This window comes from Acidobacteriota bacterium (assembly GCA_026393675.1).
Classification (GTDB): Bacteria; Acidobacteriota; Vicinamibacteria; order Vicinamibacterales; family JAKQTR01; genus JBAXOX01.
Genome location: JAPKZQ010000045.1, coordinates 1 through 57,671, shown reverse-complemented (window position 1 = coordinate 57,671; position 57,671 = coordinate 1). Strand labels below are relative to the sequence as shown.

Here is a 57,671-nt window from a genome sequence, read left to right as displayed (position 1 = left end):
CGAGGGACATCCTGGTGACGCCGGGCGAAACCCACATCACCGGGCTTGGCGTGTCGATGGCTCTGGAGCGGATTGGCCAGCATGGACCGATCCGGCGGCCGTATGCCGCCCCTGAACGCGAGTCGGGGCTGGAATGGGGCGCCGCGGCCGACGTCTTTTCGCTCGCGGTCATCGCGTACGAAGTGCTGACCGGGCGTCGCGCACTGCCGGGCACCGAACAACCCCTCCCGGGACTCTCTGATCTCCAGGTGCAGGATGCCGCGGCACTTCGCGAGATTCTCGAGGCCGCGATCGATCCGGACCCCGAACGCCGGCCAGCGAAAGCGCGCGATTTCGTGAGCGCGCTGGCTGCGACGCTGGTTGACGCTGGAGCCGCTCACGCGCCTGGCGAGCGGGGAAGCGGCTCGCGCCGCAAGATGAAGTCCCGGGCGGCCAAGCTGCCGGGTCTTGACGATCCGTTGATTCCGGAAGAAGCGGCAGCGGCAGCCGCAGCGCCTTCGACTCCGGTCGGTGGGAGTGAACCCGCTCCGGCTGACGACGCATCGCCAGAGAGCGGCGCGAATCTGGTGGCGCCGGTCGCGCCATTCGAGACGCACGACGTGGAGCAGGAACCGCCTCCGGCTGCGCCGCTCGAGCCGGACCTGCTCGCGCCCGACCCTGCCGTTCCACTCGCCGCCGAGCCTTTCGAAGTGCCCGAGCTTCGGATGCGGCCAACTCCTCACCCGGAAGAGATGGTGTGGGCTGCCCTGTCGCCAGCTGGCGTTCCGCCTCGCGCAGAACCGCACGAATCAGAGGCTGCTGCGTTATCGTCGCTCTTTGCTCCGGAGCCGGCTGAACCTTTATCGGCGCCGCCCCGAACAACTGGCCCCGACTCATTTGTCGACGATGCGCGAGATGCTGAGCCGCTTAGGTTCGATCTTTCTGTGCCGCGAGCGATTGACCCGACGCGTGGCGCCGAGAGTTTCTCGCGGCCGTCAAGACGATTCGAGCCAGATCAGGCGTCCCGCAAAGATCGTTCTTACGCGCCGATCGCGATTGCTGCTGCGGCCGGCTTGTTGCTGGGTTTGCTCGGGGGCTACGAAATTGGTGCGCGGTGGGGGCAGAGCACTCCCGCGACCGCGACCCAGCCCGCGCCAGCCGGTGAACCGGCAGCCCGACCGGCAGCGGCCGCTCCCGTGACGCCGCCAGCGTCAGGACCTGCGCAAACGGCCGTGTCGTCTCCGGTTCGCGAGCAGGCCGCGGCCGCACCGCCCGCTGTCGTGGGCCCAGGCGCGGAAGCGCCGAAAACCTCCGGAGGCGAGGCGCCAGCGAAGGCCACGACGCCGCCGGTCGTCACGCAAGGGCGGGTCAATGTGCGCACGGTGCCGCCTGGCGCCGACGTATCACTGGATGGTGAACGCGCCGGAACCTCTCCGCGGATGCTCCGAAGACTCCCGCTCGGGATGCACGTCGTCCGCGTGGCACTTTCCGGTTACGTCGCGCAGGAACGCAAGGTCACCATCACGGCGGCGCGGCCGGCCGTTCGAGTCGATGTCACGTTGCGCAAGGCCGCCGGCAAGGAGCCGGCTTCAGCTCCAGCCATTTCCTTTTCCTCGCGTCCACCCGGGGCGCGCGTGATTCTCGACGGCAAGAACATGGGATTGACACCGTTCACGTTGAACAGGGTCGCGCCCGGGCGCCACACCATCGAACTGAGGCTCGCGGGCTTTCGCCCGTGGACCTCATCCATCACGGTCGACGCGGGCAAGCCGCAGCGCGTGACCGCATCACTCGAGAGGGCGATATCACGGTGAAGGCCGTTCTCGCCTTGGAAGATGGCTCCTGGTTCCAGGGCACGGCCGCCGGCGCGGAAGGCATCGCGTCCGGCGAAGTCGTGTTCAACACCGCTATGACCGGCTACCAGGAAATCCTGACCGACCCGTCGTACGCCGGACAGATGGTCACGATGACCTGTCCCGAAATCGGCAACTACGGCGTGACGGCCGACGATGTGGAATCGCGGGCGCCGCAGGTGTCGGGCTTCATCATGCGCAGCCCGTCGCCGGTCGCGAGTAACTGGCGGGCGACGATCACCCTGCATGAGTATCTGGCGGCGGCCAACATTGTGGCGATCGGCGACATCGACACGCGCGCGCTTACGCGCCGGCTTCGCTCGGCGGGCGTGATGCGCGGTGTGATTGCGACAGGGTCCGCCTGTGATCCTGACGATCTGGTGGCTCGGGCGCGAGCCGTGCCGTCTATGGTGGGCGCGGACCTGGTGCGGCAGGTCACCTGTGCAGAGGCGTTCGACTGGCCTCCAGCCGGGGCGATGGCCGGGTCGGGCGGATACGATCTGCCGGTCCCACGGCCGGCGAGCAGGCCGTTGCACGTCGCGGCCTACGACTTCGGGATGAAGTGGAACATTCTTCGTCGACTCTCGGCCTATGGCTGCGCCGTTCGAGTGTATCCCGCCACAACGCCTGCCAATGTGTTGGCGGCCGACCGACCCGATGGCGTCTTCCTGAGCAACGGCCCGGGCGATCCTGCCGCGCTGCCGTATGTCATCGCCAACGTGAAGGCACTTGTCGATGGCGACGTGCCGCTGTTTGGCGTCTGCCTGGGGCATCAGGTGCTGGGACTGGCGCTTGGCGCGCGGACCTTCAAACTGAAGTTTGGACACCGGGGATCGAATCATCCGGTCAAGCACCACGAGACGGGTCGCGTCGAGATCACGTCGCAGAACCACGGTTTCGCTGTTGATCCGGAGACACTGCCGCCGGACGTCATCGTGACGCACACCAACCTGTACGACGAGACGCTCGAAGGGTTCCGTCATCGCGACAAGCCGATCTTCAGCGTGCAATACCATCCCGAGGCCTCGCCCGGACCGCACGACGCGGACTACCTGTTCGGGCGGTTTGTCGACGCGATGGAGCGCCGATAGTGTCCCGTATCAGTGATTGGCGACCTAAGTCCCGGAGCGCGGCGCCCGGATCGCAAGGCGCGAATCGCGAGAATACCGGGAGTATTTGAGCGTTGAGCAATCCGCCTTCGCCAAGGCTACGGCGGGACCTAGCCAAAGCCCGATCGCACCAGCGGGCGACGGCTGGCGCAGCGAGGCCGGGGCCCCCGACGCGGCAACCGCGTTGGGGTGGCAGGCGGGATGCCCCGCCCGGGAATTATGATGCGAATCACTGATACGGGACACTAAATGCCGCGCCGAACTGACATCAAGCGCGTGCTGGTGCTGGGGGCCGGGCCCATCGTCATTGGCCAGGCGTGCGAGTTCGATTACTCGGGATCGCAGGCGTGTAAGGCGCTCCGCAGCGAAGGCATCGAGGTGGTGCTGGTCAACAGCAATCCCGCCACCATCATGACGGATCCGGAACTCGCCGACCGCACGTACGTCGAGCCGCTCACGCCCGACTTCGTTGAGGCGATCATCGCCCGCGAGCGACCGGATGCGCTTCTGCCGACGGTTGGCGGCCAGACGGCCCTGAATCTGGCTATCGCCCTGGCCAAGAGCGGCGTGCTGGACCGCTACGGCGTCAAGCTCATCGGCGCGTCGGTCGCCGCCATCGAGGTGGCCGAGGATCGCCTGAAGTTCCGCGACGCGATGCGCGAGATCGACATCGAGGTGCCGCAAAGCGGTTACGCGCGGTCGCAGGAAGACGCGCTGGAACTCGTCAAGACGCTGGGTTTCCCCTCGATCATCCGCCCGTCTTTCACGCTGGGGGGTGTCGGCGCGGGCATCGCCTACAACGTCGAAGAGTTCCACGACGTCGTCCGCCGCGGCCTCGCGATGAGCCCGGTGCACGAGATTCTGATCGAAGAATCCGTGATCGGGTGGAAGGAATTCGAGCTCGAGGTGATGCGCGACGCGGCGGATAACTTCGTCGTCATCTGCTCGATCGAGAACATCGATCCGATGGGCGTGCACACTGGCGACAGCATCACCGTCGCGCCGGCGCTCACGCTGACCGACAAGGAATACCAGCGGATGCGCGATGCCGCGCGGCGCATCATCGCCAGGATCGGCGTCGAGACCGGCGGGTCGAACATCCAGTTCGCCATCAATCCGCAGGACGGCCGCATGGTCGCCATCGAGATGAATCCGCGCGTGTCGCGGTCGTCGGCGCTGGCGTCGAAGGCGACAGGATTCCCGATTGCGAAAATCGCGGCCAAGCTTGCGCTCGGGTACCACCTCGACGAGATCCCCAACGACATCACACGGCTGACGCCGGCCTCCTTCGAACCCACCATCGACTACGTCGTCGTCAAGATCCCGCGCTGGAATTTCGAGAAGTTCCCAGAGGCGGATCGCACGCTGATGACGCAGATGAAGTCGGTTGGCGAGGTGATGGCGATCGGCCGCACCTTCAAGGAAGCGTTTATGAAGGGCGTGCGATCGCTCGAGATGGGGCGGGCGAGCCTGCTGTTCGATGATGTGGCGTCGCGCGAGGAGGATGACGACGGGCTGCGGCAACGGCTGTCCACGCCGAACGACCGCCGTGTCTGGGCGGTGTTCGAAGCGCTCGAGCGCGGCTGGCCGCTCTCCGAGCTGCATGGATTGACGATGATCGATCCGTGGTTTCTAACGCAGTTCGCCGAGTTGGTCGCATACCGGCGCGAGTTGCGGAAGACGCCATTCGCCGACCTGGGTGAGGATGAACTGCGTCGGGCCAAGCGGGCCGGGTTCAGCGATGCGCAGATTGCCAGTTGCCTGGGCACGAGCGAGGCAGCGGTGCGCGGACGGCGCGACACGCTTGGTGTGCGGGCAGTCTACAAGCGCATCGATACGTGCGCGGCGGAGTTTGAGTCCTTCACGCCCTACCTGTATGGGACCTTCGAGCGGGAGTGCGAATCCTCGCCCACGCCGGCCCGCAAGGTCATCATCCTCGGCAGTGGTCCCAACCGGATCGGGCAGGGTATCGAGTTCGACTATTGCTGCTGTCACGCTGTGTTCGGCCTTCGCGAGGAAGGGTTCGAGACCGTGATGGTGAACTGCAACCCGGAGACCGTGTCGACCGACTACGACACGTCCGACCGGTTGTACTTCGAGCCGATCACGCTCGAAGACGTGCTCGCCATCGTCGAGAAGGAGCGGGAGGCAGGTGGGGAGGTGGCGTGTCTCGTGCAGTTCGGCGGGCAGACGCCGCTGAAGCTGTCGCTGCCGCTGCAGGACGCGGGCGTGCGCATCCTCGGGACGTCGCCTGATTCGATCGACCTGGCGGAGGATCGCAAGCGGTTTTCGGCGCTCCTCAACGACCTCGGGATTCCACAGCCGAAGAGCGGGACCGCGACCTCGCGCGACGAGGCGCGTGATGTGGCGGCCTCGATCGGGTATCCGGTGGTGGTGCGTCCGTCGTACGTGCTTGGCGGCCGCGCGATGGCGATTGTCTACGACCCGGGCGCGCTCGATCGCTACATGACGACGGCCGTGGATGCGTCGCCGGACCATCCCGTGCTGATCGATCGGTTTCTTGAAGACGCCTTCGAGTTGGACGTCGATGCGGTGGCCGACGCGACCGGCGCCGTGATGATCGGCGGCGTGATGGAGCACATCGAGGAGGCGGGTATCCACTCGGGCGACAGCTCGTGCGTCGTGCCGCCGTACCTGGTGGCCGACCGCCATCTCGAGACGATTCGCGACTACACGCGACGCATTGCGAAAGCTCTTGGTGTGGTTGGCCTCATGAACGCGCAGTTCGCGATCAAGAGCGACACCGTCTATGTCCTCGAGGTCAACCCCCGCGCTTCACGTACGGTCCCATACCTGTCGAAGGCGACCGGCGTGCCACTCGCCAAGGTCGCGGCCAAGGTGATGGCGGGTCGATCGCTGGCTGAACTTGGGCTGACGCGCGACCTCACCGTGGACGGCGTGTTCGTCAAGACTCCGGTGTTTCCGTTCATCAGGTTCCCGGGTGTCGACACCATTCTCGGGCCCGAGATGAAATCGACCGGCGAAGTGATGGGCGGGGCATCGACGTTTGGCGAGGCGTTCGCCAAGGCGTACCTGTCGGTCGGCCAGGAGCTGCCCGCGTCCGGCACCGTGTTCATCAGCGTCAACAACGGTGACAAGCCCAACGTGCTCACGACCGCGCGCGACCTGGCGACGCTCGGATTCCAGATTGTCGCGACGCGTGGGACGGCCGCGTATCTCCGCGCGCACGGCGTGGAGGCCACCACGGTCTTCAAGGTCAACGAGGGTCGGCCGAACGTGGCCGACCAGGTGGTCAACGGCAAGGTGCAGCTCATTATCAACACGCCGCTCGGCCGTGCGTCGTTCTTCGACGACCGTGCGGTTCGCCGCGCTGCCATACTGCACGGTGTCCCCTGCATCACGACGCTCACAGGCGCTGCGGCGGCGGTGAGTGCCATCCGCGCGCTGGGCACGCACAAGCTCGACGTGCGCGCGCTCCAGGACTATCACGCAGGATCTGCCAACCGCTGAGTCGTTCCAGATCGCAGAATCTGCCATCGCCTGATACGGCCTGACGGCGTTGGCTGTGTTTCTGGCCCGCGCTGCTGGGCACCGTGTGGCACCCGCCTTGCCACCTAGTACCGGGTGCACCACCCGTGCGTGCCTCCCGTGCTTGCCTTACTGGCTGGTGTCGCCGTCGGCTGCGCCTGGCGCGTGCCCTCGCACATCGTCATCGACGTCGTGTGCCTTACGTGGGGACTGGCCCTGACGTGCCTGCTGGTTCGCTCGACCGTGTGGTTCGTGGGAAGCACGTTGGTGGCATTTGCCGTGTGCGGCGCCGCGCTAGGGATGAGTGCGATGTGGGATGTGGTGCACACTCCGGCGCGAGCGGCGCTCATGGCGGCGCACGGGGTCGCCGAGCTGCCCGATGAACCAAGTGGAATTGTCGAGGTGACGGGTCGGTTGACGGAGGATGCGGCACCTTCATCCTCGGGCGGCGCTCGCCTCGCGATGGAGTCGATCGGGTTCGACATTGGCGGTCGGCCGTTGGTGGCGGGCGGGGGCATCCTGTTGACCGTGGTCGGCACGGTCGCCCCGTCGATGGCGACGACCTGGCGACGAGGTCGTGTGGTGCGGGTGCCGGCGCAACTCCGGCGTCCGGCGCGCTATCTCGACCCCGGAGTGCCGGACTTCGAGTTGATGCTGGCGCGGCGCGGGGTCACTCTGGTGGGATCCGCCAAGAGCGGCCTGCTCGTGGAGGTGATCGCGCGAGGCAGCGTGTTCGACGAGGCCTGCGCCGAGCTGCGGGCCAGGGCGCGGGACGTGTTCGATCGGGTGATTGGGCGGTACGGTGCGCGGTCGGCGGCCGTGACTCGCGCGGTGATCCTTGGGGATCGGACCGGTCTCGACGAGGAGACGGAAGAGCGGCTCCAGCGCGCGGGAACGTATCACGTGATTGCGATCTCGGGCGGGAACATCGCGATTCTGGCGGGTCTCCTCTTCGTCGCGGTCCGTCTCGTGACGCGGATGCACGTCGTTCCGGAAGTCGTGGTGTCCGTGTGCCTCATCGGCTACGCGTTTCTGGTTGGCGGCGGTGCATCCGTCGCTCGCGCGACGGTGATGGCCGTCGTACTCCTGGCTGCTCATGCCTTCGACGGCCGGGGCCATCCGCTGAACGCGCTCGCCTGTGCCGCGGGCCTGAGTCTGGCGATCGAGCCGCTGATGATTTACGACGCCGGCGCGTGGCTGACTTACGGGGCGACGCTCGCCATCATTGTGGGTACGCCACTGGCGTTCGCCACTCTGCCGCCACTGCCCGGGTGGCTGCGTCCGATAGTCGCACTGTTTGTGGCGTCGCTCGCCGCCGAACTCGCGCTGTTCCCGATCTCCGCGATGGTGTTTTCGCGCGTGACCACGGCTGGGCTGGCGTTAAACTTCGCGGCCATTCCGCTGATGACCGTCGTGCAGGTCGGCGGCATGTGCGTGTTGGGGCTGGCAGCGGTGTCGGCGCTGGCCGCCAATCTCGCCGGCTACGTTACCCATGTGGCCGCGTGGGGCCTGGTCGAGAGCGCCCGGTTCGTGGATCTGGTGCCGTGGCTGACGACCAGGCTCCCTCCGCCAGAGGCGGTCGCAATGGCGACCTACTACCTGGCGTGGCTCGTCTTCTTCGCGTCACGCCCTGGGATCGCCACGCTCCAGCGTGGCCGGGCTGGAGCCCGGCGTTCCCAGGAAGAGGCGCTCTCGGGAGAAGGCACCGAGTACTACGTCGGCGCGGTTTGCGGCAGGGGGCTGACTACGACCCCGTTTCCGCTTCGTGCTCGGCAAGTGGCCATCATGGCGGTGGTCGCCACGGGCATCTGGATCGTCGTGGCGCCAAACGTCCGGTGGGGCGCGGCCGGCCGCCTACGCGTGACGTTCATCGACGTCGGGCAGGGTGACGCCACTCTCGTTGAGTTTCCTTCCGGCCACGCGTGGATGGTGGACGCCGGAGGGGCAACCGGACCGCGATTCGACATCGCGCGGCGGGTGATCGAGCCGGTGGTCTGGACGCTTGGTGTGAGGCAGTTGGCGCACCTGGTTCTGACGCACGGCGACGCGGACCACATCGGCGGGGCACCGTCAATCGTGCGCGACCTTGTGCCCGATGAGGTGTGGGAAGGGATACCCGTTCCGAAGCACGAGCCGCTGACCCAACTGCGCGATCTCACCGGCATCGGCGGCTCTGTGTGGCGCAGTGTCCAGCGGGGCGATCGCGTCCGGATTGGAGGCGTCGACGTCATCGTCTGGCATCCCCCGCCCGCCGACTGGGAGCGGCAGCGGGTCCGGAATGACGACTCGATCGTCATTGAGTTGCGCTACGGGAATGTCTCGATTGTGCTGCCGGGCGACGTCGAAGCCCCCAGCGAGAAGGCCCTTGCGCGTCTGCTCGCGCCAGCACCCATCACCATCGTGCAGGCGCCGCATCACGGAAGCCCCTCGTCTAGTTCGCTGCCGCTGCTGCAGGCGATGTCGCCGGCCGTGGTGGTGATGAGCGTAGGGAGGAACAACAGGTTCGGGCACCCTGGTCGCGCCGTCCTGGAGAGGTATCGTGCGATAGGGGCCGGCGTTTTCCGGACCGATCAGGATGGCGCTGTGACGATCGACACGGACGGCAAGACTGCGGACGTGACGAGCTTCACCGGTCGACGTCAGCACCTGACGCCGGCGGCGCCGCGTGCCGCTCCGCCAGCTTGACGCGGCCCCAGGCGGCCTCCATCTCGTCAAGCGTGTAGGCGGCCAGCGGTCTGCCGTGCTCCCGGAGACTCGCTTCCATCGCGGCGAATCGGCGTGTGAACTTGTCGTTGGCTTCGCGCAGCGCCGACTCCGGTTCGATGCCGAGTTTGCGCGAGAGGTTCGCGATGGCAAACAGCAAGTCGCCCATCTCTTCTTCGGCCCGTGCCCGGTCGGTGGCCAAACCTGAGGTAACCGACTCGCGCAGTTCTGCGACTTCCTCCTCGATTTTTGCCAAGACGTCCGCTGCGCGTTCCCAGTCGAAGCCAACCGCCGCGGCACGCGTCGCGATCTCGTGCGCCCGAAGCAAGGCCGGTAACGTCCGGGGCACGCCGCCCAGCGTCGTCTTGGGTTTGCCCGTGTCGCTGGTCTCGCGTGCCTTGACGTTCTCCCACAACCGGATGACCTCATCGGGCGTCATGGTGGTGCCGCCCGCTGGAGGACGCTCGGCTGTGCCGTCGTGTGGCCCGAAGACGTGAACGTGCCGACGCACGAGCTTGTTCGAGATGGACTCGAGCGAGTCGGCGATCGAGAAATCGCCAGCCTCGTCGCACAGTTGCGCGAGCAGCACGGCTTCGAAGATAAAGTCGCCGAGTTCCTCGCGAAGCGCGACGCGGTCATCCCGGTCCAGGGCCTCGAGCACTTCGTAGGTTTCCTCGAGCACAAAGGGCCGCAGCGTCTGCAGTGTCTGCGCTCGATCCCACGGACAACCGTCCGGGCCGCGCAGGTAACGGACAATCTCGACCAGGCGGTCAAACGCGTCGGCTGCGCGTGTCGTTGGAGCCATGGGCGGTATGCTACCATGCCGATCTGGTAGCCATTCTGGCCGGCGGACCGCGCGGCGTGGATGCAATGGTCATGGTGGACTATGGCACGTTGGCGTGGACGGGTTCGGCGGCTGCGAGCAGGGAGGCGGCGGCGTGGCTGAAGACCTGACGGTGACATTTACCGGCTTTATGATCTCGCTCATGACGACGGCGGCTGTGCACTTTGGCGACTATCCCGACCCCGTGACGGGCGAGAAGAAGCCGCTGAATCTCGAAGGCGCGTCGCAGATGATCGAGATTCTCGCGATGCTCGAGCAGAAGACCCGGGGCAACCTGACCGCCCAGGAGCGATCGATGATCGAGCAGGTGCTCTACGACTTGCGGATGCGATTCGTCGCAGCGCAGCAGACCCTGGGCGCAACCGACGTCAAACCGCCCGACCCGTCTTGAGCACCTCGGCTGGTCGCGTCACGTTCCTCGGCAGCGGCACGTCGCACGGCGTGCCCATGATCGGCTGCCGCTGCCCCGTCTGCCAGTCGACCGACGAGCGCGACCAGCGGACTCGGCCCTCCATCTACATTCAGTTCGACGACGGTACGAGCGTGCTGGTGGATACCACGCCGGATCTGCGAATGCAGGCGCTGCGCTTCGGCGTCGAGCGTGTCGACGCGATTCTCTTCACGCATTGCCACGCCGATCACGTCATGGGGCTCGATGACGTCAGGCGTTTCAACGCGCTCCAGGGCGGCCGGCCCATTCCCTGCTACGGCGATGACCACACGCTGGACAACCTGCGCCGGATCTTCTCCTACGCGTTCGAAGCGGCTGACCATGGTGGCGGATTGCCGCGGATCCAGTTTCAGCCGCTGGCCGGTCCGCTGTCGATCGGGGGACACCAGATCGTGCCGGTGCCGGTGTGGCACGGGCCACGGTTGATACTCGGATACCGGGTCGGCGGGTTCGCATATCTCACCGACTGCAACGGCATTCCCGACGATTCGTGGCCGCTGCTCGACCATCTCGATACGCTCGTGATCGATGCCGTCAGACACCGGCCGCACGGCACGCATTTCAATGTGGCCGGTGCGCTCGGCGTGATCGAACGGCTAAAACCCCGCCGTGCCTATCTCACCCACATCTGCCACGATCTTCCGCACGCGGCGACCAACGCGCAGCTTCCTGCGGGCGTCGAACTCGCATACGACGGCCTCGTGCTGGAGATCTAGCCTCGGGATTCGGGGTTCGGGATTCGGGATTCGGGAAACCCCGCAGGCGCGGGTGCTCGTGTCGGTGGGAGGGCGGCTTCCGAAGCGGCCCCTCGAACCAAGCCGACAGCGAAGTCCTGAGCGAAGTCGAAGGGCGTCAGTCTGCAAAACGTGCCGTGAGGGCCAAGACAGGCTGATGGATAGAGGCCCCAAAGCGTAAGGCCGGCGACACGTCCCGGTAAGGCTCGTTTTGCCGGCTTGCGTGAGCGGGGACGCGGAGGAACCGTCGTCCCGCAGGCACGAGGCTGGGCGCAAGGCGCGAGAAGAGGGGACTCGGGGGGCGGACGCTGGTCTCGCGCTTGAATCCCGGTATGATCAGATCGTGGAGATCATCCGCTATCCAGACGATCCGCGGCCCGCGTCCTGGCGGTCGCCTGTTCTGGCGCTGGGCAATTTCGACGGGCTGCACCGCGGCCACATGACGATCGTGAACCGTGTCGTCCAGGCCGCCCACGATCGCGACGCGACACCGGTGCTCCTGACGTTCGATCCGCACCCCAAGCGGATTACCAGGTCCGCGGAGGCACCGCGCCTGCTGATGACCACGGCAGGAAAGATCGAGGCCCTCGAGCACTCGGGCCTCACAGGCGTGGCCATCGTTCGCTTCACCTACGAACTGTCCCAGTGGACGCCGGAGACCTTTGTCGAAGCCGTGCTGGTCGGCTGGCTTGGCATCTCCGAGGTGTGGGTCGGCACCAACTTCCTGTTTGGACACGACCGGACCGGCGACGTGTCGACGCTGCAGGCCCTCGGCCGTCAATACGGGTTCGAAGCCGGCAAAATTGATTCGGTGCTCCACAACGGCACCATCGTTAGCAGCGGGCGGATCCGGGCCCTGGTTGCCGGGGGCCAGGTTGATGAGGCGGCGGAGTTGCTCGGGCATCGACACTACATTGATGGCATCGTCGTGCGCGGCGCAGGGCGCGGCCGCGAGATCGGGTTTCCGACGGCAAATCTCGACACCGACAACGAACTGCTGCCAAAGCGGGGTGTCTACGCCACGACCGCCCTCGTCCACGGCAGAGTGTGGCCGTCGGTCACCAATATCGGACGACACCCGACGTTCGGCGAAGCCGAGGCGCAGTTGGTCGAGGTCCATTTGCTTGACGGTGGGCGCGACCTGTACGGGGAACCTGTGCGGCTGTCATTCGTCCAACGACTGCGGGACGAACAGGCGTTTGCGTCGACAGAAGCGCTGCAGGCACAGATCTCCGCCGACTGCGAACGTGCCCGGGCGCTCGTCAACCTGATTTCGGTTTAGAATCAGATCTTCGATGGCTGAGACCGAGGCGCGTCAGACGTTGTGCTTTACGGCGAGCTTTCCGATGGAGGCGTACTTCGCGCCAACGGCAGGCGAACTGGCGAGTTGTCTGGCGGTGTCGGCGGGTCTTGCCGAGGATGACGCCAATGCGATCGGGCGTTCCGTGGAAACGGCGTTTACCAAAGCCCTGAATGGGCAGAGCGTCGAGGGCGCGCCTGCGATCGATGTGTCGCTGTGCGCGGGCGAGACGACGCTTGACCTGTCGGTGTGCTGCGGATCGACCAGTGTACTGACGCTCAGCCACCCCATGCCACAGTAGATTCGGTACTGATCACATTCATGCTGCGCCTCTACAACACCCTGACGCGAAGCGAGGAAGCGTTCACGCCTCTTCGCGACAACACGGTCCGTATGTATACGTGTGGCCTGACGGTGTACAACCGCGGGCACATCGGTAACTTCCGCACCTTCGTGTGTCTCGACGTGCTCAGGCGCGTGCTGAAGTATCACTGCGGCTACGCGATGCGCCAAGTGATGAACTTCACCGACGTGGACGACCGCACGATCGCGGGCGCCCAGAAGGCCGGGATGCCGCTGCGCGAGTACACGGATCAGTACATCGCGGCGTTTCGGGAGGATGCGCGGGCGCTCGGCCTCGAGCAAGTCGAGGAGAATCCTCGCGCGACCGACGAGGCCAACCTGCAGGCGATGTCCGACCTGATCGGCGCGCTCGATCGCAACGGGCATACCTATCGGAGCGACGGATCGATCTACTTCAAGATCTCGACGTTCCCCGCTTATGGCGAGTTGGCACGTCTCGACCACAGCGGCATTCAGCCTGGGGCGCGCGTGGATTCGGATTCCTACGCCAAGGAGGACGTCCGGGATTTCGTGCTCTGGAAGGCGACTCATCCGGGCGAGCCGACGTGGGACTTCGGACAGGGCCCCGGCCGACCCGGCTGGCATCTGGAGTGCTCGGCCATGGCCCTGCGGCTGCTGGACGGGGCGCCGATTGACCTGCACGCCGGTGGCATCGATCTCGTGTTTCCGCACCACGAGAATGAGATCGCCCAGAGCGAGGGCGCCACCAAGACGCCGTTTTCCCGGTTCTGGGTCCACGTCGAGCATCTCCTTATCGACGAAGAGAAGATGTCGAAGTCGCTTGGCAACCAGTTCAACGTCCCGGACATCGTCTCGCGGGGCTTCAGGCCGTCGGCGCTGCGGTATCTCTACATCTCGACCCACTACCGCAAGCAGTTGAAGTTCTCGTGGGTGAGCCTCCAGCAGGCCGAAGAGGCCGTGCAGCGGTTGATGGACTTTCTGGGGCGGATCGATCACATCCGTGGCGGTGAGGCGCACCCGAAGGCGGTGGCCAGGGTTGAGCAGGCACGCGCGCAGTTCGGTGAGATGCTCGACGCGGATCTCAACACGGCCGGGGCACTCGGCATCGTGTTCGATCTCGTGCGCGCGCTCAATTCGGCCATCGACGCCGGCGAGGTGGGGGAGCCCGATCTCGCGTCAATCCGCGCCGTGTTCGACTACATCGACAAGGTGCTGGGGTTCATCTCGCTCAGGCGCGAGGAGGATGCGCAGGCGGTTCCGGCGCCGGCCGAGGTCGAACGGCTCATCGCCGAACGCCAGGCGGCCAGGAGCCGCCGTGATTTCGCGGCGGCGGACGGCATCCGCAAGGAACTGGCGGCCCGCGGGATCGTGCTGGAGGACTCGGCCTCCGGGACACGCTGGAAGGTAGGAGCCAAACCTGTATGACGGGACCACTGATCAAGACAGAGCTTCCGGGCCCGAAGGCCCGGGCCATCATCGAACGCGATATCCGGCACGTTTCCCCTTCCTACACACGGTCGTACCCCTTCGTCATGGCGCGCGGCGCCGGCGCCATGGTGGAGGACGTCGACGGGAACAGGTTCCTCGACTGCGCCGCGGGAATCGCCGTGACGTCGACCGGCCACTCGCACCCCGACGTCGTCGCGGCCATCACGGAACAGGCGTCGCGGTTCCTGCACATGTCAGGCACGGACTTCTACTACGAACCGCAGGTGAAGCTGGCCGAGGAACTTGCCGCGCTTTCGACGATGAAGGAGCCGGTGCGCTGCTTCTTCGGCAACTCGGGGGCCGAGGCCAACGAGGCGGCCATCAAGCTGGCGCGCCACTATACGGAGCGCCAGTACTTCATTGCGTTCCTGGGCGCGTTCCACGGGCGGACGATGGGTGCCGTGACGCTGACCGCCAGCCGCGCGATTCAACGCCGCGGATTCGGCCCGGTGATGCCCGGCGTGTACCACGCGCCGTACGCCTACTGCTACCGGTGCCCCGTGAAGCTCAGGCCGGACACCTGCCAGGCCGAGTGCCTCGAATTCATCGAGAACTCCATCCTCGTGCACCTGGTGTCGCCGGAAGAGGTGGCGGGCGTCATCGTCGAGCCGATCCAGGGGGAGGGCGGGTACCTCGTTCCGCCGCAGCAGTTCCACGACCGCCTGCGCGCGCTGACCAGGCGGCATGGCATCCTGCTCATCGTGGACGAGGTGCAGTCGGGCATGGGCCGGACGGGGAAGATGCTGGCCAGCGAGCACTACGGCCTTGTGCCGGATGTGATGACGCTCGCCAAGGGGATTGCGTCGGGCCTTCCGCTCGGCGTGGCCCTGGCACACGCCGACGTCATGAACTGGCCGCCTGGTGCCCACGCGAGCACCTTCGGGGGCAACCCCGTGTCGTGCGCGGCGGCGCTGGCCACCATCAAGCTGCTGAAGGACACGCTGATCGAGAACGCGCGACTGGTGGGCGACTACTTGCTGGACTTGCTGAAGGCGCTGGCCGAACGCCATCGGCTCGTGGGCGACGTGCGCGGGAAAGGCCTGATGATCGGCGTCGAGCTCGTGCGGGACCGCGAGACGAAGGAGCGGGCGACCAGCGAGCGCGACGAGGTGGTCGGCGCTTGCTTCCGGAGAGGGCTACTGGTGCTCGGAGCCGGGGCGAACGCGTTGCGGTTCGCGCCGCCGCTCGTCCTCTCGAAGGCGCAGGCCGATGACGCGGTGCGGATCCTGGACGAGGCGCTGACCGAGGTGGAACCGATGCGCTGAGTCATCCGGCGCCAGGGGAGCCTGCAGGTGGAAGGGCCCGCGGCCAGGCCGCGGGCCTTTTGTCTCACCGGGGGCGGCAGCCCGGGAGGCGAGTTATACGATGGTCTCGATCGTCTCGAGCACGTTGACGTTGCGCTTCTCCAGCTCCTTCATGAAGTACGTGTAGTTCTCGCCGTAGATGCAATCCTCCGGCGGCACGCATCCCCGCTCCTTGATCATGCCGCGCCCGATCATCACCGCGGCGATCGCAGCGCTGAAGCCCGTGACGCGCCCCATCGAAGAGATGCCGCTGACCGTGTCAGCCTCGTCCCAGAGGTGGTAGGAGATCTTCGTCTTCATCCCGAATTTCGTGCCGACGACCGTGTTGTACATCACGCACACGTCGGTATCGCCGGGCTTCGCGCGCAGCTGGGGCTCGATGCGGGCCAGCAGGAAGTCGCGAGGCGCGGCCTTGCCGCCGCCGATCGTAATCGGCTCGAGATCGAGCATCCCGCACTCTTTCAGCGTCTGGACACCGTCCCAGTGTCCGGGCCAGCGGACGGTCTTCTCGGCGAACTCCTTCAACTGCGTCCGCGTGAAGATGAAACTCGGCATCCCCGGGGTGATCGCGCACTCGAGCGGCTCGTTCCTGCCGAACTTGTCGAACACGAACTTCTCGCGATCCGTCGCCGCGTTCACTTCGACCAGCTTGCCGTTCTTGAGCACGTTGACCTTAATCACGTACTCGCGCAGGACGTGCCAGAACGCCCACGTGATCATGTAGCGGAGCGGGTTGCGGGCGGCCACATCCTTGCGCGGGATGCCCCCGACGCGGGCGATGACCGACTCGGCGACGTCCAGCTTCCGGATTGCCTCGCCGCACGTGATATTGCTCAGGCCCGGCGCGAACCCGATGCCGTCCATGAAGCACACGTTGTTTTTCAGCGCGGTTTCGTGGATCCAGTCGCCGTACTCGTTCAGCGACATGCCGGCGGGCAGAACGAGGCCCTCGACCTCGTATGTGTCGGGTCGGCGGTGGTACTCCTCCAGCATGTCCACGATATGCGTACCCGCGCGGACGGCCGCGTCCACGCCGAGGTAGCTCGTGTGCCGATCGGGAAGCGTGTTGACGGCGACGTCGTATTGCTTCAGCAGCGCAACGACCTGGTCCTTCTGCTCGACATCGATCCGGTGCAGCACGATGCGCGGGTCCTTGAGCCAGGCGCGTCCGCGTTCCAGCGCGTCCATGCGGCGTCCTACGAGGCCGATGGCCGTCACGTCGGACTCGCGAAGGAGGTCGAAGGCGACTGCGAGGCCCATCTTGCCGGAGCCTCCGAATACGAGGATCTTCATGAATTCCCCCTGTTATGACGAGCGCCGGGATGACGCTCGCGGTCACGAACGGCTCCGGGTATGGCTGGGGACCGCCGGAGAGGGGGCGGGTGGATTATACCCGACAGGCGCACAGGGGAACGGCACCGCCGCCGCTGGCTCCAGCCCGGCCGGCAACCCCGGCGGCGTGGCGCCGCAGGTCGCGCTGGGTCAGGTACTGTCTCGAGCCTGGGATCGCCGGGCTCCAGCCCGGCCTGAGCGAAGGTTGCTTGACACTCTACGGCCCGTGGTTTGCAGCTGCCGTCGAGGTCTTGGGATCACTTGGAACGGTCCAACTCGGGTTATTGGGAGAGAATCTCGCGTGTGCGGCGCTCCAGCGGCGGGGGTACGCGATTCTTGCCAGGCGCTACCGCACCAGAGTTGGCGAAATTGACATTGTCGCTGCCGACGGCGACACGATTGTCTTCGTCGAGGTGAAGGCGCGTCGCGATACCCGCTGCGGCATTCCCGCCGAGTCGGTGACCTGGTGGAAGCAACGGCGCATCATCGCCATGGCGCGGTTCTATCTCGCCACGCACCGGTGCCAGCACCGGCCGGCCCGATTCGACGTCGTCAGCGTTCTCGCGCCCAAGGGCGCCGCACCGACCGTCGAGATCATCCGCGGTGCCTTCACGGCCGACCGATGGTAGGAGGCAGTAGACGGTAGTCGGTAGTCGGTAGTCGGTAGAAACCCGTAGGGGCACGGCATGCCGTGCCCGGCAGCCCCTCGAATTCTTGAAACGCTGCGTCGCCCTGTGGTACCGTAGTTTGTAGATTGGGCGGGAATAACTCAGTGGTAGAGTGCGACCTTGCCAAGGTCGAAGTCGCGGGTTCGAATCCCGTTTCCCGCTCCATTTTCCCTCCCTTGACTGTCGCTCTTGGCGGTCAATCCAGACAGGGCGCCGTAGCCAAGTGGTAAGGCAGAGGTCTGCAAAACCTCCATTCTCCGGTTCAAATCCGGACGGCGCCTCCAATTCCCCGACACAGCCTACTTAATCTCGAACGCCGTGCTCACCTGGAAGCGACGGTAGTTTGTGTAGGTCGCACGTCCTTCCATCTTATCCAGCCCAGTCACACGACGTTCGTCCATCAGGCTGGGCACCCACAGGCCGAGTTTCGGCTCCTCGCGGAAGACGACCTCAATGCTGTTGGTGTTGCCGTCCGGACGGGTTTCGATGCGCGTGCGAACGACCCGCCCGGTTTCGGGCTCGATCCAGAATCGCCCGCGCGCAGGCACGTTTTGGTCATTGCGTCCAACAATGAGCGTCGGCGTCGAGGTCTCCTCGTAGTCGACGATGATCGTGTCCAGGCCGTTCACTCGCTCGCGGCCGCGTTGCCTGAACACGAACCCTGCCCGGAGTTGCTTGGTGAGTATCTGCAACGCGAAGGTCGGCACGTTGATGTCCCGCAGTCCGCTGCCGATGTTGTAGCGGCTGCTCTCATCGCGAATGCGGAGCGCCTGGCTATACGCATAGGCGGGTGACTCGACGAAGAGCTTGAGGAGGCGGTCGTTACGGTCGCGGACGGGTACGCCGTCAACGGAGTACACGTCGCGAAACGGCAGCCACTCACTCAGCCCCGGAACCTGTACGAGCAGATAGTCGGACACGAGCGTGCGCGTCACCGTGTTGCTTGTGGTGAATCTCTCGAATCTGTCGCCTCGCGTATCCACGCGCTGGTCGAATCGTTCCTCACTGACGACCGACGACAGGCTCTTAACGTAGGCGGCGACGTAGGCGGTTGCGCGATCGAGAACCGTCGTCAGTTCAGCAGGAGGGGCCTGAACCGGTCTTGGAGACGTGGTGGTCGGCAGATACAGGAGACACACGAGCAGCGCAGCATTCCCAATCGACATCCCCGGTCTCCAAGTGGGCAGGCTGCAACAACACGGAACAGTCAGACGGCCACGGCAAGTGCGACCGTGAGCAAGCTCCTGACCGTCGTGCGTAGTATACCGTGAGGCATCCGGTCGTGCCATGCTCCGCCCGGGCAAAGAATCAACCGACGTCGGGTGAACCGTACCGGGAATCTCGAAGAGCGAATGGTGTGACTCAGGCCACCTTGGCCTGCTCACAGTAACGCGCTTCGTACTCGGCTGGCGCGGTTGGTATAATCGCGCCGCCATGAAATGCCGTGTCCCGGTTGCCGCTCGCTGCCTCGCTGTCGCCGCCGCCGCCATCCTCGCCGTCGCGTCGCTTGCGAGCGTGACAGCGGCCCCCAACAAGGCCGGCCCGTGGGTGTTCAGCTATTTCCTCGACAATGGCCAGGACGGCCTCCACCTCGCCTACAGCCGCGACGGCTTGGCGTGGACGCCCCTGCACGAGGGTCAGCCGTTCCTCGCGCCGGCGGTCGGGGGCAAGCTGATGCGTGACCCCTGCATCATGCTCGGTCCGGACAACGTGTTCCACGCGGTCTGGACGACCGGGTGGTGGGAGCAGGGCATCGGGATCGGCCACTCGAAAGACCTGCTGACGTGGACCGGCGTGGCGTTCCTGCCCGTCATGGTGCACGAGCGCAAGGCGGCGAACGCGTGGGCCCCGGAGATCATCTTCGACGAGCACACGCAGCAGTACGTGATCTTCTGGGCCACGGCGATTCCCGGCCGCTTCCCGGCCACGGACGACACCGCCGACATCCGCTCCGCGGACGGCTCGCGGCTGAACCACCGCATCTACCGCACGACCACCAAGGACTTCAAGGCGTACAGCCGGGCGGAGCTGTTCCTCGATCCGGGCTTCGATGTCATCGACGCGACCATCGTCCGCGACGGGGCGCGGTACGTGATGTTCCTCAAAGACGAGACGAAGTTCCCCGAGCCGCGCAAGGAGATCCGCGTCGCGTTCGCCGACCACGCGCTGGGGCCCTACGTGCTGGCTCCAGGGCCGGTCTCGGTGGAGAACTGGGTGGAAGGCCCCACGACGTTCCGGGCCGGCGCCGACATGATCGTGCTCTTCGACGCCTACACGCGGCACCGCTTCGAGGGCGTGCGATCGCACGACCTGAAGACCTGGACGCCCCTGGGCGGCGAACTGCAGATGCCGCCCGGGGCTAGGCACGGCACGGTCTTCGCCGTGGCGGAGAAGATCCTGCAGGGACTGCTCGCGAAATAGGCACGCACCCCCGGAGGACTGACACGACATGACGACGCCGAGTTCGGATCGTGCCGTAGCAACGACGACCCGCCGGGAACTCCTGGGGCTCTCCGCCGCCTGGATTGCGACGGCTGCGCTCCGGCCGTCTGGCCGTGCGGGCGCTCGACCGGCGAGCGCGCCGGCGACGCGAACTGCGGACGTGGAGACCTTGCCTCGCTTCGCCTACGTGGGCTCGTTCGCGACGAGTACGCGAGGCGCGCACGGTGAGGGTCTCTCGGTGTACGCCATCGACGCCGCCACGGGCCGCTGGTCGCGCGTTCAGCTCCTCTCGAGCGTCATCAACCCCGGATACCTGGGCCTCGACCCGCGTCGCCCCGTCCTCTACGCCGTCCAACCAGTGGCCAACGAGGTATCGGCCTTCGCCATCGACAATCGCAGCGGCGAGCTGACACTCATCAACCGTCAGCCCTCGGGCGGCGACGACCCGAGCCATCTCGCCATCGACCCGACCGGAAGATTCCTCGTCGCGGCCAACTACGTGGCGGGCACCGTTGAGGTCCTGCCCGTCAACGCTGACGGCTCGCTCGGCGCGCCCACAGACGTCGTGGCCACGAAGGGGGAGCTGGGCCCGCACCGCACGGAGCAGCCTGGCCCGCATCCGCACCAGTGCCCGTTCGATCCGAGCGGCCGGTTTGTCGTGGTTCCTGATAAGGGGCTCGATCGGCTCTTCATCTTCACGATCGACAGCGCAAAGGGCACGCTCGTGCCGGCGGATCGGCCCTTTACGAGGACCAGATCCGGGGCCGGCCCGCGTCACATCGCCTTCCTTTCCCGACTGCCGTACGCGTGGGTCATCAACGAACTGGACTCGACTGTGACCGCTTACCGGTTCGGTCACACCGGGGCGCTCGAGGCCATTCAGATCGTGCCGTCGCTGCCCTCGACCTTCACCGGCGACAACACCGGTGCCGCAATTGTCGTGTCGCCCTCGGACCGGTTCGTCTATGTGTCGAACCGGGGACACGACAGCGTCGCCATCTTCCGCGTCGACGAGTCGAATGGCATGCTGTCGCCTGTGGGGTGGGAGTCTACGAAGGGCTCGACGCCCCGCTTCATCGGCCTCACTCCGGCGGGAACGCGTCTGTTCGCCGCCAACCAGCGCAGCGACTCGATTGTGGAATTCCGTGTCGATCAGGCAACAGGAACGCTCAGCGCCACCGGGCAGGTCGTGAAAGTCAACACGCCCGTCTGCATCGTCTTTCGATAGTCGGGGCGCCTGCGGCCGGTCGGGCGCCGCCGGCCCAGCGGGACCAAGCGCGGCGGGCACGGAGTCGCCGACGCGGGACGCGCCGACACGAAGAAGATGAGAACCAGCTCACTTGGTCAAGCTGCGATCGAGAAAGTTCAGGACGGTTTCTTGGTACAGCACTGGCGCAGTGCTGTAGGTGGTGTCGTGGGAAGCGTTGGGGATGGTGACGAGACGGCTTCGATTGCCCGACAGGGCAGCGAGGATTCTGCGGGCGTTTTCCGTTGGGACGATCCAATCCCGCTCGCCCGAGATGAGCAGTACCGGGCACGCGATCTGCGATGCGGTCGAGAGAACGGACACAAAGTCTGATCCAAGGTACACACCGGTTCGCAGGTAGTAGGCGAGCACGATCGCACGCGCCGTTCCGGGAAGAAGCGCGGCGGCAAACAAGCCTCGCAACAACAGACTCGTGCCAGTGGCATGCAGATAGTGGCGGCTGACGTTGCCGAACACGTCCGCGCCAGTAGGGAAAGCGCCGTCACTGACGACGGCTCGAATCTCCGGAGACTCAGCAGCGGCGAGCAGGCATGCGACCGCGCCGTAGGAGACCCCCAACAGAGCAATTGAGCCGCGCCCTCCACGAGAGCGGACGTACTCGACCGCGCCGAGGAGATCGCGTCTTTCCACCAGTCCGGGCGAAACGAATTGTCCGCCGCTCTCGCCGTGTCCGCGGAGGTCGACGGCGAGAACGTTGTACCCGCCGCGAACGAGAAAGGCGGCGCGCGGCAGCATGACCTGGCGCGTATGATCGATGCCATGGGCGATGACGACTGTAGCCCGCGGCGTGGCTTGCGCGGGCAGCCACCAAGCCTTCAGGGGAATCCCATCCAGCGATCGGAACGAGACAACCTCTGCTTGCAGGCCGAAGTCCTGAGGGCCGCGGGTCATTCCGCGCCAGCGAGGCTGTTCGCCGATCATCACGCCGCTGCCCCAATACCCGACGGCTCCGTAGAACAGCGCCAGCAAGCCAATCGGAATTGAGAGCCAGCGCCATCGTCGAGTCGGTCGCTGGCGAGGAGTGAGCGGATTGGCGCTCGACAGCGAGCGAGTCCTGGATTGTTCGGGTTCGATGGGATTCATGGTCAACCTGACAATCCTCCATTCTCGAAGGCGTGAGTCGGGAACTACCCCATCCGCCAATGCTGGATTCTACTCTCCACGCCCTACGGTCGATCGATGCTGTTCCAAGAGCGAGAGGTGTGGATGACCTCACTCTGTAACGGGTCGGACGAGGGCCGGCTCGTGGGACGTTCATCGTTGCTCAAACACGCCGTGCGCTACAATCTGACTCGATGGCAGCCCCATAATTGAAGAACGGCTCGCCTATGCAGCTCGCGTCAGCGCGATGATGCGGGAGTAGGAGCAATGGCGACGTCAAGAATTCGGTTCGCCGTTAGAGTCTGGGGCCTGATCGCCATCCTGAGTGCCCCCGCTACGACACACGCCCAGGGCACCATCAAAGGGTGCATCAAAGACAGCACGGGAGTTGCTCTTCCGGGCGTCGAGGTACTCGCCGCCAGTGGTGACATCCGTGAGGTCGTCCACGCCGACGCCACAGGCTGTTATGAGATCAAGGCCCTGCGCGCCGGAATCTACACGGTCACAGCGACGCTGAATGGTTTCGTGCCAGGAAAGCGCGAATCCGTGCGTGTCGAATCGGGCCGCGACTCGGGCCCCGTGGATTGCACCCTCACCATTGGTCCGCTTGCCGAAACCTATCCCGTCACCGCCGCTGTCAGAAACGGTACCGTGTCAGGCTGTCTGGTTGACTGTGAACGCGCTGCTGGCGGAATTGCGCCGCCTTGCGCATGAGGCACCTCGTGTAAAGTGAGGCGCCACCAGTCCAAGGTTGGTGATCCGATGCTCGGCCTTGCTTCCCTGCGGCGATGTAGGTGCCACGGTGACTGAGTAGATCTGGCAGGGTGCAGTCGGCTGGGACGAACCGATGGCGGCCAACCGCCGCTGCCTGCGTGCACCGTGAACCGTACCTCGTGGTGTGCACTCTCATTGCCCCGCGTCGTCGAGATGCTAAGCAGGTGGGGGCCGGGTGCTAGCGTCCCGATCGGGATCGAAACCAGCAAGTTCGCAGACCGTGCCGTTGCAAAGCGATCCGGCGCCAAGGATTCGACCTTGCTGAACACCTCGGCGCCCGCGCGGTCCACGATTCTCGTAGTCACTGCCACCGCTTGCAGGGCGTTTCTGCCGCCCTGGTACACCCGGGCGAACGCCGTCACGGTGTCTCCGGGCAGGAAGTCGCGCTCCGCCGTCGGCACGATGGGAATAAGCGAGGCCAGCTTGCCCCTCGGTGAGGCGACAGGCGACGGGGTCGCTTCGAACATCACGTCTGAGAGCGACAGCGCAGCCTTGGAGTAATCAGGCACGTCCACTTCGATGTAGACGCTACCGCTTTTGCCCGACATGGAACTCTTGGCGGACAGCCGCAGTTGGTAGCGCCCCGGCTTCAGCGTGAGGCGCGACAGCAACCCGTAGCGCAAGTCGTTCACCGCACCCGCCCGAATGCGGAGGTGCGCGGTCAGACGGTCGGAGGCCTTCAATTCGGCCTGCATGCTATAGGCGTGAAACAGCACCGTCAGATCTTCAGCGGTGGCCGTCGACCCGGCAGGAATCGGCTCATGCCCCTGCAGGATGATGGCCACTTCGGATTCGGTCCCACCGTCTTTCGCGAACGGGACCGCGTGGACTCGCAGTGCGATGTCGCTCTTGGGCAGGAGACCCTCAAGGGCGGATACTTCCTCAGGCTTGGCCTTCGCTGGAGCCGTCTTCGTCGCGGCGGCGGCCTCCGTCGGCTCGAAGTAGCCGCTGCGAGATCGAACCGTCACACTTGGACGGTTCACCTTGACCTCTACCTTCCTGAACCGGCCGTTCGTTCTGCTGCTCGACGGTTGATACCCGAGAAGGTAGTACGAACCGTTCTCGCGGTAGATCTGCTGGATGCCGGGAGCCGGGTCGTTGGTGTCCGTGATGGCGAACCCGCCAGTCGCCGCTGATACACCCCTCAGGAAGTCCTGGTTGAAAGGGGCTGCGTCAATCCGCAAACCGCCCGGGTCGACGCTGTAAATGTTCACGTTGGAACGCCGGGCAGCGTCGTACACCTTCCTGAGCTCAGCGAATAGGATCTGAGCTACGTCGCTGGGGCCGGCCATCCCCAAGGAGTTGGGTTCCGTCGCCGACGTCACGTCGAGCGGAATGCCGACGCTCACGAAGAACAGTGCCTTGCGCCTGTCGGGTAAACCAGCGAGGTCTTCGGCAATATCTCGCAGGGTGCTGATCGTCGAGAAGTAGAAGTTCAGGAGCGATCCGCTTCTATCGAACTGGGTAAAGGGCTGCGGGGTCACTGCGGCGAGAATGGCGTCGGCCGGCGCCCCGGGGGACGAGGGTTTGGGGAAGGCCATCGTCCACCCCCCGTCTGGCGTCCCGTTGAAACGATCAACGGCGGCTAGCAACTTGGCCCGGTCGTGGGTGAAGGTCTGGCCGCCGCCTTTGCCAAAGGTGTGCACGACGGCAGCCAGGTCGTCTGGCGCCAGTCCCTCGACCACGCTTCGACCGAGCCGCTTCGCCTGCGGCACCTCAGGCGCGGGCATCGGTGTCGAGCTGTCCATCACGATCACCACAACGCGCCGTTCCCTGAAGTCGTCGTTCCTCCGGATGTCTGGTGCTACCTGGCGTGTCCATGGCGCGGCTTTCACGTCGATCACGTCTTCAAGATCGATGGCCGTGAAGGTGCCGATCTCCTGAGGCTTGCCGTCCTCGAGAACCGTGAAGTCTGAAGCGGTCAGGCCCCGCACCGGCCGGCGGTCCTTGTCCAGCACGGACACATCGAGCACCACCGCTTCGACGCTCGACTTGAACTTGGGCGGGGGTTGCTGGGCGTTCCCGACGAGAAGCGCGACACTCGACATGATCGCAACCGCACCAATACGAACAGCGACAGGATCCAGCGGCATGACGGTTACCTATCTTATGGTGTGCCTCGTCCCACACCACGTATGAGCCGGACCGACGCCAATTCGGTTCGGATGCGGCAGATTCTACAACATGAGGCCACGCGCATCACGGGAGCCGGGATTGGCGTTCGACGACGGATCCCCGCGGGAAACCGTCCGGCGTTGGATCGTGCAAGTCAGGCCGATCATCCATAAACGCGTCGCCTGGGCTTCATAGTCGCATTGCGCGCGGAACGCATCTACACGGGCGATCCCTCCTGCACCACAATGTCGATAGGAACCTGGCGGCGGATGGAGGATTCTGGCTTGCCGCCCGAGCTGGCCTCGACGGTCAGCACGTAGCAGCCGGGAGCCAGGCTAGACAACGGCACCGTCTCCAGATGCTGATAGACGCCCTTTGCTGACTTCAGCTCCGCGCCCGTACGCGTGCCCTCGCGTCGGAACACCTCTGTGCCGTCGGCGGTCCTGACCGTCGTCACGATGGTGACCGCATTCGGTGTGCGGCTTCGGTCGTAGACTTCGGCCATCAGCGTGAGCGACTCGTCCCGTCCGAAGACCCGCGCGACCGTCGGCGGTGTCGGCAATACAGATTGCAACGCCTGCAGGCGATCATTCTTCGTGCTGGGTGTGGCATTGGCGCGGCTCGACGTCAGCAGCAGGCCGCTCATCGTGAACACTGTCTTGCCGAAGTCCGGCACATCGACGTCACAATCGACTGCGCCAACTCTCTTGTTCACCGCGTCCTGCACTGCAATGTGCAGGCGATGAGGTCCCGTCGGCAGCGACAGTTGTTCTGCCAACCGAAGGCCGTTGGCCACCATCTGCGTGTGTGAGTCTGGCCGAAGGGGCAGCGTGAACGTTCGCGTAATCATGCCAATCGTGTCACCGACGGAATCGACCGCGACGATGGCGAGGTTCACGCTGGCGTCGAACCGGCCTTCCGCCTGAGAGAAGCCAATGTCTCGGCCGTCGACCTGAATCACAACAGTGACAGCAGCCTTTCCAGCCGCATTTCGGAAGGGTGCAGCAGATGCCCGTATCCGCACACCCGACACTGGAGTGGGGGAGTCGAGTGCCTCTTGGAGCGCCGCCAGCAGTTCAGGCTCCCTGGTCTTCGTCCTGGTCGAAGCCTTCGCGGGCGATCCCTCTGCTTTCTTGGAGTAGTAACCGACTCGCGCATACACTCCGACGTCCGGCTTGTGGACCTTGACTTCCAACTTGCGGAACGAGCCGTCCTGCTTGGGGGCCAGCGGGTAGTAGCCGAGCAGGTAGTACCGGCTGTTGTCTTCGCCGATGCGGTCGAGCGCTTCGTTCAGGCTGTTCGTGTTGACGGCGACCTGGCCTCCGGTGTCCCACGAGAGGCGGCGTAGCGTCTCCAACGGTGGGTTCAGGCACGCTGCGCTCCCCATCTTCAAGCCGTCTGGGTCGACGGCGTAGATAGTGGTGTTCGATTGGATTGCCGCAGCAACCGTGCCAGCCAGATCAGACTGGGCCAATCCGAACCACTTCGGCGGTGCCCCTGGGGGTCTGTCGCCCGTTCGTGCGCGTTGCTCCTGGCCGGACAGAAGGATGGGCGGAATTCCCCCACTGAACAGCACCACGGCCTTACGCCTTCCACGGATCTCGGCCAGCGCGTTCACGACGAGCCGGAGAGCAAGAAGGCTCGTTTGTGATTCATAGTTCAAGTCAAAGGACACCGAACCGCCGCGCCCGCCCACGAAACGGTCGATGGCGGCGAACAGCCGGCGCTGGCTCGACGTGAAGTCTTGTGACGTGCCCGCAATGCCGCTCGGAAATACGACGGCCGCAAGGTCGTTGGCGCCAACCTGGGTTTCGACGAACCGCCGAGCTAGGTCACGAGTCAGTCCTGTCGCCATGGGCTTGGTGTGCATATCGTCGAGAACGAGCACGTAGATCCGGCCGTCAAATGGTGCCTCGTTCGAGGAGACGTCCGGATCCGGCAGTGTCGCGGACGTTGTCGACTTCGCGACCGGCCCGAAGTCGACGGACCTGAACGTCTCGACAGCCTGGCGTTGGCCCTCCTCGAAGACCTCGAAATCGTCGCGCGTCAATCCGGTCACAAACCGGCCCTGCCGGTCGACGACGACCGTGGGGATCTCGACGCAAGTGATATCGGAGCGGAACGTGGCTCGCGGATCGGGCGGCGATTGCTGCGCGGCCCGAGGCACCACCTGCGGAACGGGTTGCTGCGCGTTGACGACCAGGAGGGCGAGAGCAGTAGCGATGGCGGTTGCGCCGACCCGAAGGACGACCGTTCCATGGGACATGACGCAGGGAGGATAGACCAGCCGGAGAAACCAATGCAACCGGCTGGATCCGACACCAGCACGGCGATGGTCTTTACTTAGAGGAAGGACAAGACGCCGTCCGGGGACGGCGCGATGATCCAGGTGACAGTCTGGGCGAGCGTTATCAGACCAGATTTCCGCGACCAGCGTATCTCCTAACAAGGCGGTGTTCCGCGTCGCCGAGGTGAACGACAGCTTTCTGAGGCCTCGTGCAAAGCCGATCCGACCAGCGGGCAAGCGGTGTCTAATGATATTGGTTTGGGCTGATTCGTGCCCCCTTGGGCAAAGGAGCGCACATGCGTCGAACCTTCCTGAACGCGACGTTCGGCACGGCTCTGCTGGCTGTTAGTTTGGCAGCTGCCAGTCCGATGGCGAGGGGCCACGCCGGCTCGTCGCTCTGGCGCGAAGACAGCCCACAGATCGCCTCCCTGCCAGAAGCTCTTGAGATGACTGGCGGCACCGGCCGGATTGCGGGGCAGGTCACCGCAACCGCCACTGGGAAGCCACTGCGCGCCGCTCAGGTGTCAATCTCCTCGCCACGCTATCGGACTCGCGTGGCCGAGACTGACGCGGAGGGACGATTCGAGTTCGGAAACCTGCCGCCAGGCGCGTACTTCCTCACGGCGCGAAAGGACGGATTCGGGATCTATCCCGACTTGACGCGGACCCCCCTGGAGAATCGTGTGTCCCGCACGATTCAACTTGCGGACGGTCAGACCATTGCCTCCGTCGTGATCTCACTCAGCCCGGCCGCAGTGATCGCTGGGCACGTGTGGGATGAAACGGGCGAGCCGATGCTGCGAGCAAACGTCCGCGTGCTGAGAACGGTGCCCAGGTTGATGCGCAATGGGGTCGTCGTGGCCGACGCTCTCGTCCCTGCGGGCGGCGCAACGACGAACGATCTCGGTGAGTTTCGCATCGTGGGAGTCTCGCCAGGCGATTATTACCTGGGCGCCACCGTCTCCAGTACCGGTTCGCCAATCACCGAGGGCCCGCGGTCAGGTTACGCGCCAACGTACTACCCGGGCACCGCGGACGTGTCGCAGGCCCGGCGGATCACGGTGGGGGCCGGACAGACGGTCTCCGAAATAGATTTCTCACTTGTCCCGAGTCGAGCGTACCGCATCAGCGGCCTGGTGTTGGACTCTCAACGTCGCCCGTCCGCGAAGGTTAGCGTGGCGGTTGCGCCATCGTCTTCTTCGGTGGGATTGACTAGCACGGCGGGAATGGGACTGACCGATGGCGACGGACGTTTCTCCATCACTGGCGTCGTGCCAGGCGACTACGAGATCCGGGCGATGTCGAGAGCGGTGGATGCCGCCGGTCGACCTGCCGAGGAAGGTCGACTCGCGATTGCCGTCGTCGACCGCGACGTGAACGGTCTCGTCGTGGTGACCGTCCCTGTGCCACCTCGGCCCGTCCGCTGACGAGGATCGCATCCGCAGGGCGGTGTGGCCTCACCTGTCGACCTGCGCGCGAACTGCGGCACTGTCGTCGAGACCACCACACCAACAATCTCGGAGACTGCGCGACCTCCCTTGACAGTCATCGAAGCGTGAAGCAGAGTGGGCACATATAGCTGACTAGGTCGAGACCCACTGAAAGCGATTGAACATCATGAGACGGCGATTCATCCAGACTCTGGCGCTGGCGACCGCGTTGGTGTGCGTGAATGCGACAGCGGGCCTGGCTCAAGCACATAAGTCCGCCGACAAAGGGACGTGGTATGGGGGTGGGGCCTTCCTTCTGTGGTCAAGTGGGGGAGACCACCAGGACGGCGGATGTAACGGCGCGTCAATGGTGGGTCAAGGAGGCGCCTTGTGCCGCAGTATCGCTAGAGCTGGTTGGGGCGGGCTGGTGAATGCCGGTGGCGCTGTCTCGGATAATGTCGCGATCGAGGTTGAGGGGGTAGTGGGGCTGGCGCGAAGCGGCGACGTGACCTACCAACTCTACGCTGGCCATTTCGGCAACAACAAGACCACTGGCACCCTGAAGCACTCAGAGAAGATGTTCTCCGGGTTACTGCGCTTTATGCCTTCGCGTGGAAACGGTGGCGTCAGGGTTGAGCCAGTCGTCGGGTTCACGATGGCGTTCTCCAATGACACGCTGACGAATCAGTCCAGGCAAGATTGGTACTACTCAACCGGAGGGACGAGAGGGCCATTCGATCCCGGTGATCTCGCGACGACGACCACGGCGTTCGGCTTCACGGCTGGGCTTGATGTCGTCGTTCCGATTGGTCGCAAAGCCTCTTTCGTGGCGTCAGGACGTGTCCGCTGGATCGACTGGCCTCGGGAACACCCAGACGCATCCCCACTGCCGGACAGCGTACCCGTCTCGGTTGGCCGCACGTCAATTCAGGTAGGGGCAGGGTTTCGGTGGGGCAGGTAAACAAGGTGCGCTCCTGGGCCTGCCTCGCGTGCCGCCGTGGTAGGGAAATTGGTGAGGAACTCCGTAATACCTAAGACGACGGCCACGCCACACGAATCACGGCAGCCGTAATTGGCGTTACCGGTCTCGTCGTGGTGACTGTTCAGTTACAACTTCGATCCGATCGTCAGAATGACCACCACCAGGCGGCCATCCGTGTGCCAGGCATCGCCTCCGCCGTTGCGTCCTTCCAACCGGTCGTGGAACCGTTCGACGTAGTAGACCTCCTCGGCCGCTCCGACTCGCGTGAGGTCGGCCGAGCACTTGTCCCGCTCAGCATCGAGGTCCGCGGCGATGTGATGGGTGACCTGGCCCGTCCTGTGGCTCACCCCGACCGACGTGTCATAGGTAGCCGCCCCGAGCCAGAGCGGCTGCTCCTGGTTGATCAGGTCGGCCCGCCAGAACCGGACATGGTGCCGCTGGCGAGGACTGGCGCCGACGGGTTGCTCGAACGCCAGGTCCTGCTTCCGGCCAAACAGAAACAGGTTACTGACCGGAGCTGTCTCATCAGGCCTCTTGAGCAGCGTGCTTTCGACGATACGCAGACTGGTTCGAAACGTGATGGGGTCGGCCGGATGCCATCCGCCAGCCGTCATGGCCCGGACAATGGCGCCGTCGGATCCCATCAGCGCGATGTTCAAGGGGTCACCTGAGATGCCTTCGGCTGTGCGGGTGATGCGGGGGCAGGCGCTCAAATCAGGATGGCGGCGCATGCTGACATTCCACGCCCACGGCAGTACCAGGTAGGCGACGATCAGGTAGATGAGGATCAGTCCCAGGACGAGAGACGACACACGCCGCATCATGGCTCGCCGTGCCGGACCCAGCGATAGAGGGTTACATCCCGGCGTCCCGGCTCTTCAGCCAAGGACCGAATCGCGGCCCACTCCGACGCATGCTCTCGCGCTTGCTCCTCCACCGGCGGGATCGCCCGCTCACGAACCTCCAGGGCAAACCGACTTGGGTGTCTCACAGGCTCCATATTCTCAACGAATGCGCTCTCTGGCAAACCTAGGGCGGTTCAATTGCCCCGGTTCTGGGCCGGCGGCCGGCCCAACACACGTGAACTCAGCGTTCAGCGTGTGCCAGAGCGTTACGCGCGTGTGGGAGTCATATCCAGTTTACTCATGAGTAAACTGGACTATACTCCCATTCATGATGACTCCACGATACCTGGCACCGGCGGTGGACAAGGCGCTGGCAACGGGCAAGATGGTCTTCGTCGGCGGGCCGCGGCAAGTGGGTAAGACGACCTTGGCGCTCTCTCTTCTCGGCCGGAAAGCCACGGAGCGGCATCCGGCCTATTTCAACTGGGACGACCCGAGGGCTGCGGCGCGGTTGCGACGGGTCGAGCTGCCGGCAAACGAGCCGCTCCTCATATTTGATGAAGTGCACAAGTACGCTCGCTGGCGCAACCTGCTCAAGGGTATCTACGACACTGAGAAGTCCTTCCGTCGCATCGTCGTCACCGGGTCGGCCAGACTCGACTACTACCGCAAAGGAGGCGATTCTCTCGCCAATCGGTATCGCTACTTCCGCCTGCACCCGTTCTCGCTGCGCGAGCTCGACCCGAAGCCGTCCAGGTCGCACCTCGACGCGTTGCTCCGGTTCGGCGGCTTTCCGGAGCCGCTCTTTCGCCAGGACGAGGTCGAGCATCGCATTTGGCAGCGGGATCGTCTGGCCAGGGTGATTCGCGAAGACCTGCGAGATCTGGAGCGGGTTCGCGAGGTGAGCCTCGTCGAGCAGCTCGTCGACTTGCTGCCGGAGCGCGTCGGCACGCCATTGTCTGTAGCCAACCTGCGGCAGGACCTGGAGGTTGATCACAAGACCGTCGAACGATGGCTGACGATCCTGGAGAACATGTACGTCTGTTTCCGCCTGCCGCCGTTCGGCTCACCCCGGATCCGAGCGGTGAAGAAGGAGAAGAAGATCTACCTGTGGGACTGGTCGGCCGTGGCCGACCCCGGCGCGCGCTTCGAGAACCTGGTGGCGTGCCAGCTGCTCAAGTACTGCCACTGGATCGAGGACACCGAGGGCTTCCGCATGGAGCTCCGCTTCCTCAGAGACACCGACCGACGCGAGGTCGATTTTGTGGTCCTGCGCGGCGGGCGACCGCAGTTCGCAGTCGAATGCAAGACTGGCGAGCGCGCCATCAGCGCGGCGGTCCACTACTGCGCCGAACGAACTCCGATCCCCCGGTTCTTCCAGGTCCATCGCGGCGATCGTCACTACGCGTCCGGCAGAGTCACGGTGCTCCCGTTTACCACCTTCTGCACGGAGCTCAATCTGCCGTGAGCCGTGAGCGAGGCGGTCGCGCCTCCCGATTTGCAGAGCCATCGCCCGTGATCTTGCAAGCGCATCGGGTTCCTCTTCGGGAAGAAGACCCGCAGTCGATCGATCTGTCTAACAGGATTCGGAGGAGACATTCGCTGTGCTTTCTGGCTCCTCGATGGGGCGAAAACGACTGGCCCAAGACGCGCTATCCGGCCTGGTTCTGCGGTTCGTGATCGGTGCCGTTACCCGTCTGCAAGAACCTCCATTCTCCGGTTCAAATCCGGACGGCGCCTCCACACTTCACCAGGACGACCGAGGTCCGCGCTCGTCTGCACCTCCAGCCTCAGACTGACCGCGCCGGGACGCTGCCCCCGTGCTCCTTGCGCGACCGACACGCGTGCAGTAATCTCATCGTCTTGTGCGGACCTGCCCCCCTTCGATCGCGGAGGTGGAATCGTGAAACGGCGTGAGTTCATCAAGTCCTCTTCGCTGGCTGGCGGTGCCGTCCTCGCCGGATGGCCGGGCAGCCAGGCGTTCGCTCAAGTGGCCCCGCGGGAGTTCTATGAGCTGCGGGTCTATGAAATGCCGACTGGCAACCGGAAGACCGTCCTCAACGACTACCTCTCAAAGGCCTGTATCCCCGCGTTTAACAGGCTGGGTGTCACTCCGGTTGGGGTGTTCAATGTGGTGTCCGGCAGCAACGCCCTCTTCCTGTATGTGTTGATCCCATATCCGAACCTGGGGTCACTCCTCGCGGTTCCCGAGAGACTGGCTGCGGACGTGGAGTATCAGAAGGCCGCCGCCGCCTACCTGGGAGCCTCCATCGACAATCCCGCGTATACGCGATACGAGAGTTCGTTGCTGTGGGCGCTCAAGAACGTGCCGAGGATGCGAATCCCGGCGGAAACGGCCGGAAAGAAGGCGCGGCTCTTCGAATTGCGCATCTACGAAAGCCACAGTGAATCAGCCGCGCTGAAGAAGATCGAGATGTTCAACGAGGGAGGCGAAATCGGAATCTTCGACCGCGTTGGCTTGAGGCCGGTGTTCTTCGGACAGACCCTCGTCGGCCGGAGACAGCCGAACCTGGTGTACATGACGGTTCATCAGGACATGGCGGCACGCGAGAAAGTGTGGGAGGACTTCCGCAATTCCCCGGATTGGAAGAAGCTGAGCGCCGACCCGGCATTCGCGAACACGGTTTCAGCCACGACGGTGATGTTCCTGCGACCCACGGACTACTCGCAGGTGTGACCACCAGTGTCGCTGTACAGCCGATCCGCCCAGGGCCGCCAGCCGTCTGCAAAACCTCCATTCTCCGGTTCAAATCGGGACGGCGCCTCCAATTCCCGCTAGGATCAAGCAATGCGATCCGACTTGGACAGAATCAGGGTCTACTACGACGCCTTCGCCAAGACGCTGACGGTCTGGCTCGGTGATCCTGCGACCGAACACGTGGCACAAGAGGCCGACGATGACACGGTGTTCATGAAGGACGCCAGTGGTCGGATCATCGGCTTCGAGAAGCTGAACGTCGCTCTCGCTCCAGGATCGCAAGGCCTCACCGTAGAATTGGTGAACTCGTCAGCCGCCTGAATCCCGTGCGACATCAAGCTGAGGTCGGCCCGGAGGGCTCCTCGACGGCGTAAGCCAGCGCTGGCGCGCTCAACCCCCGCTCTCGCCCCCGTCCACCGAGACGTCGAGTCGTGGGAGCGCCGACTGCCTCGCAGCCTTCCGGTGACCCAGCCACTCCTGGAAGTGTTCCATGTAGATGTAGAAGATCGGCGTCACATAGAGGGTGAGCGTCTGCGACACGAGCAGGCCGCCCACGACGGCGAGGCCAAGCGGCCGCCGCGCCTCGGAACCGGCGCCCCAGCCGAGCGCGATCGGCAACGTGCCCATGAGCGCCGCCATCGTCGTCATCATGATCGGCCGAAAGCGGACGCGACACGCGTCGTAGATGGCCTCGGCGGCGCTCAGGTTGTCCCGGCGCCGTGACGCAATCGCGAAGTCGATCATGATGATGCCGTTCTTCTTCACCAAGCCCACCAGCATGATGATGCCGACGAAGGCGTAGATGTTCAGGTCGTGTCGGAACAGCAGCAGCGTGATCAACGCGCCGAAGCCCGCCGATGGCAGACCGGAGAGAATCGTGAGTGGGTGGATGAAGCTCTCGTAGAGGATGCCGAGCACCACGTAGATCACGAAAATCGCGAGGGCGAGTACCCACCCGAGGCCGGTCATCGAATCCTGGAACGCCTGCGCCGTACCCTGGAAGCTGCCCGACACGGTGGCCGGCAAAATGTCGCGCGCAACCGCCTGCACGCGTGACACGGCATCGCCCAGTGAGACCCCCGGCCGGAGGTTGAACGAGAGTGTCACCGACGGCAACTGGCCAGTGTGGTTGACCGACAGCGGTCCGACCGTCTGACGGGTAGCGACGATGGTCGAGAGGGGCACAAGCTTGCCCGCTTCCGTCTGCACATACAGCATGGAGAGGGCGGCCGGATCGCGTTGGTAGCGAGGGTCGACCTGCAGGATGACCTGGTACTGATCGTCGGCCGCGAAGATCTGCGACACCTGCCGCGATCCGTACGCCGAGGTCAGCGCCAATTCCACCTCGTCCACGGTGAGGCCGAGCGCCGCGATCTGATCGCGGTCGAGGTCGACGGTGACCTGCGGGTTGCGGATCTGCAGGTCGGACGTCACGTCCTCGAAGCCCTCGAGCGTGCGGAGCGCGGCCTCGAATCGGGGCGCCGCGCGGTACAGTTCGTCGGTGTCGGGATCCTGCAGCGTGTACTGGTACTGGCTGCGCGACATCATGCCGCCGATGCGAATCGCCGGCGGATTCGTCAGGAAGACCCGGATGCCCGGGATGCCGGCGAACTTCGGCCGCAGTGCCTCGATCACCCGGTCGGCGTCGAGCGACCGCTGCTGGCGCGGTTTGAGATCCACGCTCAGGCGACCGCCCGCACCGCCGACATTCGCCGTGTAGCCGGCGACGTTGGGGTCGCGCGCGAGGACGTTCATCACGTCCTTGACGCGGGCAACTGTGGCCTCGAAGCCGAGTCCCTGGCTGGTCTCGATCTGGCCGCTCAACTGGCCGGTGTCCACGCTGGGAATGAACCCCATCGGGATGATGGTGAACAGGTACACCGTGCCGGCGAGCACGAGCGCCGACACCACCATGGTTGCGCCCTTGAAGCGGATGGTCTGCCGCAGCGACCATGAGTAGCCTCGCAGCCAGCCGTCGAACATCCACTCCATGGCGTTGTAGAACCGTCCATGCCGAATCGCGTGGGGCGCTTTCAGGAACCGACTGCAGAGCATCGGCGTGAGGGTGAGCGACACGAAACCGGACACGAGAATCGCCGCGCCGATCGTCACCGCGAACTCGTGCATCAGCCGGCCGACCACCCCGCCCATGAAGAGCACGGGGATGAAGACGGCGGTGAGCGACAGCGTCATCGAGATGATGGTGAACGACACCTCCTTCGAACCGTCGAGCGCCGCCTGCAACCGCGACTTGCCCATCTCCATGTGCCGGACGATGTTCTCCAGCATGACGATGGCGTCGTCCACCACGAATCCCACCGAGAGGGTCAGCGCCATCATCGACAGGTTGTCGAGGCTGTAGTCGAGGACGTACATCACGGCGAACGTGCCGACGATCGAGAAGGGCAGCGCGAGGCTGGGGATGATTGTCGCCGACACGTTGCGCAGGAACAGGAAGATGACGAGCACAACGAGGCAGACCGTCAGCTGCAGCGTGGACTTCACGTCGTCCACCGACTCGCGGATCGGGACCGACCGGTCGCTCCGGACTCTAAGCTGGACCGAGGCCGGAAGCTGCTGCTCCAACTGGGGCAGCAGCGCCTTGATGCGGTCCACGACCTCGACGGTGTTGGTGCCAGGCTGCCGCTGGATGGCGAGATAGATCGTGCGGGACCCGTTGTACCAACCCGCGTTGCGTTCGTTCTCGACACCGTCGTAGACGTGCGCGACCTCGTTCAGCCGGACCGGGCTGCCGTTCCGATAGGCGACCACGATCGAGGTGTACGCGTCGGCGTTCAGCAGCTGCCCCGACGCCTGGACCACGTAATTGCGGTCCGGCCCGTAGAGCGTTCCCGTCGGGCGGTTGACGTTCGCCGATGCGATCGCCTGCGCCACCTGGTCGATGCCGATCTGCCTCGACGCGAGCTGCTGGGGATCGACGTCCACGCGCACCGCGAACTTCTGCGACCCGAAGACGTTCACCTGCGCCACTCCGGTGACCATCGAGAGGCGCTGCGCGAGGAGGTTCTGCGCGTAGCGATCGAGCCGCGACAAGGGCAGCGTCGCCGAGCTCAGCGTGAGGAACAGGACCGGAGAATCGGCGGGATTGACCTTCTGAAACGACGGTGGCGAGGGCATCCCCGGCGGCAGCGAGCGCTGAGCGCGCGCGATCATCGACTGGACGTCCTGGGCCGCCGCGTCGATTGAGCGGCTCAGGTCGAACTGGAGAGTGATGGTGGTGCTGCCCTGCGTGTTGCTGGAGCTGATGGAGCTGACGCCGGCGATCGTCGAGAACTGCTTCTCGAGCGGCGTCGCGACCGAGGCCGCCATCGTTTCCGGGCTGGCCCCCGGCAGGCCCGCATTCACCTGGATCGTCGGGAAATCGACGGTGGGCAGATCGCTGACCGGCAGGAGCCGGTACCCCATCACCCCGAAAATCAGGATCGAGAGCACCAGCAGCGTCGTCGCCACCGGGCGACGGATGAAAGTTTCCGCGAAGTTCATGATGTCCTCAGGCTACTGGCCGCCTCGTTGGCCGCCGTTGTCTTTCGCCTGACTCCCGCTGCGGCCACCCACCGGGCCGCGGCCCCTGCCAGTGTCGCCGCGCTCCGACACGCTGGCGCCAGGCGTCAGGCGAAGCTGCCCGTCGGTCACCACCACCTCGCCCGCGGAGACTCCCGCGGCGATCACGACCTGGTCGCCTTGCTGCCGCTCGGCCCTGACCATCCGCATTTCGACCGTGCGGTCCGCCTTGACGATGTACACATACTGTCCATCCTGCGACACCTGCAGGGCGGTCACCGGCACGACCAGGGCGTTGGAGTTGGTCGTCAACTGGAGCGTCACCTGCACGAACGCGCCCGGCCACAACTGGCGATCGCTGTTCGGGAACGTTCCCTTCAAACGGATCGTTCCCGTCGTCGAATCCACGGTGTTGTCGATGAAACTGAGGACGCCTCTGGCCGAGGGGGCCGGTGCGGTTGGGGCTGAAGCCGCCCCACTTCCTGTGTTACTCGCACGCGGCGTGGATCCCACGTTCCCGGCGGCAGGAGCGATCGAGGTCGAATCTGCTGGCCCGGTCGCGGTGACCGACAGAGGCTTCTGCGCCTGGTAGTGACGAATGTCTGCCACGTAGCGCCCCGGGACGGAGAAGGTCACGTAGACCGGTGACAGCTGATTGATGACGACGAGGGGGGTTGTGTCGTTGGCTCGGACCAGGTCTCCCGCGTGCGCCCCGAGCGTTCCCGTTCGTCCGCTGATGGGTGAGTTGATGTCCGCGTACTGAACGTTCAACCGGGCGCTCTCGACCGCGGCCGTGTCAGCCGCCACGGTTGCAGTCAGGGACGCCGCGCCGGCGCGCTGGCTGTCGTACTGGTCGCGCGGAATCAGCCCGCGCTGGAACAGCGTCTCGGCTCGCGCCTGCTGGGCCTGCGCGTTCTGCAACGTGGCCGTGTCACGGGCCAGGACTGCCTCAGCCTGCTGGACGGCCGCCAGGAAGGGCCGGGAATCGAGGCTGAAGAGCGGCTGCCCTGTCCGGACCTCCTGGCCTTCCGCGAAATGAATGGCGCTCAATTGGCCGGTCACCTGCGCCCGAATCTGCACGCTGGACATCGCCTCGACCGTCCCGACGATCTGCAGGGTGACCGGCACGGGCTTCTGCTCGACCCGCGCTGTTACGACCGGCACGGGGCCGCCAGTTCCGCGTCCTCCTGCCCGGCCAGCCTGGCTGCCACCGGCCGATCCGTTCGGGCTGCCGCCGGGAGACGAGCATGCGACCAGCAACAGAGGTAGAGTGACGAGTGAAGCGACGTAGCAGGTGTGTCTCAGCATACAACCCAAGTATAGCCCGGTGCCCGTTCGTTCGCTGTCCGTCGCGACGAACTGTCGCGAGCGTTCGCGTGACCGTTCGAGCCGCGCGAACACCCCGATCACGGCCGCGTCGCTGCCACAGCCGACCAGGCCGGGCGCTGTTGCCAGACGTTCGTAACCGACTGACTACTTCTTGATCGGCTCTTTCGCCGGGGCCGGCGGCGCTTCCCGGAGTGGGCCCAGTCGATACGCGCTTCATGTCTGCCTCGTCGACTCTCTGTGTCCTGTGTCAGTGCCCGTCTTCGGGCCGGTGGGAGGCCCGAGTCACTGTCTGAGAAGGGACCCTATGCTCACTTCAACCATCGAGGAACTCTCACCGCCGGGCGAGATAGAGACTACTTCTCGGTGGCCGCAAGCAGATCCGCCAGGTAGTTCTTCCACAGCGCCGCAATGGTGTGGCTCCCATGGCCGCGTGTCTTGTCGCTCAGGGGTATGACGAACGCACGGCCGCTGGCGACGCGCCTGATCTCCCGCTCGAGGATACCCAGCTCGGGCGGATTGATGAGATCGTCCGCCGAGTTCACGGCCACCAGAGGCACCTTGATCTTCTCGAGTGCCGGGCCCGGATCGTAATCCCAGGAAGCCTGGAGCGCGTACATCACGTTGTTGGCGTCGGCGGTCTTCAGATAGTTGTTCACGTAGGCATCGAACGCCTGGTCGGCGGCTTCGAGGGTGGGCGCCGCCGCCTGGTGCATCACGGGATTGCTGCTCATGAAATTGAGCATCGCGGCCGCCGTGCGAAGGCCCCTCGGCTGCGCGGAATAGTTTCCGTCCTGCCACTCGGGGTCGCTGCGGATGGCATCGATGGCGATCCGGCGCCACATGCGATTGCGCCCGGAAATCTGGGTCGGCAGGCTGGCGAGCGGCATCAACGCATCCATGAAATCGGGATACATCTCACCCCACAGCCACGAGTGCATCCCGCCCATCGACGTGCCAATCACAAGCCGCAGGTGGTTCACGCCGAGGCCCTCGGTGAGCAGCCGATACTGGGCGGTGACCATGTCCCGATAGCCGTACTTCGGAAACTTCGCGCGCAGCCCGTCGCTCGGCCGGCTCGACCCGCCATGGCCAATGTTGTCGACGAGCACGAGGAAGTACTTCGTCGCATCCAGCAACTGGCCGGCGCCAAACAACTCACCGGCAAACGACTGTGCCAGAAACTGCGCCCCGCTGCCGGTCGTGCCGTGCAACACGAGCACCGCATTGCGAACCACGCCCGCACCATCCTTGCGAGGTTGCCCGATCGTACGATAGTGCAGTCGCAACTCGGGCAAGCGCTCGCCACCGGCGAATGCGACGTTCTTGAGGACGTAGTCACCTTGAACGGGCGCGGGATACCCGGGGGCGGCCGTGGAGGCTCCCTGGAGTGACCCGGTCCGCTGCGCGAGGCCAACGACCCCGGACACCGCGAGACCGGACAGCACGACGAGGCAGACGACCACAGGACGCGCTCGCACCATGACGGATCCTCCTGGCGGGAAGACTCGATTCTATCTCACACCCCGGCCTGACGCCCGGCTGCTGCGGGCCGATCGGCGCCATCGTCTGCGCGCCTTCGCAGCTCACTCCACGGGGCGCAGTTCCAGTTCCAGCCCCAGCGTGCCGCAGAGCCGCGACAGCGTCTTCAGGCGCGGGTTGCTCTTCCCGGGGATCTCTAACTTTCGGTACGCCTGCTGCGAGACGCCGAGCGCTTTCGCCATCTGGTCCTGCGTGAGGCCCTTCTTCTTGCGCGTCCACAGGATGAACAGGGGGACCGTCACGTCCAGGTCGGGCTCCACGCGGTGGTAGTTCCGGCCGTGATGGACGCTTTCGCAGGTTGGCCGGGTTGACCGGCCCCGGATGGGTCCTTCGGCCTCGCTCAGAACGTCGTGTGCTATTCTCTCGGCGCGCGATCTCCCGCCCCCGGTTCCTGATCCAGGAGTCTTCCCATGGCCAGTCCCTTACGCCTGCGCAAGTTCCTCCTCGTCTCACTCCCCCTGGTCGCCTTGCTGCTCTGTCTGCAGCCGGGTTTCGCCCGCCAGCAACCGGTCGACGGACCTGTGTGCGAATGCGAGGGCTGCACGAGCATCCTGGTCGGCAAGGCGGCATCGATCGACGGGTCGACCATCACGTCCCATTCCTGCGACAGCACGACGGACCGCACCTGGATGACGATGGAGCCGAACCGGAAGCACAAGCCGGGCGAGGTGGCGACCGTGTGGCTGGATCCGAAGGAGACCAAAGGGCCCGACGATACGGATCGGATCCCGACGGGCGAGATCCCACAGGTTGCTGAGACCTATCAGTTCCTGAACGCCGCCTACCCGATCATGAACGAGCACCAGCTCGCCATCGGCGAGACGACCTTTGGCGGGAAGCGCGAGCTCAAGAGCGACAACGGCATCATCGATTGCCCGGAGCTGTATCGGCTCGTACTCGAGCGCGCCAAGACCGCGCGCGAGGCGATTCGCATCGCGGACGAGCTGACGAAGCAGTACGGCTACACCGACTCCGGCGAGGCGTTCACCTTCGCGGATCCGAACGAGACATGGCTGTTCGAGATCCTCGGGCCGGGGAAGGGCAAGAAGGGCGCGGTGTGGGCAGCGGTTCGCATCCCGGACGACCATGTCTCGGTGTCGGCCAACGCGTCGCGGATCCGCCGCCTTAACCTGGCCGACAAAGAGCACGTCATGGCGTCGGCCAACGTGCTGACGCTGGCCCAGGAACTGGGGTGGTGGAGTCCGACAGGCGGGGGAGAGTTCGAGTTCTGCTACGCCTACGGTGGGCGCACCAGTATGGGCAGCCGGCGCCGCGAGTGGCGGGCGCTCAGCAGAATCGCGCCGTCGCTCAAGCTCGACGCCAACGCCGAGAACTTCCCCGTCTCGGTAAAAGCCGAGCGGAAGCTGTCGGTTAATGACGTCTTCGAGATCTTCCGCGACACCTACCAGGACACGCCGTACGACATGACGCGCACGCTGATGAAGGTCGACGCGTCGGGCAAGGCGACGAAGAACCCGATCGCGAACCCCTTCATGAACAACGACTACCTGGACGCGTTCAGGATTCCGTCGGAACGCACCATCGCCTGCAAGCGCTCCACCTACCTGCAGGTCACGCAGTCGAGGGGTTGGCTGCCAAGCCCGATCGGCGGTCTGGTGTGGCTCGGCTACGACAACCCGATGACCACCCCGCACATGCCGTTTTACATCGGGATCTCGCAGATGCCCGCGTCGTTTATGGTGGATGGCCGCGCGAAATTCCGCCGCGATTGCGCCTGGTGGGCCTTCCGGCAAGTCAGCCAGCTGGCATTCCTGCGCTGGCAGCCGATGGTCATGGACATCGAGAAGGTGTGGCGGCCGATCGAAGCGAAGGCCTACGCGGATCAGGCGAGGATCGAAGCCGAGGCGGTGGCCCTCTACAAGCAGGATCCGGCGAAGGCGCGGGAGTTCCTCACGAAGTACTCGCACGCGATCGCCAATGGCGCGGTCGAGGCGTACTGGAAACTCGCCGACGATTTGTGGGGCAGGTACACGAACTATTTCTAGTGTCCCGAGTCAGAAGTTCGGTGACAAATAGTCCGGAGCGCGGCGCCCGGATCGCAAGGCGCGACGACCGAGAATACCGGGAGTATTTGAGGGAGGAGCAACGCCGCGAGGCCGGGGCCCCCGACGTGGCACCCGCGTTGGGGTGGCAGCCGGGATGCCCCGCCCGGAATATGTCGGCGAACCTCTGACTCGGGACACTCGCTTCAGCTTGTTTCGGGGTCGGTCGGCAATTCCCTTCCAAAAGACAGGCTGAAGCCTGAACTCCAACAAAGATCGCGCTTGACATGTTTATACTTTGTGATACAAAGTCAACGGCATGGAAACGAACTGGGCCGCCGAGCAGCTTCAGACCATCCGCACGTTGATGGAGCGCTCCGCGTTGTATCGTCGAGCGCTCGCGCCAATCATGCTCATTGTCGGCGCGCTGGCCGTGGCCGCCGCCACGGCGGGGCTTTCACTCCGTCTGGATTCGATGCGAGCCTTTGGCGGACTCTGGCTGGGCACGGCCGCCGTCGCCGTCGCTGGCGCCCTTCTCATCGCGCGACGGCAGGCCATCAAGGACCACGAACCGTTTTGGTCCCCGCCTACGCGCCGCGTTGCACAGGCCGTGCTTCCGCCGCTCGCTACCGGGATGTGCATCGGTCTGGTGTCTGTCCTGGCGGAAGGCAGCGCGGGTTTCGTCCTGCCCCTGTCATTCCTCTGGGTGCTGTTATACGGCTGCGCCTTGCACGCGGCGGGTTTCTTCATGCCGAGAGGCATCAAGCTGTTTGGATGGGTGTTTGTTGCGGGCGCGTGCGGCCTGCTGTGCTTCACAGCACTCGCGCAAAAGGAGCTCCCCTTGAATCCCCATCTGCTGATGGGCCTGTTCTTTGGCGCGCTGCAACTGGCGTATGGCGCATATCTGTATCTGACCGAAAAGGGAAAGAACGCGGCGTGAACCCGGAACCGGTCCTCCAGCTCGATCGCGTCATCCACGAGAAAGGGCGGCTCGCCATCATGTCCATGCTGGCCGCGTCGCCGGAGCTGTCGTTCACTGAATTGCGCAACGCCCTCGAAATGACGGACGGCAACCTGACCACGCACATCCGCACGCTCCAGGAATCCGGCTATGTGTCGGTCAGCAAGTCCTACGCGAAAAACCGTCGCCTTACGACCTGTTCGCTGACCGCAGCGGGCAAGAAGGCGTTTGCCACCTACGTCAACCTGCTGGAAGAGATCGTCCAGCAGAACAAGCCGAGATAGCAAACCTGTGGATCGAGATGGACCCGCATGGTCGTATACTTTGTAATACAAAGTTCAAACACGTCAGCCACAAGGAAGGGTGCGACGGCAACCTCCTACCCGCCCGGCGAGACCAACCATGAGAATCATCCGCGCTGAACATCTGGGCATGTGTTTCGGGGTAAAGGAGGCGATCGCGCTCGCCCTCGACACGGCGCGACACGAACCGCTCACCATCCTCGGCGATCTGGTTCATAACGAGGGTGTGCTCGCCGAATTGCGGAGCGAGGGGGTTCGCATTGCGCAGCAGGCGGCTGACGTCGGCACAAACACGGTGATGGTCACGGCGCACGGCGCATCGGAACGGGCTATCCGCCGGACGCGCAGCCGCGGCTTGAACGTGCTTGAAGCCACCTGCCCGCTCGTCCACGTGGCGCATCGCGCGGCGGCGAACGTCGTGCGCGAGGGCTTTCACCCGGTCATCATCGGCAGACGCGATCACGTGGAAGTGCGTGGCATGACGGAGGACCTCGGTGAATGTGACGTGGTCCTTTCGGAGGAGGACGTGCAGCGGCTTGGCGAGCGGGAGCGGTTTGGCGTCGTCGCCCAAACCACACAGCCCATCGAGCGGGTGCGGCATCTCGTGCAGTTGATTCGCGGGCGGTTCCCGCGCGCGGAAGTCCGTTTCATCGACACCGTCTGTCAGCCGACCAAGCTCCGCCAAAACGCGGCCATCGAGTTGGCACACAAATGTGATGTGGTCATCGTCATCGGCGGGGCGCACAGCAGTAACACACACGAACTGGTCACGACGTGCAGCCGTTTGTGTTCGCGCGTGTACCACGTCCAAACGGCGAGCGATTTGCGGGCCGAATACTCTGACGGGGCGGAGACCATCGGCATCACGGCTGGTACCTCCACACCGGAGCACGTCATCACTGAAGTGGAACAACGACTGGGATCATTGCCCGGTCGAACGGAAAACCATGAACACACGTGTATTCAATCTTGCTCGCTGGTTGATCATCGTGACCTTCGCCCTCGCGATGGCGTGGGTCGAGGCGGCGGCCGTGTATTACCTGCGCACGCTGGTGGACCGCATTGAGCCGTATCAGGCCGACCCGTTGCCGATGATCGGCGGATTCGGCCCCGCCGAACTGGTTCGCGAGGCGGCAACGCTCGTCATGTTGCTGGCCGTCGGCCTTCTCGCCGGGCAAACGTGGCGGAGCCGGCTCGGTTATGCGGCGGTGGCCTTCGGTGTCTGGGACATCTCTTATTACATCTTCCTGAAAGTGATGTGCGGCTGGCCGCATTCGCTCTTCGATTGGGACGTTCTGTTTCTGCTGCCGTTGCCGTGGTGGGGACCCGTGCTGGCGCCGGTTCTGATCGCGCTGCTGATGATCGTGTGGGGCACACTTGCCAGCCAGTGTCAGCGGCCGCAGCGCACCCCGTCCCGGCATGCCTGGACCTGGGCGTTCAGCTCCGCAGGCATTGTGCTGGCGCTCTACGTGTTCATGGCCGACACACTTCGCGCCGCGCCTCACGGCGCGACGGCCGTTGCGAACGTGCTGCCGGTGCGTTTCAACTGGCTGTTGTTCTCCATCGCGCTGGTGTTGATGGCCGCGCCGGTGATGCGGTTGGGCTGGCAGTGCCTGGGCGGCGGTACCGTCTCCAGGAGCGACAAAGGCGCCTGAGGCGGGACCTGATGTTAAACAGGCGAGGCGCACCCCGGTAATGGCAGGATTATCGGGTTTGAAAAGCTGAACGTTGTCCTGGCTCCTCGCTCGCACGGTCTCACCGTGGAGTTGGAGAAGACGCCGGACGCCTGAATCTCCGCTCACAATCGACTGGGCCGCCCGGCGTAGGCCAGCGGCGAACGCCAGCGTCCCATGTTTCCAGAGCAGCCAGGAGTCACGTTTGACGTTAATCATGCGACGCGTTACTATGGGGTCATGATCGTCTCGTTCGGGGACGTCGACGCTCAGCGGATCGCGCACGGGGTGCGGGTCAGGCGGTTCGTAGGCATCGAGTCCGTTGCGCGACGTAAGCTTCTGCAGTTGCAGATTGCGGGCCGGATCGACGACCTTCGCGTGCCTCCTGGCAACCGACTCGAGGCGCTCAAGGGTGATCGCGCCGGTCAACACAGCATCCGTATCAACGACCAATACCGAGTCTGCTTCCGCTGGACGGCTGCGGGCGCCGAAGACGTCGAGATCGTGGACTACCACTAGAGGTGATGACGATGGCAAAGCTCAAGCCCGTGACGCCTGGCGAGTTGCTTCTGCAGGAGTTCCTCGACCCGATGGGAATCTCGCAGTACCGCCTCGCCAAGCAGATCGATGTCCCGGCTCAGCGCATCGGTGAAATCGTCGCTGGCAAGCGCTCCATCACCGCGGACACCGACTTGCGCCTGTGCAGATTCTTCGGTCTGTCCAACGGCTACTGGCTTCGTGCTCAAGTGGCCTACGACACGGAGGTCGCCGAGGAGGTTCTCGCGAAGACGCTGCAGAAGATCAAGCCGTGGCGGGGAATCGGTGCGCCGTTGGGTCGCACGGCCTAGCACGCGCCTCAGGGGGACTGCCGGAGCCGCACGCTGACATCGGGCGCTTCGCCCACCTCGATGAACGTGCAAACAAACGCCGTGACCGGCCTCCACGGCAAATCGCGGTGACCCCGACGCAGCGTGTCGCCACGCCGCGTCGAGGGCTGACTGGTCGAGCTTGGGTCGAGCTTGAGCGACGGCGCCATCGTGCTCAGCACCCGCCATTCGCGGCGCGTGCTGCCAAGCGACCCGCCGCCGCCGTAGGCCTTGTGGAAGACGAAGGGTTCGCCCTCCTTCCACCAGCCCAGGTCCTTGGCCACCTGGAAGACGTTCTCGGAGGCCATGTAGTTGTCTTTGTCCGCGAGCTTGAGCTCGGGGATGCGCGGACGGTTAGCACTCACGCCCACGTGGCCCGGCGGGATACGGGCCGCGGCCCACACCGCGCCCTTCTCGACCGCGCCGGCGCTTTTCGCTGACCTCGTTGGCGTTGATGGTGATGCCAACTAGCATCGACGCTGACACGCATAACACTGCTGCCATCAAGAAGATGACGGTGTTTTGTTGACGGTCGACGATGGTGACGACGGCTTGAATGACGGCCGCAAGCAGCAATGCGGTGCCGTAGGAGATCACCATCATCCTGCGGTTGTAGCGCAGGGTCAGACCGATCAACGCCCACACGGAGACCGTCGCCGCCGGCTTGTCGATGGGATTTGCGCGAGTGTCGGATCGTTCGTTCATGGTGTCCTCTATTCGACCAGGCTGTTGCGGCGCTGGTAGAGCGTTGAGGCGAGGCAGGTGAGGACAGCGCCGACGGCGACTGCGAGCAAAGCCGCCACGGGGCGAGCAAGAAGCCCGGAAAGGTTGGCGGCAAGCGGGATGGCAAAGCCGGCGCCGACCGCGCCGATGGCCACCAGCGCGTCGCCCCGCCGAGCCTCCGCGTGGGCGACCTTGATCTCGTTGGTGAGCAAAACCAGTTGGACAAAGGGCGCGAGTTGGGCGGCGAAGGCGACGGGGGAGAGGACGCGGTCGACATCGAGCCGTTGTCCGAGTGCCAGGTAGCCCAGCGCAGTGCCGGAAAATGCGACGGCGGCACCGACCACGAGCATGGCCATCGGCGTCAGGGCTCGGGCCCGCGCCACCTCTCGTCGATGCTCATGCGCGCGTGCTCGATGGCCTCTGCGCCCAAGCCGCGGAGGACTTCTAGGGTGGCCTGGTAGTCGCGGCTGGTGACCTGGTGTTCGAGCCGGACCTGGCGGCGGTCGATGACGCCGGGCAACGACAGCGCAGCGTCGGCGGCCAGGCGAAAGGAGATCCGTCGCCACGATTCGACGAGGTCGTCCTTGGCGGTGCGCTGAATGACCTGGCCGTCGGAGAGAAAGACCAGCTCGTCGGCCAGCCTTTCGATGTCGGAGAGCACGTGGGTCGAGTAGAAGATCGCGTGCTCACCGTCCTCCTGCAGTTCCCACAACATGTCGAGCAGCTCGGCGCGGACGATCGGATCGAGGCCGGCGGTCGGCTCGTCAAGGATCAACAAGCGCGGGGCGTGACCCAAGGCCGCGACGATGGCGAGCTTTGCCTTGTTTCCCTTGGACAGCTCGTTGACCCGCTTGTTCATGGGTAGGTTGAACCGTTCGGCCATGCCTCGTGCGCGCCGGTCCGACCAGTTGGGCTGGAAGCGCCCGACAAAGCGGAGGTTTTCTTCGACCGTCCAGCGCAGGAAGAAGCCGCTTTCCTCGCCGACCACGCCGATGTCCTGGCGCCAGCGTGGGTCGTCGGGGTGGTTGGGGCGGCCGAAGATGGTGATGGCACCTGCCTCCGGAACGAGCAGGCCGATCAAGCAATGGAGCGTTGTCGTCTTGCCGGCGCCGTTGGGGCGGTGGAGACGAAGGACGCGACGCGAGCGTCGATCACAGAGGACGAGCGACCGTAGAGTCGAGTGCGGCGAGAGGAATCCCCGCGAAGCGGGTTCGTTCAATGCTTCCTATCGTCATCCGGGTATAAGCTCTTGCAGATTGGCGTCCACGTGGACGACAATCTTGTCCTCCTGTTTTGCGCCACTCTGTGGTGTCATCGCGACACACTCCTCATCTGGGGACAGTCAGCGTCTTTCTGCCCATGAGGAGACAGGTGACCATCTCCCCGTTGCCCTCCTGACCAGCCAGACGTTGCCCGACTTCAGGTCGTCGTTGGCCTTACGCTAATCAAAACACGTTACGCGCCAGTGAGAAATGCGGGTGTGCACAAAGGAACAGCGGCTCGCGGTCGGGTCCAACATACTTCGTGGCGCAGGAGTGAATGAGCAAGACGCCCGTCAGGCGGGACGCGGAATTGCGCCGGGCGCTGCAGGACGGCGGGCGGAAAATGCAGAACGACCTCCAAGATCGAATGCACGACGTTTGCACCGACCGCGTAAAACGACGCGTTCATCCCTCACGCGAGCGCAAGCTTTCGACGATTCGAATTGGTCGTTCTGCCCTCCTCTCCCGACCTCGGCCGCGGTCGAGCGCCTCGCGAATTACTGCTCATAGCTTCATCCGTGGACTCTTAAGGTGCGTCTGAAACTTGGATCATTTTAATCACTTGCGTGACGTGACGACAGAAAGCTTGCGCACGAGGGCCGTTCTGGATACCGTGGCGGTTGCGAAGCCAACCACGTTTCGGAGGACCCTCGCTTGCCGAAGACTACTCGTTCTCGTCGTGTCAGCACCAGATCTGAGTCGCATCGTGCCGACGTGTTGCTGCCGCGCCGCAGCAACGCGGACCTGGCCCGGTCGTCGCCACGGCGCTCCTGCGCGGCGGCTGCTCGCTCGACTCACGCCTCAACCGTGTCACCGACGAAATCGCCATGGCTTATCGAGATCCCAGCCCTCAGCGTCCTTCTGTGCTGAGCAGGCTCAGCCGTTAGGAGATCGCGGATGGATAAGGCTGCCTACCGGTTGGCGCAGAGTAGTCGAATTCCTGCCTTCAAGGTGGGCTGGGTCTGGCGCTTTCGCGAGGCCGAGCTGGAGCTGGCTTAAGGGGCGTCGTCAGCCGGATGCGGCAGGCGCCAAGAAGGAAGCGAAGCGTTCGAGAAGGCGGAGAGCCAAGTGACCGTCCGCGCCTCGGAGAGAAGCCCGATGCTTGTCGTCACGGTTGGCGCGCATACCTGTGCCATCCCGCTGCACCACGTGGCGGAGACAATGCGCCCTCTCCCGATCGAGCCCGTTGCCGGGACGCCAGGTTTCGTCCGGGGCGTGTCAGTGATCCGTGGCGCGCCGACTCCCGTCGTCGACCTTAAGGCGCTCTTGGAGAACGGCGAAAACAGCGCAACCTACGGTCGCTTTGTGACCCTGAAGCTAGGAGAGCGGCGGATGGCCATCGGCGTGGATGGCGTTGTCGGCTTGAGAAACCTGGATTCGGCCCAGCTTGAAGAGTTGCCGCCGATTCTGCGAGATGTCGCCGCCGACCTCATCGAGGCGATCGGCGCGCGCGACGCGCAGCTCCTCATTGTGCTTCGTGCTGCGCGCATCGTTCCCGATGAAGTCTGGACAACCCTCGCGGCGGGGGAGGCGACGCGATGACGCCGGTTCTCGACCGAACCGACGTCGAGCAGTTTCGGACCATCGTCGCGCGCCGTCTCGGGCTGCAGTACGAGGACGGAAAGCTCGACTACCTCGCCGAGGTCGCGCGTCAAGGTATGGAGTTGGTGGGCAGCGCCCGCTTCGAGTCCTACCTCGAGCGTCTGATTTCTTCGCCCAAGGGCTCCGACGAGTTTCGGGCGCTCGCCGAGCAGCTCACGGTCAGCGAGACGTTCTTTTTCCGCAACGCCGACAACTTCCGGGCGTTTGCCGAGATTGTTCTTCCCGAGCGGATTCGCGCCAAGACCCAGGAGAAGCGACTTCGCATCCTCTCGGCTGGATGTGCCTCGGGCGAGGAGCCGTATTCGTTGGCCGTCCTTTTGCGCGAGGCGTTGCCCGACCTCGCATCCTGGGATGTAAAGATCATCGGCATCGACGTCAACCCGGCGGTCCTCGCGAAGGCGACCCAGGCCCGCTACTCCGCCTGGTCGCTTCGGGCGACCTCGGAGGACACCAAGCGCCGCTACTTTCGGGCAGACGGTCCGGACTTTGTGCTCGCTCCTGTAATCCAGAAGATGGTGACCTTCGAGGAGCGTAACCTCGTCGATGAAGACCCTCTGTTCTGGCAGTCGCTCGCCTGCGACGTCGTCTTTTGTCGAAACGTTCTCATGTACTTCACGCCCGACAAATCACGTGACGTCGTGCGCCGCATCACCCAGGCGCTGCTTCCGGGCGGATTTTTCTTCCTGGGCCACGCGGAAACACTTCGGGGGCTCACGCAGGAGTTCCATCTTTGCCATACGCACGACACGTTCTACTACCGGCGGCGTAAGGCCTCCGAGCCTGTGGTCGCAACGGCAACATGGGTAGGACCGTCCAGGGAGCAAGCAGAGGATTCGCTCCCCGCGGTCGTCGAATCGACGGCGTCCTGGGTCGACGTCATTCAACGAGCCTCGGAACGAATCGCCACTCTGGCCGCTGGCCGAGCTCGTTCGTCGGACCAAGACCCGTCGCGCACCACCCCCGCCGATCAGGCCGCCTCGACGGCTGCCGCGCGCACGTGGGACTTGGGGCTCGTGCTCGAGGCGGTGAGGCAGGAACGCTTTTCGGACGCGCTGGAACTGATCTGCTCGTTACCCCCGGACTCCCATGAGGACCCCGACGCGTTGCTCCTGCGAGCGGTCCTGCTCACGAACAACGGCAGGCTCGATGAGTCCGAGGAAGTCTGCAGCCGTCTCCTCGCTCTCGATGAGCTCAACGCAGGCGCTCATTACCTCATGGCACTCTGCCGCGAACATGCCAGCGATTCGACCGGCGCAATCGAGCACGGTCAGACCGCCATCTATCTCGACGCCGGTTTTGCAATGCCCCACCTTCACCTGGGAATCATGGCCAAGCGCTCGGGCGACGCCGCGACCGCGCAGCGTGAACTTGGGCAGGCGTTGATCCTCCTCGCCCGTGAGGATGCCTCGCGACTTCTTCTGTTCGGGGGCGGATTCTCTCGGGACACGCTCCTGCAGCTCTGTCGTACGGAGCTACGCGCCGCTGGGGGTGAAGGATGAACGAGACCCCAGTCGTCGAAAGCAAGGCCGCCGAGCTTCGTCAAGCGTTCGACCTGTCGTTCGCCTTGCCACCGCCACAGGCGTTGCAGGAGGTCGAAGACCTTCTCACGATTCGCGTGGCGGGCGATCCCTACGCCATTCGTCTTCGCGATATCGCCGGGATGGTAGCGGGACGCAAGGTGGTCCCCGTCCCCGCTGTCACCCTCGACCTGCTCGGTCTGGCGGGCATCCGCGGTGGCGTCGTCTCGGTGTTCGGCCTGGCGTCGATCCTCGGCTACGGACAAGCCCCCGGTTCGCCACGGTGGATGATCCTCTGCGGAGCGGAGGAACCCATCGCCCTGGCCTTCTCCGATTTCGAGGGTTACTTGCGACTTCCGAAGTCCTCGCTCCATGCGGACGAGAACCTTCGCGCCACACGCCAATACGTGAACCAGGTCGCGAGCACGGAGGCTGGAGTTCGCGCGGTGATCAGCATTCCACTCGTCGTGGCAACAATCCGGAATCGCATCGGTCATCACCGGCTGGCAAAGGAGCAGTGAACAATGGCTCGTTCGTGGACATTTGGAAAGAAGATCGCGGCCGGCTTCGCCGTCGTCGTCGTGCTGTCGATACTCATCAGCGCCATCGGTGTGTACGCGCTGAAGACCGTCGTGGCGAGCAAGGATCGTGTCCTCGAGGTCAATGCACATAACCTCGTCGACGCGGAGAAGCTCCGCGGCACCACCGAACGAAGAGGCGGTGCCTCACGAGGGTACCTGCTGACGCGCGACGAACGATTCGTTGAACAGATGAAGTCCGCGCAGGCTGACTTCGCCGCGACCATCACGCGCCTGAAGACGACTGTCTATACGGACGAGGGCAAGCGTCTGGTCGACGATGTGGAGCGCGCCGAACCAGAATACCAGGCTGCGTTCGACCGCGTTATCGCCCTTCGGAAGACCGACGCCGCGCTCGACGCCGTGAGCCGAGCCTTCGACAGCGAGGTCCTACCGAAGCGGGAGGCCCTCGACCAGTCCGTCTCCTCATTCGCGGCCTTCGAGCAACGTCTCCTTGATGAGAACAAGAAGGCCGCGACGGATACAGCCTCGTCCGCCACGACCGCAGTGGGCACCGTCACCTTTGCGGCGCTTCTCCTCGCGATCGGGATCGCCCTGGTGCTGACGCGGACCCTCTCGCGGCAGATCGGGTCCGCCGTCCAGCACGTCCAGAGTTCGTCCTCGGAGTTGCAGGCCGCAGCCAATCAGCAGGCGACAGGCGCAAAGGAGCAGGCGACGGCCATGAACGAGATTACGACGACGATGAGCGAGCTGCTCGCGACGTCGAAACAGATCGCCGAGAGCGCCCAACGCGTGGCCCACATCGCCGAGGAAACGGCCAAGGGGGCGCGCTCCGGAGAGCAGACGGTTTCGAAGGCCAACGACTCGATCGGAGGCATCAAACGACAGGTCGACCTCATCGTGACCCACATACTCGCCCTCGGGAAGAAGTCCCAGCAGATCGGCGGCATTCTCGAAATCATCAACGAGCTCGCAGAACAGACGAACATCCTGGCCATCAACGCGACCATCGAAGCCGCTGGTGCCGGGGAGGCCGGCAAGCGTTTTGCCGTGGTCGCGGACGAAATTCGAAAGCTCGCCGATCGTGTCGGTGGTTCCACCAAGGAGATCCGTGGGCTCATCGATGAGATCCGCGGCGCCGTCAATACGACCGTGATGACCACCGAGGGCGGGACCAAGGCTGTTGATGCGGGCGCGCGTCAGTTCTCGGAGGTGGCAACAGCCTTCAGGCAGATCGTAAGCCTCGTGAGTACGACCACCGAGGCGGCTCGAGAGATCGAACTCAGTACGAAACAGCAGTCGACGGCGGTTGAGCAGGTCAACATCGCCGTCTCCAACGTCGCGCAGGCGACCAGGGAGACAGAGACCAGCTCGAGCCAGACGCTGCAGACAGCGTCCGAGCTCACCAACCTTTCACGGGACCTGATGCGGCTGATCCAGCCGCAGGCGAGCGCGTAGCCGAATGGCGAAGGATCCGTACACGTATTTCCGTGTCGAGGCGCGGGAACTCCTCGATGGGCTGACGCAGGGAATCCTGCAGCTCGAGAAAGCCTCCCCAGCGCCCGAGGTCGTGCCTCGCCTGCTGCGCCTGGCGCATACGCTCAAAGGCGCCGCTCGTGTGGTCAAGCAGCCTGGGATCGCCGAGCTGGCGCACACGGTCGAAGGCATTCTGACGACCCATCGTGAGGCCGGACAGCCCCTGTCCAAGGAGCAAGGGAGCGAGATGCTGGGCCTCTTGGACGAGATCACCTCGCGTCTTTCGGCCCTCGAACCCGCGAACGACGTCGCGGCCGCCGGCCCTGCTCACCCGCCGGCCGAGGAGCCACTCGAAACCTTGCGGGTTGAGATCCGGGAGATGGACTCGCTGCTTCGCACGGTTACTGAGGCTGGTGTGCAGCTCGGCGCCGTACGCAAGGGACTCGGTGCCGCCGACCGCCTTCGTGATTTGACGAGCCTACTTCTGGATCTGCTCGCCGCGCGTCCCGGTGAGAACGGGGCCGGAGGCTCTCCGGGCATGGTCCGCGCGCGCTCCCTCGCGGAGGAACTGCGGTCGAGCCTCGATCACTTTCAGCGCAGCCTTGCTGTAGACCTCGAGCGCATCGATGGGAAGCTCGCCGAGATTCGCGACGTCGCGCATCGACTTCGGCTGATCCCGGCTCAGACCGTGTTTCCGTCGCTCGATCGCTCCGTGCGCGACGCAGCCCAGACGCTCGGCAAGCGCGTCGCGTTCGAGGCTTCGGGCGGCGACGTGCGCCTCGACACGAACGTGCTGGCGTCGCTGCGGGATGCGCTCATGCACGTGGTGCGCAACGCGGTCGCGCACGGTGTGGAAACCGAGGCCGAGCGTGTCGCGCTCGGGAAGTCCCCGACCGGGCAGGTGCGGCTGGAGGTCAAGCGGCGCGGCGGTCGGGTGTCTTTCGTGTGCAGAGACGACGGACGGGGCATCGACGTGGAGGCGGTCAGAAGGGCCGCAGTGGCCCGAGGGCTCGTGCCCGCATCCGAGGCGAAGTCCCTACCGGCAGACAAGGTAATCGCGCTGCTTGGCACCGGCGGACTCACGACGTCAAACGACGTCACCGAATTGTCGGGAAGAGGAATAGGCCTGGATGTCGTGCGGGCGACCACGTCCCGGCTGAAAGGAGAAATGAGCATTCGAAGCGAGCTGGGGCGTGGTACGACGGTTGAGATCCGGGTTCCGATTTCCATCGCATCGCTGCATGGGCTCGTCGTCGAGGCGGCAGGCGCGCTGGCTGCGATCCCGCTCGACGCCGTACGGCAGACGCTTCGAGTTCGCGATTCAGAGATCGCGCGCTCAGCGGAGAGCGACTCGATTGTCCACGAGGGCAGCGTCATCCCCTTCTTGCCGCTCGACCAGATGCTCCGGCGCCCGGGCTCGGCCGGCCGGCACCGTGGCGCCTGGTCGGCCGTGGTCGTCCAAGCCGGGAACCGACGCGTCGCGGTCGGAGTTGACAGGCTGCTCGGCACCTCCAACATCGTGATGCGGGCGCTTCCCGGCGTGGTCGAGGCCGATCCAGTGGTCTCGGGCGCCTCTCTGGATGCCGAGGGCAATCCTCAGCTCGTGCTGGACCCAGGAGGCCTCGTGGCGGCCGCCGAGCGCGGTCGCGGCGCGGCTTCCGAGAAAGCCGACCCGCGGCGGGCACCGGTCCTCGTCATCGACGACTCGCTGACGACCCGAATGCTGGAGCAGAGCATCTTGGAATCAGCGGGCTACGAGGTCGAGCTCGCCGTCTCGGCCGAGGAGGCACTCACGAAGGCTCACGATCGTCGCTACAGCCTCTTCATCGTCGATATCGAGATGCCCGGCATGGACGGCTTCGAGTTTGTGGCTCAGACCCGGTCCGACGCGGCGTTGCGCGATATCCCCGCCATCATGGTCACCTCCAGGAATGCCGTGGAGGACCGGCGGCGAGGAGAGCAGATCGGCGCTCGGGCCTACATCGTCAAGGGCGAATTCGACCAGGGACAGCTCCTGCAGACCATTCGAACACTGATCGGATAGCCATGGCGAAGACACGTGTCCTGGTGGTCGAGGATTCCCTGACGGTCCGAAAGCGCATATTGGAGGTGCTCGCCGCCGATCCTGACATCGAAATCGTTGGCGAAGCCGACGACGGCAAGCGCGGAATCGAGCTGTGCCAGCACCTGCGACCGGACGTCGTCACCTTGGACATGATGCTGCCCGTGATGAGCGGTCTGGCGGCCACGGAATTCATCATGGCCTACTGCCCGACGCCGATTCTCATCGTGTCCGCCTCGACGAACCGGGGAGAGCGCTTCAAGACGTACGAAGCCCTGGCGGCCGGCGCCCTGGATGTGCTCGACAAGCCTCTGGGAAGCGAGCCCGACGATGCCTGGGAACAGAAGCTCGTCTCCACCGTCAAGCTCATCTCGCGGATCAAGGTCATCACGCATCCACGGGCCCGACTTGGCCCCATGGGACAGCCGCCGGGTGGCCCTGCTTCGATTGAGGCCGCTCCCCGCGCCACGGCGCTCGCTGCGCCCGTGGCGCAACGCCAGGCGCTGCAGCGAGAGGGTCGTCTGCGCGCCGTCGCGATTGGGGTCTCCATGGGCGGGCCAGCGGCGCTCGTCGAAATTTTGCGCGGGTTGCCCCACGGCTTCCCGCTCCCCATTCTCCTGGTCATCCATATCGGGAAGCTCTTCGCCCCCGCCTTCGCCGACTGGCTCGATGGGCAGAGCCCCGTCCGCGTTGCCTACGCGGCCGATGGCGATCCTCTCCCTCCTTTCGGAGAGGGGAGAGTGCTGATGGCTTCTCCCGACAGCCACCTCGTGCTCCGCCAGGGTAAGCTCCGGCTCACTCAAGATCCAGAACGACACTCCTGCCGACCGTCGGTCGATGTTCTCTTCGCTTCCCTGGCGCAGGAGCTCGGTGCCGACTGTGCGGCCTGCCTCCTCACGGGAATGGGCAGGGATGGAGCCGAGGGCCTCTTGGCCATACGGCGTACTGGCGGAAGGACGATCGCCCAGGACGAAGCGACGTCGGTGGTGTTCGGCATGCCGAGGGAAGCGATCCTTCTCGGAGCGGCCGAGCAGGTCCTTCCTCTGGAGAAGATTGCGCCGGTGCTTGGCGCGCTGGCCCGCGGTGCGGACACAGGGAGGCGGATGTGAGGCCACGGGTCCTCATCGTGGACGACAGCCTGACGGTGCGAATGGACATCGGCGAAGCCCTCCAGTCGGCCGGCTTCGACACGGTTCTGTGCGCCGACCTTCGAAGCGCGAGAGAGGCGCTCGCCCGTGAAGGCGCTGTGCTGGTCGTCCTCGATATCCTGCTGCCAGACGGGGATGGGCTCGATTTTCTCAAAGAGCTGAGGAGCTCGCCGGCGACAGCCCAAATCCCGGTGCTGCTGCTTTCCACCGAGGCCGAGGTCAAGAACCGCGTCCGAGGGATGGGCGCGGGCGCCGAAGAGTATATCGGCAAACCCTACGACCTCGGACAGGTCGTTGCGCGGGCGCGGACGCTCACGCAAGCGGACGCGATTGCTACCGGTGGCGAGACGAGCCCGAGCCTCCTCGGCCCCAACCGCCTGCTCGCCGTCGACGACAGCATCACCTACCTTCAGGAGCTCGGAAGCCAGCTTCGCCAGGAAGGTTACGATGTGGTCCTGGCAGCGTCCGGAGAGGAGGCGCTGGAACTCCTCGCGGCTCAGCCGGTGGACTGCATTCTGCTCGACCTCATCATGCCTGGATTGTCCGGCCAGGACACGTGCAGGCGCATCAAACAGCGAGCCGAATGGCGCGACATCCCCCTCGTGATGCTCACGGCGCGCGACGATCGGCATGCGATGATCGAAGGCATCAACGCCGGCGCCGACGACTACATTGCCAAGTCCGCCGACTTCGACGTTCTCAAGGCCCGCTTGCGCGCTCAGCTCCGCCGCAAACACTTCGAGGATGAGAACCGCCGTATCCGCGAGAAGCTCGTTCGGAGGGAGACCGAAGCAACCGCGCGCAAGCAGGTCGAAGCCGAGCAGAAGCTGCTCGATCAGCGGTTGCGCGACCAGCAGTTCTACACGCGCTCGCTCATCGAGTCCAACATCGACGCGATCATGACCACCGATCCGGCCGGTATCATCACCGACGTCAACAAACAGATGGAGGCGCTCACCGGGTGCACGCGCGACGAGCTGATCGGCGCGCCGTTCAAGAAGCACTTTACCGATCCGGAGCGGGCCGAGGCGGCCATCAAGCTGGTGCTGAGCGAAAAGAAGGTCACCAACTATGAGCTCACCGCGCGCGCCAGGGACGGCAAGACCACGGTGGTGTCCTACAATGCGACCACCTTCTACGACCGGAACAGGAGGCTGCAGGGCGTGTTCGCCGCAGCGCGCGACGTCACGGAGCGCAAACACATCGAGCAGATGCTTCAGGAGAAAAACGTCGAACTGGAGAGCGCCAAGTCCGTGGCGGAGCAGACGGTCGAGCGGCTCAAGGAAGTCGAGCGGCTCAAGCAGGGGTTCCTCTCAACGGTGAGCCACGAGTTGCGGACACCGCTCACGTCGATCAGAGGGTCGCTCGGCCTGCTGGCCTCGGGCGCGGTTGGCGCGCTGTCCGACGAAGTTGTCGAGGTCGTGGCCATCGCCGAGCGCAACGCCGTTCGGCTGATCGCGCTCATCAACGACATCCTCGATCTGGAGCGGCTCGAGACCGGGAAGATCGAGCTGCAGTTCGCGCAGGTCTCCACCGAGTCGGTCCTGCGCCGCGCCATCGAGTCGGTGGGGACGTTCGTACAGGAG

At 64.8% G+C, this 57,671-nt stretch carries 46 protein-coding genes and 2 tRNA genes (1 of these 48 running past the window's edge); 33 read left to right on the top strand and 15 right to left on the bottom strand.

Going from position 1 to position 57,671, the window contains the following annotated elements; translation table 11 throughout:
- The 4 genes from NT151_11715 to NT151_11700 form a co-directional block, all read left to right on the top strand.
- Positions 1 to 1,793: the 3' portion of a PEGA domain-containing protein gene (locus NT151_11715; protein ID MCX6539580.1), read on the top strand. 424 nt of this gene lie to the left of the window's left edge; 1,793 of the gene's 2,217 nt are visible here — the last part of the coding sequence; its start codon lies off the left edge, out of view; it ends in the stop codon at positions 1,791 to 1,793.
- Positions 1,790 to 2,923, top strand: a complete 1,134-nt coding sequence (gene carA / locus NT151_11710; protein ID MCX6539579.1) for a glutamine-hydrolyzing carbamoyl-phosphate synthase small subunit — start codon at positions 1,790 to 1,792, stop codon at positions 2,921 to 2,923. Before NT151_11715 ends, carA begins: the two co-directional genes overlap by 4 nt.
- Positions 2,924 to 3,190: 267 nt before the next feature.
- Positions 3,191 to 6,433, top strand: a complete 3,243-nt coding sequence (gene carB, locus NT151_11705) for a carbamoyl-phosphate synthase large subunit (GenBank protein MCX6539578.1) — start codon at positions 3,191 to 3,193, stop codon at positions 6,431 to 6,433.
- A 138-nt stretch (positions 6,434 to 6,571) separates the two neighbouring features.
- Positions 6,572 to 9,136 carry a ComEC/Rec2 family competence protein gene (locus NT151_11700; GenBank protein MCX6539577.1) on the top strand — a complete coding sequence of 855 codons (2,565 nt, stop codon included), beginning with the start codon at positions 6,572 to 6,574 and terminating at the stop codon, positions 9,134 to 9,136.
- Here NT151_11700 and mazG read toward each other — a convergent pair.
- Positions 9,078 to 9,959: a nucleoside triphosphate pyrophosphohydrolase gene (gene mazG, locus NT151_11695; protein ID MCX6539576.1), complete on the bottom strand. Its 882-nt coding sequence runs from the start codon at positions 9,957 to 9,959 to the stop codon at positions 9,078 to 9,080. The two genes, NT151_11700 and mazG, sit on opposite strands and share 59 nt — an antisense overlap.
- A 133-nt stretch (positions 9,960 to 10,092) precedes the next feature.
- On the opposite strand from mazG, the gene NT151_11690 reads away from it, so the two are divergent.
- The 6 genes from NT151_11690 to NT151_11665 all read left to right on the top strand — a co-directional run bounded on the left by NT151_11690 (position 10,093) and on the right by NT151_11665 (position 15,560).
- On the top strand, positions 10,093 to 10,389 hold the full coding sequence (locus tag NT151_11690) for a DUF1844 domain-containing protein (protein MCX6539575.1): 297 nt from the start codon (positions 10,093 to 10,095) through the stop codon (positions 10,387 to 10,389).
- Entirely contained in the window at positions 10,386 to 11,165 is a 780-nt protein-coding gene (locus NT151_11685; GenBank protein ID MCX6539574.1) for an MBL fold metallo-hydrolase, read from the top strand. The genes NT151_11690 and NT151_11685 overlap by 4 nt, the downstream gene beginning before the upstream one ends.
- 361 nt (positions 11,166 to 11,526) lie before the next feature.
- Complete coding sequence (locus tag NT151_11680; protein MCX6539573.1) at positions 11,527 to 12,465, top strand: bifunctional riboflavin kinase/FAD synthetase; 939 nt, start codon at positions 11,527 to 11,529, stop codon at positions 12,463 to 12,465.
- 13 nt (positions 12,466 to 12,478) lie between these two features.
- A complete protein-coding gene (locus NT151_11675; GenBank protein MCX6539572.1) occupies positions 12,479 to 12,784 on the top strand; it encodes a hypothetical protein in 306 nt (101 codons plus the stop codon).
- 20 nt (positions 12,785 to 12,804) lie between these two features.
- Positions 12,805 to 14,232: a cysteine--tRNA ligase gene (gene cysS / locus NT151_11670; GenBank protein ID MCX6539571.1), complete on the top strand. Its 1,428-nt coding sequence runs from the start codon at positions 12,805 to 12,807 to the stop codon at positions 14,230 to 14,232.
- Positions 14,229 to 15,560 (top strand): acetyl ornithine aminotransferase family protein, encoded by a 1,332-nt coding sequence (locus NT151_11665; protein MCX6539570.1) that lies wholly within the window; start codon positions 14,229 to 14,231, stop codon positions 15,558 to 15,560. Before cysS ends, NT151_11665 begins: the two co-directional genes overlap by 4 nt.
- Positions 15,561 to 15,653: 93 nt before the next feature.
- Here the strand turns inward: NT151_11665 and NT151_11660 are convergent, their stop codons facing one another.
- Positions 15,654 to 16,892 (bottom strand): saccharopine dehydrogenase NADP-binding domain-containing protein, encoded by a 1,239-nt coding sequence (locus NT151_11660; protein ID MCX6539569.1) that lies wholly within the window; start codon positions 16,890 to 16,892, stop codon positions 15,654 to 15,656.
- Between the two features lie 248 nt (positions 16,893 to 17,140).
- On the opposite strand from NT151_11660, the gene NT151_11655 reads away from it, so the two are divergent.
- From NT151_11655 to NT151_11645, 3 genes are all read left to right on the top strand, one after another.
- Complete coding sequence (locus NT151_11655; GenBank protein MCX6539568.1) at positions 17,141 to 17,560, top strand: YraN family protein; 420 nt, start codon at positions 17,141 to 17,143, stop codon at positions 17,558 to 17,560.
- A gap of 129 nt (positions 17,561 to 17,689) precedes the next feature.
- Positions 17,690 to 17,764: transfer RNA gene (locus NT151_11650), tRNA-Gly, on the top strand.
- A gap of 44 nt (positions 17,765 to 17,808) precedes the next feature.
- Positions 17,809 to 17,883, top strand: a tRNA-Cys gene (locus NT151_11645).
- 15 nt (positions 17,884 to 17,898) lie between these two features.
- On the opposite strand, the gene NT151_11640 is transcribed toward NT151_11645, so the two are convergent.
- Positions 17,899 to 18,765: a hypothetical protein gene (locus tag NT151_11640; GenBank protein ID MCX6539567.1), complete on the bottom strand. Its 867-nt coding sequence runs from the start codon at positions 18,763 to 18,765 to the stop codon at positions 17,899 to 17,901.
- A 268-nt stretch (positions 18,766 to 19,033) separates the two neighbouring features.
- On the opposite strand from NT151_11640, the gene NT151_11635 reads away from it, so the two are divergent.
- Entirely contained in the window at positions 19,034 to 20,020 is a 987-nt protein-coding gene (locus NT151_11635) for a glycoside hydrolase family 43 protein (protein ID MCX6539566.1), read from the top strand.
- A 28-nt stretch (positions 20,021 to 20,048) separates the two neighbouring features.
- On the top strand, positions 20,049 to 21,269 hold the full coding sequence (locus NT151_11630; GenBank protein MCX6539565.1) for a lactonase family protein: 1,221 nt from the start codon (positions 20,049 to 20,051) through the stop codon (positions 21,267 to 21,269).
- 108 nt (positions 21,270 to 21,377) lie between these two features.
- Here NT151_11630 and NT151_11625 read toward each other — a convergent pair whose 3' ends face one another.
- The 3 genes from NT151_11625 to NT151_11615 form a co-directional block, all read right to left on the bottom strand.
- Positions 21,378 to 22,277 carry an alpha/beta fold hydrolase gene (locus NT151_11625; protein ID MCX6539564.1) on the bottom strand — a complete coding sequence of 300 codons (900 nt, stop codon included), beginning with the start codon at positions 22,275 to 22,277 and terminating at the stop codon, positions 21,378 to 21,380.
- 749 nt (positions 22,278 to 23,026) lie between these two features.
- Complete coding sequence (locus tag NT151_11620; protein ID MCX6539563.1) at positions 23,027 to 25,276, bottom strand: VWA domain-containing protein; 2,250 nt, start codon at positions 25,274 to 25,276, stop codon at positions 23,027 to 23,029.
- Positions 25,277 to 25,515: 239 nt separating this feature from the next.
- Positions 25,516 to 27,564, bottom strand: a complete 2,049-nt coding sequence (locus NT151_11615) for a VWA domain-containing protein (protein ID MCX6539562.1) — start codon at positions 27,562 to 27,564, stop codon at positions 25,516 to 25,518.
- Between the two features lie 317 nt (positions 27,565 to 27,881).
- Between NT151_11615 and NT151_11610 the strand changes: the two genes are divergently transcribed.
- Positions 27,882 to 29,012, top strand: a complete 1,131-nt coding sequence (locus NT151_11610; GenBank protein ID MCX6539561.1) for a carboxypeptidase-like regulatory domain-containing protein — start codon at positions 27,882 to 27,884, stop codon at positions 29,010 to 29,012.
- A 1,110-nt stretch (positions 29,013 to 30,122) separates the two neighbouring features.
- On the opposite strand, the gene NT151_11605 is transcribed toward NT151_11610, so the two are convergent.
- Complete coding sequence (locus NT151_11605) at positions 30,123 to 30,809, bottom strand: LssY C-terminal domain-containing protein (protein MCX6539560.1); 687 nt, start codon at positions 30,807 to 30,809, stop codon at positions 30,123 to 30,125.
- 361 nt (positions 30,810 to 31,170) lie between these two features.
- On the opposite strand from NT151_11605, the gene NT151_11600 reads away from it, so the two are divergent.
- The 3 genes from NT151_11600 to NT151_11590 all read left to right on the top strand — a co-directional run bounded on the left by NT151_11600 (position 31,171) and on the right by NT151_11590 (position 33,882).
- Entirely contained in the window at positions 31,171 to 32,310 is a 1,140-nt protein-coding gene (locus NT151_11600) for an ATP-binding protein (GenBank protein ID MCX6539559.1), read from the top strand.
- 435 nt (positions 32,311 to 32,745) lie between these two features.
- On the top strand, positions 32,746 to 33,540 hold the full coding sequence (locus tag NT151_11595; protein MCX6539558.1) for an NIPSNAP family protein: 795 nt from the start codon (positions 32,746 to 32,748) through the stop codon (positions 33,538 to 33,540).
- A gap of 111 nt (positions 33,541 to 33,651) precedes the next feature.
- Positions 33,652 to 33,882 carry a DUF2283 domain-containing protein gene (locus NT151_11590; GenBank protein ID MCX6539557.1) on the top strand — a complete coding sequence of 77 codons (231 nt, stop codon included), beginning with the start codon at positions 33,652 to 33,654 and terminating at the stop codon, positions 33,880 to 33,882.
- 69 nt (positions 33,883 to 33,951) lie between these two features.
- Here NT151_11590 and NT151_11585 read toward each other — a convergent pair whose 3' ends face one another.
- The 4 genes from NT151_11585 to NT151_11570 all read right to left on the bottom strand — a co-directional run bounded on the left by NT151_11585 (position 33,952) and on the right by NT151_11570 (position 40,193).
- Positions 33,952 to 37,065, bottom strand: a complete 3,114-nt coding sequence (locus NT151_11585; GenBank protein ID MCX6539556.1) for an efflux RND transporter permease subunit — start codon at positions 37,063 to 37,065, stop codon at positions 33,952 to 33,954.
- 12 nt (positions 37,066 to 37,077) lie between these two features.
- Positions 37,078 to 38,247, bottom strand: coding sequence for an efflux RND transporter periplasmic adaptor subunit (locus NT151_11580; protein MCX6539555.1), 1,170 nt, complete (start codon positions 38,245 to 38,247; stop codon positions 37,078 to 37,080).
- 518 nt (positions 38,248 to 38,765) lie between these two features.
- Entirely contained in the window at positions 38,766 to 39,893 is a 1,128-nt protein-coding gene (locus tag NT151_11575; protein MCX6539554.1) for an alpha/beta fold hydrolase, read from the bottom strand.
- Positions 39,894 to 39,995: 102 nt separating this feature from the next.
- Positions 39,996 to 40,193 carry a helix-turn-helix transcriptional regulator gene (locus NT151_11570; protein ID MCX6539553.1) on the bottom strand — a complete coding sequence of 66 codons (198 nt, stop codon included), beginning with the start codon at positions 40,191 to 40,193 and terminating at the stop codon, positions 39,996 to 39,998.
- Positions 40,194 to 40,361: 168 nt separating this feature from the next.
- Between NT151_11570 and NT151_11565 the strand changes: the two genes are divergently transcribed.
- The 7 genes from NT151_11565 to NT151_11535 all read left to right on the top strand — a co-directional run bounded on the left by NT151_11565 (position 40,362) and on the right by NT151_11535 (position 45,738).
- Positions 40,362 to 41,957 carry a C69 family dipeptidase gene (locus tag NT151_11565; protein ID MCX6539552.1) on the top strand — a complete coding sequence of 532 codons (1,596 nt, stop codon included), beginning with the start codon at positions 40,362 to 40,364 and terminating at the stop codon, positions 41,955 to 41,957.
- Positions 41,958 to 42,273: 316 nt separating this feature from the next.
- Positions 42,274 to 42,894, top strand: coding sequence for a hypothetical protein (locus NT151_11560; protein ID MCX6539551.1), 621 nt, complete (start codon positions 42,274 to 42,276; stop codon positions 42,892 to 42,894).
- Complete coding sequence (locus tag NT151_11555) at positions 42,891 to 43,199, top strand: transcriptional regulator (protein ID MCX6539550.1); 309 nt, start codon at positions 42,891 to 42,893, stop codon at positions 43,197 to 43,199. Before NT151_11560 ends, NT151_11555 begins: the two co-directional genes overlap by 4 nt.
- 118 nt (positions 43,200 to 43,317) lie before the next feature.
- Entirely contained in the window at positions 43,318 to 44,283 is a 966-nt protein-coding gene (gene ispH, locus NT151_11550) for a 4-hydroxy-3-methylbut-2-enyl diphosphate reductase (GenBank protein MCX6539549.1), read from the top strand.
- Positions 44,249 to 44,872, top strand: a complete 624-nt coding sequence (locus NT151_11545) for a hypothetical protein (GenBank protein MCX6539548.1) — start codon at positions 44,249 to 44,251, stop codon at positions 44,870 to 44,872. The genes ispH and NT151_11545 overlap by 35 nt, the downstream gene beginning before the upstream one ends.
- A 258-nt stretch (positions 44,873 to 45,130) precedes the next feature.
- Positions 45,131 to 45,409, top strand: a complete 279-nt coding sequence (locus NT151_11540; GenBank protein MCX6539547.1) for a type II toxin-antitoxin system RelE/ParE family toxin — start codon at positions 45,131 to 45,133, stop codon at positions 45,407 to 45,409.
- Positions 45,410 to 45,420: 11 nt separating this feature from the next.
- Positions 45,421 to 45,738, top strand: coding sequence for a HigA family addiction module antitoxin (locus NT151_11535; protein MCX6539546.1), 318 nt, complete (start codon positions 45,421 to 45,423; stop codon positions 45,736 to 45,738).
- 8 nt (positions 45,739 to 45,746) lie between these two features.
- Here the strand turns inward: NT151_11535 and NT151_11530 are convergent, their stop codons facing one another.
- From NT151_11530 to NT151_11515, 4 genes are read right to left on the bottom strand one after another with little or no spacing between them, the layout of a single operon-like run.
- Positions 45,747 to 46,121 carry a C69 family dipeptidase gene (locus tag NT151_11530; protein MCX6539545.1) on the bottom strand — a complete coding sequence of 125 codons (375 nt, stop codon included), beginning with the start codon at positions 46,119 to 46,121 and terminating at the stop codon, positions 45,747 to 45,749.
- Positions 46,111 to 46,461: a hypothetical protein gene (locus tag NT151_11525; protein MCX6539544.1), complete on the bottom strand. Its 351-nt coding sequence runs from the start codon at positions 46,459 to 46,461 to the stop codon at positions 46,111 to 46,113. The genes NT151_11530 and NT151_11525 overlap by 11 nt, the downstream gene beginning before the upstream one ends.
- An 8-nt stretch (positions 46,462 to 46,469) precedes the next feature.
- Positions 46,470 to 46,862, bottom strand: coding sequence for a hypothetical protein (locus NT151_11520; GenBank protein ID MCX6539543.1), 393 nt, complete (start codon positions 46,860 to 46,862; stop codon positions 46,470 to 46,472).
- Positions 46,841 to 47,698 (bottom strand): ABC transporter ATP-binding protein, encoded by an 858-nt coding sequence (locus NT151_11515; GenBank protein ID MCX6539542.1) that lies wholly within the window; start codon positions 47,696 to 47,698, stop codon positions 46,841 to 46,843. Before NT151_11515 ends, NT151_11520 begins: the two co-directional genes overlap by 22 nt.
- A 1,141-nt stretch (positions 47,699 to 48,839) precedes the next feature.
- Between NT151_11515 and NT151_11510 the strand changes: the two genes are divergently transcribed.
- From NT151_11510 to NT151_11480, 7 genes are all read left to right on the top strand, one after another.
- The gene (locus tag NT151_11510; protein MCX6539541.1) at positions 48,840 to 49,283 is read left to right on the top strand and encodes a chemotaxis protein CheW; all 444 of its coding nucleotides are present in this window, start codon (positions 48,840 to 48,842) and stop codon (positions 49,281 to 49,283) included.
- A complete protein-coding gene (locus NT151_11505; protein MCX6539540.1) occupies positions 49,280 to 50,842 on the top strand; it encodes a hypothetical protein in 1,563 nt (520 codons plus the stop codon). Before NT151_11510 ends, NT151_11505 begins: the two co-directional genes overlap by 4 nt.
- Entirely contained in the window at positions 50,839 to 51,381 is a 543-nt protein-coding gene (locus tag NT151_11500; protein ID MCX6539539.1) for a chemotaxis protein CheW, read from the top strand. The genes NT151_11505 and NT151_11500 overlap by 4 nt, the downstream gene beginning before the upstream one ends.
- A 3-nt stretch (positions 51,382 to 51,384) precedes the next feature.
- Positions 51,385 to 52,857: a methyl-accepting chemotaxis protein gene (locus NT151_11495; GenBank protein ID MCX6539538.1), complete on the top strand. Its 1,473-nt coding sequence runs from the start codon at positions 51,385 to 51,387 to the stop codon at positions 52,855 to 52,857.
- A 4-nt stretch (positions 52,858 to 52,861) separates the two neighbouring features.
- Positions 52,862 to 54,919: a response regulator gene (locus NT151_11490; protein ID MCX6539537.1), complete on the top strand. Its 2,058-nt coding sequence runs from the start codon at positions 52,862 to 52,864 to the stop codon at positions 54,917 to 54,919.
- A 2-nt stretch (positions 54,920 to 54,921) separates the two neighbouring features.
- Positions 54,922 to 56,046: a chemotaxis-specific protein-glutamate methyltransferase CheB gene (gene cheB / locus NT151_11485; protein MCX6539536.1), complete on the top strand. Its 1,125-nt coding sequence runs from the start codon at positions 54,922 to 54,924 to the stop codon at positions 56,044 to 56,046.
- On the top strand, positions 56,043 to 57,671 hold a 1,629-nt coding region (locus NT151_11480), incomplete at its 3' end, for a response regulator (protein ID MCX6539535.1). The genes cheB and NT151_11480, both read left to right, overlap by 4 nt.

Coding starts and splice junctions, on each gene's coding strand:
- carB (MCX6539578.1), top strand. CDS start 3,191: ATGCCGCGCCGAACTGACATCAAGCGCGTGCTGGTGCTGGGGGCCGGG.
- mazG (MCX6539576.1), bottom strand. CDS start 9,959: ATGGCTCCAACGACACGCGCAGCCGACGCGTTTGACCGCCTGGTCGAG.
- NT151_11675 (MCX6539572.1), top strand. CDS start 12,479: ATGGCTGAGACCGAGGCGCGTCAGACGTTGTGCTTTACGGCGAGCTTT.
- cysS (MCX6539571.1), top strand. CDS start 12,805: ATGCTGCGCCTCTACAACACCCTGACGCGAAGCGAGGAAGCGTTCACG.
- NT151_11665 (MCX6539570.1), top strand. CDS start 14,229: ATGACGGGACCACTGATCAAGACAGAGCTTCCGGGCCCGAAGGCCCGG.
- NT151_11660 (MCX6539569.1), bottom strand. CDS start 16,892: ATGAAGATCCTCGTATTCGGAGGCTCCGGCAAGATGGGCCTCGCAGTC.
- NT151_11640 (MCX6539567.1), bottom strand. CDS start 18,765: ATGTCGATTGGGAATGCTGCGCTGCTCGTGTGTCTCCTGTATCTGCCG.
- NT151_11635 (MCX6539566.1), top strand. CDS start 19,034: ATGAAATGCCGTGTCCCGGTTGCCGCTCGCTGCCTCGCTGTCGCCGCC.
- NT151_11630 (MCX6539565.1), top strand. CDS start 20,049: ATGACGACGCCGAGTTCGGATCGTGCCGTAGCAACGACGACCCGCCGG.
- NT151_11620 (MCX6539563.1), bottom strand. CDS start 25,276: ATGCCGCTGGATCCTGTCGCTGTTCGTATTGGTGCGGTTGCGATCATG.
- NT151_11615 (MCX6539562.1), bottom strand. CDS start 27,564: ATGTCCCATGGAACGGTCGTCCTTCGGGTCGGCGCAACCGCCATCGCT.
- NT151_11610 (MCX6539561.1), top strand. CDS start 27,882: ATGCGTCGAACCTTCCTGAACGCGACGTTCGGCACGGCTCTGCTGGCT.
- NT151_11600 (MCX6539559.1), top strand. CDS start 31,171: ATGATGACTCCACGATACCTGGCACCGGCGGTGGACAAGGCGCTGGCA.
- NT151_11590 (MCX6539557.1), top strand. CDS start 33,652: ATGCGATCCGACTTGGACAGAATCAGGGTCTACTACGACGCCTTCGCC.
- NT151_11585 (MCX6539556.1), bottom strand. CDS start 37,065: ATGAACTTCGCGGAAACTTTCATCCGTCGCCCGGTGGCGACGACGCTG.
- NT151_11575 (MCX6539554.1), bottom strand. CDS start 39,893: ATGGTGCGAGCGCGTCCTGTGGTCGTCTGCCTCGTCGTGCTGTCCGGT.
- NT151_11565 (MCX6539552.1), top strand. CDS start 40,362: ATGGCCAGTCCCTTACGCCTGCGCAAGTTCCTCCTCGTCTCACTCCCC.
- NT151_11560 (MCX6539551.1), top strand. CDS start 42,274: ATGGAAACGAACTGGGCCGCCGAGCAGCTTCAGACCATCCGCACGTTG.
- ispH (MCX6539549.1), top strand. CDS start 43,318: ATGAGAATCATCCGCGCTGAACATCTGGGCATGTGTTTCGGGGTAAAG.
- NT151_11540 (MCX6539547.1), top strand. CDS start 45,131: ATGATCGTCTCGTTCGGGGACGTCGACGCTCAGCGGATCGCGCACGGG.
- NT151_11535 (MCX6539546.1), top strand. CDS start 45,421: ATGGCAAAGCTCAAGCCCGTGACGCCTGGCGAGTTGCTTCTGCAGGAG.
- NT151_11525 (MCX6539544.1), bottom strand. CDS start 46,461: ATGAACGAACGATCCGACACTCGCGCAAATCCCATCGACAAGCCGGCG.
- NT151_11510 (MCX6539541.1), top strand. CDS start 48,840: ATGCTTGTCGTCACGGTTGGCGCGCATACCTGTGCCATCCCGCTGCAC.
- NT151_11505 (MCX6539540.1), top strand. CDS start 49,280: ATGACGCCGGTTCTCGACCGAACCGACGTCGAGCAGTTTCGGACCATC.
- NT151_11500 (MCX6539539.1), top strand. CDS start 50,839: ATGAACGAGACCCCAGTCGTCGAAAGCAAGGCCGCCGAGCTTCGTCAA.
- NT151_11495 (MCX6539538.1), top strand. CDS start 51,385: ATGGCTCGTTCGTGGACATTTGGAAAGAAGATCGCGGCCGGCTTCGCC.
- NT151_11490 (MCX6539537.1), top strand. CDS start 52,862: ATGGCGAAGGATCCGTACACGTATTTCCGTGTCGAGGCGCGGGAACTC.
- cheB (MCX6539536.1), top strand. CDS start 54,922: ATGGCGAAGACACGTGTCCTGGTGGTCGAGGATTCCCTGACGGTCCGA.